This is a genomic window from Paraburkholderia ginsengisoli NBRC 100965, from assembly GCF_000739735.1.
Classification (GTDB): Bacteria; Pseudomonadota; Gammaproteobacteria; order Burkholderiales; family Burkholderiaceae; genus Paraburkholderia; species Paraburkholderia ginsengisoli.
In genome coordinates this window covers 1,153,432-1,196,226 of the sequence record NZ_BBJF01000004.1, presented here as the reverse complement: position 1 = coordinate 1,196,226, position 42,795 = coordinate 1,153,432, and the positions used below count along the sequence as shown (strand labels likewise).

The window sequence follows — 42,795 nt, the reverse complement described above, 5'->3', positions numbered from 1 at the left end:
CGGCGCAGGCATGCAACCTCGACTCACGTTTCGTGTGGCAGGGGACGCAGACAATGCAGCCACAGTCACAAATCCTCACACACCTCTCTATCCCCCTACCGTAGCCGCCAGCAGCATACGCTAGTACCCAACTCTCTTCCCGTCGAAACAGCCCAATCCGCTCAGATTTCGATCTGGCTGCCGCCCCTTCCCCACGCAGCGCGTCCCTTCCACAGCACACACCCTCTCACCTAGCTGAAGCCTTGTCTGCCGTCATCGCATAGCTCTCCCTCGCCTTAACATCCATCTCAAAATACTGTATAAACATACAGTATCGTCCCATCGCCCATGCCTTGCTCCTGCCGGGCAGGGCGGAGCATTCCCTATTCAAAGAGCGTGTCTATGGCAACAGCGACTCAGCTTGCGACGACCACGCTGTCGTCGCAATTGCGGCGTCAGGTGTGGCAGGGCAATGAGCTTGCCGAGTCGGACTCGCGTGTGATTCCCAGCGGCTATGCCGCGTTGGATCGTCTGTTGCCGGGGCAAGGCTGGTCCGCCGGCGGTCTGACCGAATTGCTGATCGAGCATTGCGGTGTGGGCGAAGTACGCCTGCTGGCTCATGCGCTCCGTCAGCTTACGACGCAGGCCGCACGGCATGTCATGTTCGTGGCGCCTCCTTATCAGCCATGTGCCGCGGCACTGAAGGCGTGGGGTATCGATGTCGAACGTGTCCTCTGGGTGCGTTCAACTGAGGATCAGGCGCTGTGGGCTGCCACTCAGGCATTGAAGCAGGACGGCATCGGCGCGGTTCTGGTCTGGCTGCCGACCGCGCGCGCCGATAAGGTCCGGCGTCTGCAAGTGGCGGCTCAGGAGTCGGCGTCGCTGGCATTTTTGATCCGGCCTGTCGAGGCAGCCTCGCAATCCTCGCCAGCGCCATTGCGAATGATCTGCGAGCCGCTCCTGCCCGCCAATGCGCAGACGATCAACCGTCGCCAATGGCTGCAGGAGATCGGTCTGTCGATCGACATCTTCAAGCGCCGTGGGCCTCCGCTAGCTGAACCTCTCCGTCTCGTTCTGCCTTTACAAAGCGCCTTGTTGCCCGAAAGCGGAATCGGCCGTCCTCAAGGAGCAGAGGTCAAACATGTTGTGGATCGCAGTCACATTGCCACTCTTGTCGCTGGAAGCGGTCAGGCCTCTCGCGTCGCCGCCGGATGGTTTGCCCGCGAGTCCGAATCGGTGTGAGCCGAGCGCCGACGATGCCAGCCAGCCGCAAGCGCCCGCAGGCATTGCTGGGCGGCACTGTTATGCACTGGCCGATCATGCGCACATCCTGATGCCGGATCTGGACGCATTGCGGGCCGGTGTGCACGCCGGCCATTCGCGCTCGTACGCGTTGGCACTGGCGCCGGGGCTGAAGTTGCTTGCCGCCGACACAACCCGCGAGACCCAGGCATTCGAAGCGATCGCGCTTGCGTTGCTGACGTACACGCCGAAAGTGTCGCTCGCCGATGCGCACACGCTGTTGCTGGAAGTCGGCTCCGGCTTGCGGTTGTTCGGCGGCTTACGCGCATTGTTGTCGCGGGTCTCGGGCACGGTGGGCGAGTTCGGCTATACCGCCCGCATCGCCTGTGCGCCGACCGCGTGGGGCGCGTGGCTATTGGCGCAGGCCCGCTGCGCCAAGCAGGGACGTCGCTGGCATGTGCTCAAGGAGACGTCGCTCGCGCATGTGCTCGATCGTATGTCTGTGTCGTTGCTGCCGGTGGCGCAGGCGCATCGCGATGCGTTCTCGCACGTCGGCTGCGCGACGCTGGCCGATTTGCGGCGCTTGCCGAGGTCGGGCGTCGTGCGGCGTTTCGGCAGCGGTATTCTGGATCTGCTCGCGCAGGCGTACGGTACGCGGGCCGATCCGCGCGAAGCGTTTCGCGCGCCGGCGTCGTTTCATGCGCAATTGGAGTTGCCGTCGCGGGTCGATAACGCCGATGCGTTGCTGTTCGCCGCGCGTCGACTGATCGTGCAGTTGGCCGGCTGGCTGAGCGCGCATCATGCGGCGCTCAGTGGCTATACGTTGTTGCTCGAGCATGAATTAGCCTCCCGTCATGCACCGAAGACATCGAGCCTGAAGGTCGCGTGGGCGATTCCGTCGCGCGATGGCGAGCATCTGATCTGGCTGTTGCGAGAGAAGTTGAATCAGACCACTTTGGTGGCACCGGTCATCGAGCTGAAGCTGGTGGCGGACCAGATTTGCGAATATGCCGGGCAGTCGGACACGTTATTCCCGATGCCCGAATCGGACGGCGATTCGATCGCGCGTCTGCTCGAGCGCTTGAGCGCGAGGTTGGGGCCGGAGAACGTGTTGCAGATGTCGGTGCACGACGACCATCGCCCTGAGCGGGCGATGCGCGTCGAAGCCTACGAGGCGCAGGCGTTTTCGCGCAAGATTTCGCATAAGAAGCGCTCGCCCGCGAAGGGCCAGGCAAAAGTCAAAGCGGATAGAACGTGGTTAACCGATGAGTTGCGCAACGCTGCCGAGGAAGATGAACGCGTGGAAGGCGAGGCGACCGGGCAAGCCACCGAAGCAACCAACGTAACCAACGCAACCCCACACCCATCCGGATCAGACAACGTTGAAACCCGGCACATCTCCAGGCTCGCACCGCACGACGCCCAATCCTCGCTCGACCTCTCCGACAGCGCGTTACCCAACCAGCCTCGGCCGCTCTGGATGCTCGATAAACCGCTGCGCCTGATGATGCGCGATCAGCGGCCGATCTATCGTCGGCCGCTGAAAATGCTCACACGGACCGAGCGCATCGAAGCGGGATGGTGGGATGGCAACATTGTCGAACGCGATTACTACGTCGCGGCCGACGATCGTGGCCACATGTTCTGGGTGTATCGCGAGCGCATCAACGGCGAGTGGTATTTGCAGGGGCTGTTCGGCTGAGCATCATGACGACTTCCCCGCCATTTTTTCTCGCGTCGCCGCCCGCCGCCGCCCACTTGCCGGCGTATGCGGAGCTGCATTGCCTGACCAATTTCTCTTTTCTGCGTGGCGCTTCGCATCCGCAGGAACTCGTCGAGCAGGCGATGTCGCGCGGCTATAACGCACTCGCGATCACCGACGAATGCTCGCTCGCCGGCGTCGTGCGAGCGCACACGAGACTGAGGGAAATCAGGCAGGAACGGGAGCGTCTGCGGAAAGAGCGTGAGGAGAAGGCCAAAGCCGCGCAAACAGAAGCGTCTTCAGAAGATGCCGCAACGGCCTCAGCCTCCGCAGAAGCGTCGCCGGAAGACGAGCTATTCAAACCGCTTCCTCACCTGATCATCGGCAGCGAACTCAATCTGACCGACGATACCGGCGCACCCTTCTGCACGCTGGTTGCGCTGGCCATCGACCGCAACGGTTACGGCAATCTTTCCGAACTGATCACGCTGGCGCGCTCGCGCGCGGACAAAGGCAGCTATCGACTCGGTCCCGCCGACTTCACCGATGCGTTGCCCCATCTGGCGCATCTGCAAGGGTTGCCCGATTGCGTCCTGATGCTCGTGCCGCAACGTACGGCGACGCTCTCGCACACGCTGCGTTGCGCGCACTGGCTTGCCTCGTTCGCGGCGGATCGCGCGTGGATCGCACTCGAACTGTGGCAAACCGGCAGCGACGATCTGCAGATCGACGCGTTGCGGATGATTTCAAAAGCAAGCGGCCTGCCGCTGGTCGCGGCCGGTGGCGTGCTGATGCACACGCGTTCGCGCAAGCCGCTCCAGGACACGATGACCGCGATCGGTCTCGTCAAGCCGCTGTCGGCATGCGGCCACGCGCTCGAGGCGAATGCGGAGCGGCACATGCGCACGCGCCAGCGGCTCGGCAAACTGTATCCGCGCGATACGCTCGAAGAAACGCTGCGCGTCGCCGCGCTATGCCATTTCTCGCTCGACGATCTCGCGTACGAATATCCGCAGGAGCTGGTGCCCGCGGGCGAATCGCCGTCGAGTCATCTACGCAAGCTGGTCATGGCCGGGGCAACGGAGCGCTGGCCGGGCGGCATGGACCTGAAGCGCATCCGGCAGATCGAGACCGAGCTGGCGTTGATCGCCGATCTGAAATACGAAAAGTATTTTCTGACCGTGCACGATATCGTGAGCTTCGCTCGCTCCAGAAACATTCTGTGTCAGGGGCGCGGGTCGGCGGCGAACTCGATCGTGTGCTACTGCCTGCATGTGACGGAAATCGATCCGGTACGGATGAACATGCTGATCGAGCGCTTCATCTCGCGCGCCCGCAAGGAGCCGCCCGATATCGACGTCGACTTCGAGCATCAGCGCCGCGAAGAGGTGATTCAATATATCTACGCGAAGTACGGCCGTCATCGCGCGGCGCTGACGGCATCGCTGATTACGTATCACGCGCGCAGCGCGTTGAAGGACGTTGGCAAGGCGTTGGGGCTCGAAGTGTCGTTGATCGAGCGGATCACCAAATCACAACAGTGGTGGGACGGCCCGGATGCGGTCGCAAAATATCTGGCCGAAGCGGGCTTCGATGCCAACTCGCACATCACACAGCGTCTGATCCAGCTGACTCAGGAGTTGCGCAGTTTTCCGCGTCACCTGTCGCAACACGTCGGCGGTTTCGTGATCGCGAAAGACAAGCTGTCGCGGCTTGTGCCGATCGAGAACGCGACGATGAAAGACCGCAGCGTGATCGAGTGGGACAAGGACGATATCGACGCGCTCAATCTGCTGAAAGTCGACGTGCTCGCGCTCGGCATGTTGTCGGCGATCCGGCGCGCGCTGGAATTCGTCGCGTTGAGACGCGGCTTTCCGACGTTCAGGGTGCAGGATATTCCACGCGAGGATCGTGCCGTCTACGAAATGTGCGGCCATGCCGACACGATCGGCGTGTTCCAGATCGAATCGCGCGCGCAGCAAAGCATGCTGCCGCGGCTGAAGCCGGACAAGTACTACGATCTCGTGATCGAAGTGGCGATCGTGCGGCCGGGGCCGATTCAAGGCGGCATGGTGCATCCGTATCTGCGCCGCAAGCAGGGACTCGAACCGATCGACTATGCGAAGGACGAGTTGCGGCCCGTGCTCGAACGCACGCTCGGGGTGCCGATTTTCCAGGAACAGGTCATGCACCTGGCGATGGTTGCGGCGGAGTACACCGGTGAACAGGCCGATCAGTTGCGGCGCGCGATGGCCGCGTGGCGGCGCAGTGGCAACCTCGCGAAGTATCAGCAGGATTTGAGCGACCGCATGTCGGCGCGCGGCTATGAGAAGGACTTCATCGAGCGCATCTGCAATCAGATCGAAGGCTTCGGCGAGTATGGTTTTCCGGAGAGCCACGCGGCGAGCTTCGCGTTGCTCGTCTATCTCAGCGCGTGGTTGAAGCGCTATGAGCCGGCGGCGTTTCTCGCGGGTTTGCTGAACAGTCAGCCGTTGGGATTTTATTCGCCGTCGCAACTCGTGCAGGATGCGAAGCGTCACGGTGTCAAGGTACTGCCGCCCGACGTGACGCTGAGCGATTGGGAGTCGACGTTCGAGCGGCGTGACGAGGAAGGGCGGCGGATCGTGCACGACGAGACCTGTTTGCATCGTCAGTACGCCGTACTATCCGCGCGGCAATTGCGTGAGCTGTCTCTGCGCCACCTGACGGTGAGCAGGACGATCCGGCGCGCGGCAAAGCGCTTGACCGCGCGCGTGTTTCAGGCGTCGAACACCTATGGCGCGCGCGGCCCGGCGGTGCGCCTCGGCATGCATCTGATCAAGGGGCTCGCGCAAGGGAGCGCCGAGCGCATCATGGCCGCTCGTCATGACGCGCAGTTCATCGACGTCGACGATCTGGCGCGGCGCGCGGCATTGACGCGGCGCGATCTCGAAGCGCTGGCGGCGGCCAACGCGTTGGCCAGTATCGCGGGTCATCGGCGTGAAGCCTGGTGGGCGGTGACCGCGCAACATGCAGTGCCGAAACTGCTGCGCGATGCGCCGATCGCCGAAGCGCCGCTGGCGTTGCCGCAGGCAGCCGAAAGCCGCGAGATCGTCGACGATTACGCGAGCCTCGGGCTCACGCTCAATCGTCATCCGCTCGCATTGCTGCGGGCGCGCCTCGCGCAGCAGCGCTTTCGCACGGCGGCCGAACTTGCCGCGTGCCGGCACGGCACGCTGGCGCGGGCGTGCGGCATCGTCACCGTGCGGCAGCGGCCCGGTACGGCGAACGGCACGGTGTTCGTTTCCATCGAAGACGAGACCGGTTCGATCAACGTGATCGTCTGGCCGGCGTTAGTGGAAAAGCAGCGTAAGGCGTTGCTGGGGTCGTCGCTGCTGGCGGTCTACGGTGTCCTGCAACGCGACGATGGCGTCGCCACTGGCGGCAACGCCGTCGGCGACGTGGGCAATGAGGTGAACGCAAACCGGGCGGCTCAAGCGAAACGAAAGAACAGAGGCGAGGTGGTCCACCTCGTCGCCCATCGCCTCGAGGACTACAGCGAATGGCTCGGCGAACTGGCCACGACGAGCCGCGATTTTCATTGAGGCCGGCGCGCCGCGGCCAGTTCGCCTAACCGGCCTGCGATCGGACGGGCGTCTCGCCTTGCCACGGAAACGCGGCCAGCACTTGCCGGATCGCCGTGTCGAACGGCGTGCGGCGGCCGATCCCAAGCGCTTCGAGCCGGTCCGACGCCAGATGGCAGTTATGCGGACGCGGCGTCGCATCGGTCGGCGTGGCTTGCGGCGTCAGGTGAGCATCGAGTCGCAATGCCTCGGCGAGACGCACGGCGATCTCGTACTTGGTCATCGGCTCGTCGCCCGACCATTGCACGATGCCGCGGATCGCTTCGCCACGCGCATGCCGTTCGAGCATCTGCCGGATCACCCACGCGACGTCCGGTGTGAAGGTGGGATAGCGGATCGCCCACGCATCCATCACGGCGGGCTTGCCGTTCGATGACGCGGACGCGGCAATCGCCGGCACGAGACTCGTCACCGCCGATTCCGCCCAACTGACGATCGGCCCATACAGCAGCGGCAAACGTAGCACGCAACCGAGCTCGGTCGTTTCGGTGAGCGCGCGCTCGCCTTCGAGCTTGCTGTGTCCATAAGCGTTCAGCGGCGCGGGCGCGGAGTCGTGCCGATAGGGCGGGTGAGTGCCGTCGAACACGTAGTCGGTGGAGATCGACAGCGTCCATGCGCCACGCCGGTGTGCCGCTGCGGCCAACGCGCGCACCGCGTCGACATTCAGCGCGCGGGCAAGCGCCGGGTTGTGCTCGCACACATCGGGCCGACGCTCCGCCGCGGCAATCACGAGCGCGTCGGGTGCTTCTCGCTCGACGAACCGCTCGACCGCCTGCGCGTCGCGGATATCCAGTGTGACGGTATTCGGAGCCGGCCGGCTGAACGCCGTGGCGACGACCTGCCAATCGGTCCGCTGCGCGAGTTCGTCGACGAGCGCGCGGCCGAGGAGCCCCGACGCGCCAATGACGGCAACTTTGAACATGATGTGGGCTCGCTTAGTGGGGGGCGCCGCCGGTTGTCGTCCCGCCCGCCGTCTCGCTCGTAACGGCGGTCACCGTGTAGCCGGCTTCGTCGATGGCGGCCTTCAGCGTGTCGACCGGTTGCACCGAGTCGACCACGACGCGGCCGGACGCGAGATCCACCTGAACCTGCGCGGCTGCATCGTGTTCGCGAATGGCGTTCGTTACCGCCGCAACACAGTGCTGGCAGCTCATGCCTTCTACTTTGAATTCGATTGTCATCAGAATTGCCTCGGAAAGATCAATAGGGCGGTAGCCGGATTATGCCTGCCGATTCGTACATGGGTGGCTGGACCTTCCCATCATGGGAAGGTGTACGATCGATTCATCCTTGGAGAGACGGTTATGAATATCGGCGAAGCGGCCCGCACGTCGGGCGTCACGGCGAAGATGATTCGCTACTACGAAAGCGTCGGCTTGCTGACGGCAAAGGCGCGCACGAGCGCTGGATATCGCGTATACGGTCCGCAGGAGGTTCACTCGCTGCGTTTTATCCGTCAGGCGCGCCGGCTCGGCTTCCTGGTCGAAGACATTCGCCGGCTGCTCGCGCTGTGGCACGACCGCTCGCGCGCCAGTGCCGAGGTGAAGCAGATCGCGCTGGAGCACGTCGCTGAACTCGATCGCCGCATTGCCGAACTGACCGATATGCGCGACACCCTCGCGCATCTGGCCGATCACTGTCACGGCGACGACCGTCCCGACTGTCCGATCATCGAGCGTCTTGCGGACGCCAATCTTGTCTCGGAGAAGGGTTGTCATCCGCTTTGAGGCGGGTTTGCAGGGTCAGGTGCAACCCAAATCGAGCGGCGCGTCGCAACCGTTATTGGTTTGCACCAATTTTGTGCTAAAAAATACGGGACGGCATCAACGATTACCGAAAAATCGTTGCGAGCCGAGATAAATCAACCACTTACCTGCACCGCCGACGTGCACCATTCCAAAACGGAATGCACATCATGCGGGCATTTCACTAGCAAGGTTGCACCATAGGGCTATAATTCGGGTTAACCCTTTTACGGGAAATCCCTGATGCCCAATCCACCGGGGATTCAATCTGATCCTTGGAGAACATCATGTTTGCATACATTCTTGAAAAGCTGAGCACCTGGTTTGAAACTGCGGAACGCAACCGTCGCGAAGCCTACCTGGCATCGTCGTCGGACATCGTTCAGCTCGAACAGCGTATTCGCTCGCTCGAAACCAACGGCTACTCGCTGTAAGTTTCCCCTGCTTCGAGTTGGACCCGCCGGCGCCTTTTGCGCGGCGACTGCAGCACAGTGTTAAGCCCCGTCGATGCGGGGCTTTGTCACATCTGGACCAGAGAATTTCTCGCGGACGGCGGGCGAACGCTATGCGTGGCGAATATCGACTAGCCTCTCGGCGAGCGCCGAGGTAAGGTAAGCGTTCTCCGCGCTATCCGGCATTCTCAAACCAAACCGGTCCGCCCATGCCTTCTATCCGCTCACCCCGATCCCTCCTGGCCGTAATTGCCGCGGGCTTGCTGACGCCGGTTTTCGCCGTATCGAACGCGTTCGCCACGCCGGACAGCACGCGCAGGCCGGTAATCCTCGACTCGCAGGGCGGCATCAACGACGGGCAGAGCGGTACGGTCATGCGCACCGGGCCGACGTCGTGGCAGCCGATCGTGGGCGCGCAGCCCATGGCAACCCCCACCGAACTGGCGTCGCCGGAGTCGTCGGTGCCGATCGTGGTCGCGCCGTACATTCAATTGCCCGCAGGAGGCGGCTCGCCGCCGCGGCCTTTGCCCCGGCCAGTACCTCGCCCGCAATAAGCGTCGGTGCGATTGCTGCCAGAGCAGTCCGGGTTCTTCCCGTTGATGTTTTCCCGTCCCGCAAGTGCTTTTGCCGGCCCGTTTGCGCATGCATGACGAATGGCCCGCGCCATTGGGGTTTCGGCGCATGGCACGAGCGAAACCGTCCGTCGACAATCGTCTCGCGGTATCTCACCAGCGGCCCGGACGAGGGTATCGCGCAGCGTCACTGCAACGAATCAACAGAACAAGGAGACGTCACATGCCCATTCAGTCGATCCGGCGTGCCGCGCGCGCGTGCGCCACGCTGCTCGCGCTTGCCGTGCTGCCCGGCGTCGCGCTCGCCAAAGACACGCCCGAAATGCCCGCGCTGACGATGGCCGTCGGCGGTCTGCCCGGTCTTTACTATTTGCCGGTGCTCGCTGCGCGTCAACTGGGCTACTTCAAGGACGAAGGGCTCGACGTCACGCTCGAAGATTTCGCGGGCGGATCGAAGGCGCTGGAGGCGGTGGTGGGCGGCAGCGCCGAGGTGGGCGCCGGGGCGTTCGAGCATACGCTGTTCATGCAGGCCAAGGGGCAGCACTACCGGGCATTCGTGTTGATGGGCCGCGCGCCGCAGATCGTCGTCGCGGTGGTGAAGTCGAAAGCTGATCAACTCAAGTCGCTCGCGGACTTCAAGGGCGCGAAAGTCGGCGTGAGCGCGCCGGGTTCATCGACGGATCTCGTGCTGACCGTGGCTTTGCGCAAAGCCGGCGTGCAGCGCAACGAGATTTCGGCGATCGGTGTGGGCAGTGGCGCCACGGTGCTGGCGGCGGTCAGCGGTGGGCAGATCGACGCGCTCTCCAACGTCGATCCGATGATGACCAAGCTGACGCGCAGCGGGGCGATCAAGGTGCTGATCGACACGCGTACGGTGAAGGGCACGCAGGAGGTGTTCGGCGGCACGATGCCGGCGGCGACGCTCTACGCCTCCGAGAGCTTCATCCAGAAGAATCCGAAGACGACGCAGGCGCTCGCCAATGCGATCGTGCGCGCGAACCGCTGGTTGCAGACCGCGAGCGACGCCGATCTGTTGAAAATGGTGCCGCCGGCTTATCTGCTCAACGATTCGGCGCTGTATCTCGAAGCGTTTCACAACGTGCGCGACGCGTATTCGCCGGACGGTTTGATGGCGGCGGACGGTCCGTCGACATCGTTACGCGCGCTGGCGTCGTTCGATAACCGGCTCGATCCGAAGAAGATCGATCTGAACGCTACCTATACGAACGACTTCGCGCGCAAGGCTGCCGCGCAGTTGAAGTAGGCGGGGGAGTCGGGGTGGTGCGCGCCGCGGTACGCGGAATGTGGGCCGCGAGTAATCGGGCCGGTGAGGAAGCGGTGGTCCACACCCTGAAAGCGGACGCGCGGCGTCGGCGACTGCGATTGGCAAGCGCCGGCCACCGCCTCGGGCAACAGATTCGCGTCTCGCGACGGATACCAATGAAATCCGAACAGCAGGCCGGCCACAAAGCTCGCACGGCACGCCGCGCTCATTCGTAACCGCTGCCGCCTCGCGAACAGCGGGCCGCTGCAATCCTCAATCGCCGCGATACTCCACCTTGAACTCGGCGGCCTTGTCCTCGCCGAGCGCCTTGACGAGCCAGGGCATCTGCTCCTTCAGCATTTTTGCCAGCGTGTACGGCGGGTTCAGAATGAACATGCCGCTGCCGAAGAGACCAAAGCCGTCCGCCGGCGGATTGCTGACAGTCAGGCTCACATGCAGCCAGTTACGCTCCTGCAGCTTCTTCAACTGATCGGGAAACCGCTGCGATTCCGGGCGCCTCACCTGCGGATACCACACCGCATACGTGCCGGTCGGAAAGCGCTTCAGGCTCTCTTCGACACAGCGCAGCGTACGCGTGTAGTCGCGCTTGTCCTCATACGACGGATCGAGCAGCACCAGCGCGCGACGCGGCGCCGGCGGCAGCAACGCGAGAATGCCGTCGAAGCCGTCGCCCGCGTACAGCATCGCGCGGCGGCCCGCGTCGCGGAAGTTGTGGCGCAGCACGTCGATTTCGGTGGTGTGCAACTCGAACAGACGCAGGCGGTCCTGCTCGCGCAACTGCCGCCACGCGATATACGGCGACCCGGGATAGAAGCGCAGCTGGCCGTCCGGATTAAGCGCGCTAACTTCTTCGACGTAATCGGCGAAGAGCGGCGGCAGATCGTTGCGCTCCCACAGTTTCGCGATGCCGGTCTGAAATTCGCCGGTCTTGGTTGCATAGCCTTCTTTCAGTGAATAGACGCCGGCGCCCGCATGCGTGTCGATATACCAGTAGGCTTTGTCCTTCTGGCCGAGGTAGCGCAATAGCTGCAACACGACGGCGTGTTTCAGAACGTCGGCGTGATTGCCTGCATGAAAGGCGTGGCGGTAGCTGAGCATGATGAGGAACGCTGAAAGAGGGCAGGCCGCTCCAGGGCGGATTCGGCGGTGCGGGGTGCAATGCGGCGGCACAGCGGGCATACGGCAAACGGCGCCGGTGTGCAGCGCGGTCGCGTATTGTATGCGATTTTCTTTGTCCGTGCATATTCTCGCACGTCCGTGAATCTAGTAAAATCAACGACTTAGACCTACGCTTGTACGCGTATGTCCGTCGAAGTTCGCGGCGGCTATTGCCCAAAAATTGCCCAAACTTCGAAGGTTTCTACCGCCATGAAACAGAAATATGATTTGAATCGCGACTTCGTGCGCACGCTGCAACCAACCGGCGAGCCTCAGGAATTTACAGACCGGACTATCGCCGGATTCTCAGTGCGCGTGACGCCTGCCGGCGCGATCTCATACGCGCTGCGTTATCGGAAGCCTAACGGCTCTTTTGCCCCCAAAAAGATTGGCAACTATCCAGAGTTGTCGCCAGCCGACGCACGCGAAATCGTCAAGCGCGAGCTTCAGACGACGGACCGCAAAGGCGATAGCGCCGCAGTGGTCGCAGAGCGGCGCGAACGGGAGGCGAAGCGTAGCACATCATTGCCGACAGTACGCCAATTCCTAAATGACCCCTATGAGGACTGGCTGAAAGCGAACGCAAAGGCGGTGCTGAACTTGCCAAAACTATCCGCAATCATTTCGGCCGGATTCTGGACAAGCCGCTTGATGCGGTAACGGCTTGGGATTTGCTGCAGTAGCAATTGCTTTGCCATCGGAAGGGCAACGTCGAGGCGACTATTGCGCGCAAACTCGCAACGCTGCAAGGGCTGTACACGGTCCCCATCGAGCAAGCTCAATTGTTGAGTGTCAATCCCGTGCAGCAGGTCATGCGCACGACGGATTCCGTCGCTGATGTGGTTGTGCGCTATCTCGACGACGATGAACGGACCCGGCTCTATGCAGCACTACTCGACCGGGAGCAGGAGTATCGCGACAACAAGGAACGAAGCAACGTTGATCGTCGGGCGCGCAAGTTGTTCGCGCTTCCTTCATTGCGTAATGCAGCTTTTACGGACCATCTCCGGCCTGCGGTTATCCTGTCGCTCAACGCGGGTCTTCGTCGCGGTGAATTGTTGGCGCTACGCTGGTCGGGCATTCAACTTGACGGGCTCGCGCCAATGATTACTGCTCAACGAGGAAATGCCAAAACGAACAAAGCACGGCGTGTACCGCTCAACGCTGAAGCGCTTGAAACGCTCAAAGCATGGCGTCCGCTAGCGCATCCGGAGTATCTATTCACAAATCAGGTCACCGGCAAGCCGTCCGTAGAGTACGACGCGCCGTGGCGGTTGCTGCTCAAGCGCGCTAGTATCACTAACTTCCGTTGGCACGATATGCGTCATGATTTCGCCAGCCGTCCGGTCATGGCTGGTGTCGATTTGAACCGGGTTCGCGAACTGCTGGGTCACACGGACCTCAAGATGACGCTGCGATATGCGCACCTTGCGCCGAAGCATCTGGCCGACGCGGTGAACGTGCTGGAACCGCCTCGCCTGACTGTTGTTACTTGCACCCGGTGAAGCGAATACAACTTTCGATGTTGCGGGGAGCGTTAAGTCCAGCGACTTCGCGACTCTGAAAGCGAGGTCTTTGTCTACCGTGTCAAAGTACTTTACTAAAGTGTGCTCTGGCGAAGCTTTCTGGACTTTTGGGCGAATGTCGATTCCATCGGCGACCCAGGGTTACTTCGTTCAATCTGACCGGAAATGAAGGTCGTGATCCCGCGTTGCTCCGGAGCAGACGCTTGCATGAAAAGCCGAGGGCTCTTGGGAAAAGTCTTGCCACCGGCGCACAAAAAAATGTTCGCGACATCTGGGCCACTCCCCTCTAGCGATTCCAGATAAGCCCCGCTTACGAATTTGTCGACAACCTTTGCGATGGCGGCCGCCTGGCTATTGTCGATCCTGTAGCGCACTGCGTTACGCGAGAAGCGAAAGCTGGGGCGCGTATTTTCCATGTCCGTTAATGGCTTCGTGCGAATAGCTCCTAAGCGTCCGGTCTTCACAGGCGATACCGCCTGGCGGCATATGCAACTCGTCATGCGCGGCCGTCAGATGACCGCCAAGCTGAACCAGCTTTTCATCATGTCCGGACGGATCGAGTTCAAGCAGCCATTGCCGGATCAGCCGGACGTTTTTCCGTACCGTGTGCCTCATCACACCGAGTTGCTGCGCAGCCTGCGCGCAACTGATCGACTGCGACAGCAGCGCGATCACTTGATCGAACTGACCGCGAAAGGGGCGATGCGAAAAGGGCGTACCGCTCAGGCGGCTGAAGTAGTGACCGCACAGGTCGCACGCGTAGGTGGGAAGTGGTCCTGTGCGCAGCCGCGCATAGCCCTTCTTCACAACGTGGATGCCGGCACATCAAGGACAGGCAGGAAGGGGATTAGCGTCGGACGACATCAGGTGTGCGACATGCTTTCGCAGAAAGTCTTCCAGTTTCGGTCGTGTATTCATGGCAGGGCAGAACTGCGCGGTCAATTGAAAGCCCAACGTGACGCGCGCAGTGAGGAAAAGGGCGACGGTTTGTAGCTAGGCGTACCGGCAGAGACGCCACAGGCGAGCGCCCCTGCCTTTGATACCGACTACTTCGCTACTCCGATCTTCTGCTGTTCCTGGGCTATGAAGTCAGCCGCGATGCGGTTATACGCCGCCGGCACGATGTCGTGTTCGTCACCCGCATTCAGCAGTTCGCCGATGAAAACCTCCCCCTTATATTCGATGTAGGTAACGCTATTGGAGGCAGGCTTGAGGTAGCGATATCCGCCGAGAGACTGGATCGTGCCACCGGTAGTGGACTGAACCTGTTCGAGGGAATTCCAGCCCGTCTTCGCGGTAGAAAGATTGAGCCACAGATGCGTTGTCAATACCTTGTAGGGCAACTGGTACATCTGTGCGCCTTGTGGCATCGGGGTGGTGTCTTGCCCGAGGAGGATGGACAGGCCATTTGTCGACGGTCCTTCGTCCTTGTAGATTGCCTCGGACACGGGCAGCCCGGACACGTCCTGCGGCGTGACCGTCACTTCATACAGCGCCGAGGACATGCCATTCATGCCAAGCTGGTAGCCCTGCGGCAGTATCTGGAATATTTTCGAGCTGGTGCCGATGTCGATGTATGGAGTGCTGCTCGACGTGAACGCACCTTCAGCGGTGATGTAAGCCTGATCGTCGCGTTCCTGTGTATATGGGTCAACGATGACGCTGCCCACCTCGGTAAAGTTCGCGTCACTGTCCGAGTTGACGTAGAACTGGGTGCGACCGGTTGCGGTGGGCTTGCCCTTGGATGAGTCGAAGTTCGCGCCAAACTGAAAAAATCCCGCGCCGCTATCCTTGAGAAAGATGCTGTCGAAGAAGGTTGCAGCGGTGCTTGAGGGCCCGGTCGAGTTCGATGCGTTACTGTCGGATGGCGAGTTGGACGTGATCGGGGAACCGCCGCTATTGCTACCGCCACCACAAGCGGAAAGCGCTACCGCCGTTGCGACCGCGAGAATTGCCGTACAGGCCTGAATCCGGTTCGTTATCCTGAATTTGCTGGTTTGCATTGTTTTCCTCTCTGTGGGCCGTCAGGCGCACCACGCGCCCGGCGTTTGAAGCTGATACTGTTCGACGTTAGAACTGCACCGTCGCCTGGAAACCGAGCGTCACGCGCGCGGTCGGGAAACCAGCCGGTTTGTAAATGGGCGTCCCGGCGAACAGGTCATACGACAGTCCCCCAATTCGTGACGGGACGCCACCACGCACGCCGATGACTGCACCAGCCAGTTGCGTACCGGCTAGATAGACTGCGCTCGGGCCGAATACGTGGCCGTAGTCGACGCCTGCATAGAGTGACTGGCCCGTCGAACCAATCGGCAACTGCAATTCATTCCGCCAGAAAAAGCCGCGCTCGGCCGCGAGCATCGTTTCGCCGTCGAAGCCGCGCACCGTGTAGCGGCTGCCAATCGTCAGATCGTCAATGTAGTTCAGCGTGTTGTTGGTGAACTGGCCGTGAACGCTTGTCACGTAGCGTAGCGGCTGCGTTGCGATCTGGAACGGCACGGACAGGTTCGCATCGAGTACGGCCATGTGGAAGCGGTACGTCGGGCCATTCACGTAGTAGTCCGGTGTTGCGCCGAGTCCACCGATACCCTGACGGTACGCGAGACTGCCGTCGAACTGCGCGTTGCCGAAGTAGTGGCGGTCGGTCAGACCGGCTTCGATGAACGTGTTGTTGCGGTGCTGCTGCGGGATATCGGTGTCTTCGATGAAGCTCTCGCCAAAGCGCTTTGTCAGCCGGAACTGCGCGCCGAGGACATTGTTCTGGCTGCGCATGAGCACGCGCTGGAGTTTGAAGTCCACCGTCTGCGAATTGCCGCTCGATACGAAGGTCGCGTTGGCGCCTGCGATCTGCTGATAGTAGGTGTTCGTATAGGCCGACAGCGTGGCGGTCCAGTAGCCCCACGGGATCGAATAGGAGCCGTTCCAGCCGTGCGAGCCGAGACGTCTGTCGCCGAATTCGAGGTCCTGGCTTACACCGACGTTGAAGATGTCGTTCAGGCCGAGTGGGTTGTCGATGCCGAGGCTCAGGTTGCCTTGCAGCCTGCCGGTTGCGCGCTGGCCCGAGTTGTCCACCGACGCGACCACGGTCCATGGCTTCGTGCACTTCACGTCCAGTACCACGTCGCTTTCGCCGGGGATGTTGGTCGGAATGATCTGCATCGTAACGTCCTGGCTGCTGACGCGCTTCATCTGCTCAAGCCCCTGTTCGAGGTCGCGCAGGTTCAGCACGTTGCCGTCGCGGGTCGGGAATGCAGATTTCCATGTGCCGCGCGTAGCAGGATCGGCAAAGCGGACCTTGCCGATGACGCCCGGCACCAGCGCGAACTTCAGCGTGCCGGTCGAGAGGTCCTGTTCGGGCAGCAGTACGCGCGTGGTGATGTAGCCACGGCTCAGGATGGTTTGCTGCAATCCCTTCGTGAGCGTGTCGAGTCCCGACTTGCCGACGCATTGCCCCTTGTAGTGGTCGAGCCATTCGCGTGCGAAAGCAAAGCGGTCGAGCGGCAGTGCGGATGCGCCCTGCGCGCGTGAAGCTTCTGACAACGTCGCGGGCACATCGAGCGCAAACGAGTCAATGCGAAAGCATGGCGTTTCGACCGGCAGATCGGGCCAACTTGAGACACGCGCAACAGTCGAGCGCACAGACGGCGCATTCACCGCCGCGTCGCGTTGCTGCGCTTCGCGCTGTTCCTTCACTTGCTGGTTCTGTTCTGCGTTCGCGCGTACCGCTGCCGCGGTGTCGGCTGGCGTCGGGGCCTGCTGCGCGTGCGCGAGTGATACCAAGGCTGTGAACGGCAATGCCGCCAGCCTGCTTTGGATTTTCATTGCTGTAGTTCTATCGGCGAATATTTATTACGGCTTCGGCGCCAGGTGGCCCGGTATCCAGGTCCATTGCGTACCACTCCAGCGCCAGTAGCCCATGACCCAGAACGTATTGGGCAGCACGGGCTGCATTTCAGGCTTCGGTGGTGGCATCGGTGGCGCGTTAGGTGGCACGTTCTGGCAAGCTGCTAGCAGCGCGAACAGTGCCAGCACAACGCACCTTTGCTTTAAACGATTTCGCATGGTCATCTTTATCCCACTGATGGCTTCCTGATTCCACGGCTGCAATTTTCGACCTTTCAAAACGTCGAAATGGTCAGTCGTTCGGCGCATCAGAATTGAGGAAGAAGTGTTTCCATTGGCTTCTATTCGAGGTCACTGATATGCGCTTCTGCACTGGCGAATTGTCCCTGCGTTGTACTCGAACCGCATGCTATAGGTGTAGATTCCGCGCGCCGGAAAGAATCCTTGCTTGGTCGCAATGGTCGCGAGCATCCCCGATCGGCAGGCTTGCCATGCATCCCCATGAGAATTGATCGCTTTCCATCCACGCTCGGTCAGGGCTGAGCGATATTTTGTGAAAAGATCGTCACCCCATGATTCAGCGCTAACGTCGCGCATGACAAATGCTGCGCTTGCTCTGTTGAGGTCATTTTTGAATACGACCGTCCCGCCCGATTGGAGCATCTGGTCCATATCAGATTCCATAGACGCAAATTTCGAGGAAACGTCTGTCGGAACATTTAGGAAAACGTTCCTGGCGAAAAAATATACCAAGGCCGATACAAGCAAGCCGCCGATCCAACGTCTGATGTCGCGCATAGTCTGCCCCAATTTAGTAACCAGGCATTTTGCCAGCAGCGCGGGCTGTCGCGACAATATAAAAATGACGCATCTTCAATGTTAAAATTCTTATCATTCTTTCCGCCCAGATAGGCGCTTCATCATTTCCCTCTCCGGATGAACTTCAGCATTAGGCTTATCTAAGCTCGATTATCGACATGTGGTTTTGCTATTCGCGTTATACGACATTCCGATGCCATAGACGTTGCGCGGAGTCCCTCGCGAGCGATCTAGGCTTGGCGTGGTATCGATTCTCGCAAGTGCACCATCCTTGCATAGAAGGATGCGTCCATTATCTGAGCCGATAGATACCCACCCACGATGAACCAGCGCCAAGCGATACATCTCCGGAAGGTCCGATTTCCAGGCGTCTGCGCGAATATTCGTTATCAGTAGCGCGCCACCTAATTTTGCATTTTGATATGTTGAGTCAACAACACCCCCGGCTTGTAACGCTGCATTCATGTCGTTAGTCATTACACTGAGACGGTCCCGTGATTCCTCTCTCGACGGATTCTTATCTAAACCTAAGAACCATACGGCTAACCAAAATATGAGTAAAAAACTTAACCCGATTACCATCAAAGATATTCTCTTAGCGTTTCGCGCTTGCATTTCCAATGCCTGGAATAGTGAAGATGGGAATACTGTAACCGCCTCCCGCATTGCCGCCGAGATTTGGAGTTTTCGTAACGCCGCCGAAGCCGATGCCGACTTCGACCGCAGTCTGGCCGCCGATCGCATGGTTCAGCCCCCCGCAAACACCAAACGCACATGCGGTACCACCCATAGCCGCTCCAGCTAGAAGCTGATCGGTTAGGTCTGCCTGGTCTGCACCAGTCTTGCCTACGTTGTTCGGAATAATGCCAAATACGATTCCGGCACCGGCCTCGCGCGAGGCGGAGACCGATCCCCCCCCCGTAGGTGTTCCCATTGTGCAGATTAACCGTGAAAGCACCACCGAAACCGGCCCCGCCTTGAATGGTCAGATAGTCAAGCTCGCCAGGACGTTGAGCGGCCATACCGGCTCGCATTGCAGCGTTGTCCGCTTGTGCATTCACCGCACTATAGTGGAAAAGGTTGCTCGCCTGCGTCTGTTGCACCATGCCGCCGTAAGTACCCGCTGACAGGAAAGTCTCGCTGTAATTGGCGAGCTTTGCCTGCTCTGCCGTATAACCTGCCCCTTCAGCTTCCAGCGCTGAATACTGCGCATACTCTGGCGTTCCAGGTGCATACTGTGCGGCGCAATGAACCATCGCGCACGCGGCTGCTTCAAGGCGATGCGCCTCTGCAGGATCGCCGTTAGCCAGATTTTTGATGACCTGCTTTTCGCTTTGGTCAAGCTGTCGGTTAAAGACTTCGTTGTTGGACGCCGAACCAGCCCCGGCAATCGCCGCCGACGATCCACCGCCTGCCAGTGCGCCACCAGCCGCACCACCGGCTGCTGCCACAATCTCATTTAACGCGTTGCGCAATGCCGTCTGATCCGCAAGTGGCACCTGTGCAACCGCCTGGTCAATGTACGGCTGAGCCAACGATTGCAACACGTCGCCTGTAATAGAGCCCGCCACTGCGCCTGCGATGTTGCCGCCCGAGAGTGCCGCCCCAATAGCAGCGACGGCAGCATGCAGCGCATCTCGCGCGACACCTCCTTCTGCAAAGGCCGGATTGCTGTTTTCAAGCTGGTCTGCGATCTGTCCGACCGCGTATGTCGCGGGCTTGCCGAACGCCTGCGCGAACGCGAGGTTGTTCTGTACGTCCTGAAGGCTGAACGTATTCTGCACGGTCTGATTCGCATTAGCCGTATCCCGCGACAGGCCCGCCGTGCTGTCAGTCCCGTTCTGCTGGTCAGACTTCACCGTGATCGTCCCCGGACTCACCGCCGCCTGGGTGACGCCGCTCGCGCTGTCACCAGTCTGCGCGAAGCTGGGACCACTGAACGTTGAGAACCCTTCTGTCGAGCCGGAGTACGACATCGAGTTCTGGATATTGGAGAAACCCAGACTGCCGGTCGTCAGGCTGTTGTTTTCAGCAGGAGCGGCACTTGCTATCTCCGCGCCGTTCAGCTGTGTGTGACCAGCCACGTTCACATCGAAACCACCGGTGCCCGCCACGATGCCGGTCTGGTGGTTCACCGACGCATAAGTCGAATCGATGCTGGTGTGACCTATCGAGAGGTCCCCACCACCACCGTAACCAAAGGTGAAGCTGGCGCTGGCGCTGGCGCTGAGGTTGTGCTGGTTATTCGAGTAATCCGACGTGTCCTGCGGGCTCGTCATCGTCAGGTTGCCGCCCACGTCCGCCTTAACGGTGTTGCCCGAAACCTGAGCGCCCGAGAGCGTCGTGTCGCCGCCCGATTGCATCGTCAGCGCGTTGCCTGCCGCCACGGTCGTGTTGGTCTGCGTCACGCTGTTGCCGTTGCCCTGGCCGTGGACGTTCGACGCATTCGCAAAGATGCTGATTCCAGTGTTTTTGCCGATACCAATTGCCACACCGGCATTCCATCCGCCTGAACCGTTCGAACTGCTGTCCTGTTCGGTGCTTTGCGCACTTTGCAGCGTGATCGCATTGTTCGCGTCGAGCGTGACATTTTTCCCGACGACCGTCGCGCCGGTCATCGTGATATCGCCCGTTCCCGCCTGGGCGTTGCCGTTTGCGTCCGACGTGCCGGTCGCCGTGACCACGACATTGCCGTTACCGATGATGGATGAACCTTTGGCGGTAGACACCGACGTACTGGCGTTGTTGCTGCTATGGCTCGATCCAATGCTGATCTGTACCTGGATGCCTTGTGTTGCCGCGCCAGGATCGCCGCTCGACATGCTGGATGCCGCGCTGCTCAAAGCCCCCCGGTTCTGGTATGCCATTTCTGCCGCTGCCACGCCCTGTACCGCAGCCAGCCGCGAGTCACCCGACTGCGTGCCCTGACGTACAGTGCTTGCCATTGCCTGGCCCAAACCCACCAGACCGCCGCCCAGTCCGGCCGTTATTCCGGACTGGCTGACCTGTTGTGCCTCCGACGCGTTCACCGTGTCATACGCAGAATCGATCGTGACGTTCTGGCCTGTCAGAGCGACGTTGCCTCCCGCGACGACAGCACTGCCAGTCACGCCGAGGTCACGGCCCGCGGAGATCGACACGTTACCGGTAGACGAACCGATCACGCTCCCATTGTTCGTGACCTGCGTCGCCTGCTGCGCGTCGGTGGTGGTGCGCGTGCCGATGGTGTAGCCCTGCAAACCACCGTCAAGCTGGTTCAGCGGATTCAGGCCGGACAGGAAGCCATATTCCCGTTGCCTGTAGTCGCTCTGCGACTGTTCGGTGTCCTGCGATGTCGTAATGTTGACGTTGCCCGCTGCGGCCAGGCTTACGTCGTTCGTAGCGGCCACATTGCTACCCTGGACCGTCAGGTCGCGGCCCGCCTGCACGACTACCGTATCGCCCGACACGGTGCTCGCCACGCCGATATTGGCCTGCGAACTCTGCGACGTATCGGTGGTCGTGCCGTGCACGAAACTGCCGCGTTTCGACTCGACGGCGACCGCACTATCGTGTTCCTCGCGCGCCTCGTTGAGTGTCACGTTACCGGTCGCAACAATCGTCGCTGTGCCGGTGCCGTTGTCCACACCGTTTGTCATGCCCGCCGTCAGGCTTGAGCCGGTGAGCGTTACATTGCCCTTCGCGGCATCGCTACTGACCGCCCCCAGCGTCGCATTGCCGCCCGCCGTAAAGCTCGTGCCCACCGCCTGCTCGTCATACGTGTGGTCGACTTCCTTGCGTGAGCTGCCGTCGGTGGCGACGTTGTCATACTTCGCGGTATCCGTGACGGTGGTTGCCGTCAGGTTGCCACCCGCGACGGCCGCGAGGCCACCGCCAGCGCTGACCTGTGCGCCTCTGAGCGTCATGTCGTTGCCGCTTTGCATCGCCAGATCGCCGCCCGCCGAGATCGCACTGGTCTCGTTCGTCGTGCCGTTCGCTTCCCAGTGATGCTGGTCGTTCAGCGTGACCGACTGGGTGGTGGTGGACTGCACGGCATCCACCGAGATGTCATGGGCCGCCGTAATCTGCGCACTGCCGCCCGCCGTGATATTCGCGCCATGCACCGTGAGATCGTTGCCCGCTGCAATCACCATATCGCCGGTCGACGCAATCGTCCCCTGCGCGCCGAGCAGGGTAGTGTTCACCTTGCTCTCGCCCGCAGCATTACTGACGCCCATGGTATCGACCAGCGTCGTATTGACGATGTTGTTACCCGCCAGCACTGCAACGCGATTCCCTGTGATCTGGCCCGACGCGTTCACCACGTCACTCGTCGCCGACACAACCGTCGTCCCGTTCGCGCCGCTACTGGCGATCGTGCCGCCCCGGTTCAGGATATCGGTCGCGCTGATCACCGTCTGCGTGCCGCCCTTGATGACACCCGAATTGACTGCGCTTCCGGTCGCGTGAATCTCCACGTCATCCGCCGAAATCAGCGTGCCAGTCGGTTGCAGGTCGTTCGCATGAGTCTGTGCAAGATACACGACCGGTGCGAGCACCTGTTGGGTCGTGCCGTCCGGCAGCGTCACGGTCTGGCTCACCAGCCAGACGATATCGCTGGTCAGCGCATCCATCTGCGCCGCCGTCAGCGCGATACCGGGTTCAAGCCCGAACTGCTGCGCGACGTTCACGCCGTTCGTCATGAGCGCGGTGTACTCGTCAAGGTTGTTCGTATAGCCTTGCAGATAGACGCGGCCAGTGAGCTGCGTGATCTGGTCGCGCACCATCTGTTCCTCGTACATGCCATCACCCAGACGCTTCTCGACGCTCTGCGGATTCAGCCCAAGCTGCTTGAGCATGTAGTCGCTGGAGATGAAGCTCGTATAGCTGGTCAGGCGCGGATCGGTGACGATCAGGTAAGACGCGCCGGGCGCAGTCTGGTACGTGTAAAGACCGCTCGTCGGCAGCGTGATCTTCAGCGCGCCAGTCGGGCCCGCGACCGATTGCGGCGCATTGATTGTCTGCGTCTGGCCGGTCGCGAGATTGACGGTCTGCGCACCGCCACCCGTAACGCCTCCCACCGCACCATTTGCGCCGAGTGTGCCGCCCGTGGCCCCAGTGGCCGAGTTCGCCGTCGCCACATTCGTATTGTTGATATCGGTCGCGCTGATCTGCACCGTGTTGTTGGCGATGATCGTCCCGCCCGTGCCGCCGATGGCGACCGGCGCCAGCACAATCGACGGCTCGGTCACCTGGCCCACGTCCTGCGTGATGTTGCCGTTCCACGCATAGGTCGAAACGATGTCCTGACGCTGGTACTGATAAAGCGTCTGCCCGGTGTTGCTCACCAGCGTGCCGCCGTAGTTGCCGCTGCTGCCCGCGTCCAGCGTGCCGTCCTGCTGGCTGGAGCCGATCTGGATCGAGCCGCCGGCCGCCACCGCGCTATAGCTGTTGTTGAGCGTGCCGACATTCGCCAGCATCATGTTGCCGCCCGCGAGCAGTTGCGCCTGCTGTGCCTGCGAACCGCTCACCTGATCCTGCTGCGTGGTGGTGGTCGTGTCGCGCGCAATCTCGACGCGCTGATAGCCTTTGTGCCCATCGCTACGCGACGGATATTCGGTGGACGGCAGATAGTTGATGTTCGGGTCGTAGCTGTCCCAGTAGTTGACCGTGACGGTGCCGTCGCCGTTGTTCGTGAGCGCGTTGTAGTAAATCGTCTGCGGCGTGCCGTTGATGTTCACGACCAGCACGTTGTCGGTGGCGTTCGGTCCCGAGCCCTGCGAGATGATCTGCGAGGCGGAGTACGTCGCATCGAGCGGTGCACTGTAGCCGTTGTCCCACAGCGACTGCGAGCAGCCATTGTTCGCAGCCGCATTGCCGGTCGCGCAGGCCATGTACTTGCCGCGCTTCGTCTGATGTTCAGTTTCGACATCGGTCGTCACCGTCCCGACGGTCGGCGCGGGCCGCGAGTTCGTCAGCGTCTGCGTCGCGACTTCGATATTGCCCTGCGCCTCGATGGTGGACTGTTCATTGGCGACCGAGTTGCTGCGATTCGCGAGCAGGCCGTTAGCGTCGCGTGTCGCGTCGGCGGCGATGTTGATATCGCCGAGGCTGAATAGGTTCGCGCCGCCCGTGTTCGAAATATCGCCCGGCGAATAGAGGTTCAGTTGCGAAGCGGCGGCCATGATGGCAGCAGCCCCGGTGTTGACGATGGACTGGCTGCCGGTGAGCGTGACGGTGTTGCCGATGATGGTGGCCGTATTGGTCAGCGTGGCGCTGTTCGTCGTAACGTTGTCGCCCTCGATGCGGCCTTCATTGGTGATCGCATTCGCCGCATTGACGGACGTGCTCGCTGAATTCAGGTCAGCGCCCGCCTGGTTGTCCACGTTCGTGGCGTTGAGCGTGAGCGCATTGACCGCGCCGAGTGTGCCCTGATTCGTAAAGCTGCCTGCGGTGGTGAAGGTCAGGTCGTGATTCGCCTGGATCAGATTGGCCGCGCCTAACGTGTAGTCGCCGTTGAGTGTGACTGTGCCATCGTAGCCAGCCACAATCCTGCCGTCGCCGGTGATCTGGTTTGACGTCACGCTCAGGTTCTGGTCGCTGCCGATTGCGCCGCCCTGGTTTGCCAGCGTGCCTGCCGTGATGGCGACGCTGCCGCCACTGCCGGCATCGTTACCGATCCGTCCCGACGTGTTATCGAGCGTCGCCACGTTCAGACCGAGCGCACCGTTGGCGTGGATCGAACCGTTCTGGTTCACGACCGCCGCGCCCGCCTGGTCGAGCGTGAGATTATTCGCGCCCGAGAGCGAGCCGCCCGTGTTGTTGACCGATTGCGCGACGTTCAGCGCCAGGTCGTGGCCTGACAGAATCTGTGCGCCGTCCGTGTTCGACAGCACCTGCGCGTTCACGGTGACGTCGCCATTGCCGCCAATGGTGCCCGCGCCGCTCACGCCACCCGCGTTCGAGTTCGTCAGGGTCGCGGCATCGACTGTGGTCGCGCCGTTGCCAATGTTGGCGATGCGGCCATCCGTATTGTCGAGCGATGCGCCAGCGACAGCGAGCGCCGCCTCCGCGCCATTGGCCCCGATCTGGCCGCTGGTGTTGTCGATTGCGCCCTGCGCGGAGGCGATGACCGTGCCGTTCCCCTGGATCATCCCGGCGCGGTTGCCGAGCGTGCTGCCGGATTGCACCGACATCGCGCCGCCCGCGACGAGCGTACCGTCCGCATTATCGACGCTACCGCCAGTAACGGACACGTCGCCGTTGCCGCCAATCAGGCCGTTGCCGGTGTTAGTGAGTGCGCCGCTGGCGCTCACGGTCGTTGCACCCGTGCCGCTGTTGGCGATCGTGCCGCCATCGTTTGCGACGCTCTGCGCTGACACGGCGAGCGCATCATTGGCCTGGATCGTGCCACCGGCATTGTCGAGCGCCCCCGCATCGGTCACGGATACGTTCTGCGCGCCGACATAGCCGCCCGCGCTGTTGTCAAGCGAGGCTAGTTTCAGCACCGCCGAGGACTGGCCCGCGAGTGTGCCGCCACGGTTCGACACCGGGCCGCCCTCGATGACAAGCGCGCCGTTCGTGGCAATCGTGCCGCTGTTGTTCGACAGCGAGCCGGTGTTCGCCGACAGCGTACCGTTACCCGAATTCGCAATCGTGCCGCGATCGTTGACGAGCGTCGCGGGACCGAGCGTCAGGTTCGCGGCGTTGGTCTGCAACGAGCCATTTGTATTGTCGAACGTGCCGGATACGGCAATAGTCGTCGCGCCCGTTCCGGTCTGCGTGACCGTGCCGCCGTGGTTAACCATGTTCGTGGCGGTGAGCGCAAGCTGGTCCGCGCTGATCGAGCCCGCGCTGTTATCGAGCGTCGCGGCGCTCGCCGTGGCTTCCTGTCCGGCTGCTATCGAGCCGGTGTTGCTCAACGTCGTGCCAGCCGATGCGTTGACGTTCCCATTCGCTGCCAGCGTGCCGCCATTGAACAGCGTCTGCACGGCCGTCGCAATCAGGTTCTGCACCGCCGTTATCGAACCTGCGTTCGCGATCTGACCAGCCTGCACGGTCACATTGCCGTTACCGCCGATTGCGCCATCCTGACCGTTGTTCAGCAGGCCAGTTGTGGTGACGTTCAGGCCATCCGCGTTCAGGGACGCAATGTGCCCTGCGGTGTTGTCCAGGCTGCCTGCGTGCGTGGTCAGTGCGCCCGCCGCCTGCATCGTGCCGCCCTGATTCGAGACAGCCCCCGCGACGTTCGCCGTCAGCGTGTCGCCCGATACGATCTGGCCGTTATGGTTTGATAGGGCACCTGCGGTGATCGTTTGTGCGCCACCCGACGAGAGCGCACCGTTATCGTTTGTCAGCGTGCCGCTGGCAGTGGCGTTCACCGTGCCGCCTGCGGTGGTCGTCGCGCCGGACAGATTCAGGTCGCCACCGCTGGCGTTCAGCGCGAGATTGCCGTTCGCCGAGGTCGTACTGCCGGACAGGTTGGCTGACGCGCCCTGAAGCGTCGCGTTGCCACCTGCCGCGTTGCGACCCGTCGCAGACAGCGCGCCAGTTGCGCTCACGCTCAGATCGCCCGCTTGTGCAATCGAGCCGTCGCTGTTGATGCCTGCGCCCAGCGTGCCCGTCGAAGCGACATTGCCCGCGTTGACGCTCAGGTTCTGCTGCGCGGCGAGCGTGCCGCTATTGCTCAGCATGCCCGGTGTATTGACCGAGACGAACTGCTGTGCGTAAGTCGTGCCGCTGTTCTCGACACCGGCCGCCGCCGACACCGACAGGTTGCCGCTCGCGTTCGTCTTGCCCGTGAGTACCAGTTTGCCTTGCGTGGTGAGCGTCAGGTCGCCGGCCTGGGCCGCAATGACGCCCGCATTCGAAACACCCACGCCGTATTCGTTCGACGCCAGAACGATTCGATTCGCGTACATTCCGCCAAGCTGGCTCACGTCGATGGATACGCCCGGCGCTGCGCCGTCGCCCGCAATGGGGGTGGCTGCAAGCGTATCGTGACTGACCTGATTTGCGCCCGTGATCACGTTCAGGTTGTTGGCGTAAATGGCCGCATTCGCCTGCACGGCGCGGGCGATCAAATCCACCTGATCGACGTTCGTCGCGTTCAGGCCCGCGCCCTGCACGGTGAGCAGGCCACCGGTCACGTTAAAGCCGGTCAGATTGCCGCCGGCGTCGAGCAGCGGCGTGCCCGTGGTGAGGATGCCACGCGTCGTGTTGATCCAGCCGCCGCCATCGACCACTATGCCCGAGCCGTTCGCCACGACCACTTCGGCCTTGCTGCCCGCGACCTCGATATAGCCTCTTAGTTGGCTGGGCGAATTGCTGTTGACCTGGTTGAGAATGATCCGCGCCGCCTGTCCCGGTAGCAGATTTGCATTGCCGTTGACCATGCCGCCCTGCTGAGTCTGCACGATGGTCGGCGAGTTGTTCAGGATGACGCCAGCCTTCGGCACATCGAACTGCGAATAGGTATTCTGGGATACGCCCGCGCTGCTCGGGCGATTGATGTTGACCTGAGTAATGCCGTTCGCAGTCTGGATCACGGTCGGCGCATGCGCGCCCGCCGCCGTGACCTGTGCGTCCACCAGAGAGGGGACTGCGCCAAACAGCATTAGCGCGGCAAAAGCCACGTGCCGCATCGAGAATAATGAAACGCGTCGAGTTGATCGGTGACCGCTGGTCTCACCCGAATCTGCCTTGCCCGTTCCGTTCGTGGTTTCTGCAACAGCTACCAGCATGCCCCGCAGTCGGCTGAATACCAGCCTGAAAATCTTCTTGTTCATTTTTTCAACGCACAACTTATTTGTCGCGAGGAAAATAACCCGCTCGCCACCAGTCGTAAGTCAAAAATTGTCAGATTCGAGGTGGTTTCGCCACACCTCGGACAAACAGGATTCGTCTGATTGCGTTTATCCGATTGCCTCATTGCATACTGACTATGCGTAATGGATCATCGCGCCGTAGAAGTCGCGTTTCCGACAGGCTTTCGCCATCATGAAATTAGCCATGCCTGGTATCGCAACAGTCAGGACCATCTATCGATCCTTGACGATCTAGCGTCAATTTATGTTTTTTGCTTATTCGCGAAGGGGCTGCGGTCACGGTGGGGATTGCCGCAAGAGGGAGAACCAGCGACGCGCGAGCAGCATGTGAATGATGATCAGTAATAGGGCCACGACGACACCGTAGCCAATCTTCCAGTACTTCATAGACCGCCTGTAACGGCCTGCGAAATCAGGGGTGAAATCCTTCATGCGCTGACCGAACACCTGAACGGGATTATTCATGAAGCGCGCATGCCGATGGCGGTTGCGGTCGAAGATCATCCAGTGAGTCATCAAAGCCTTCAGTCCGCAATGTGTACATGCGAACGCGACGCCTCTTTGACGCAATAGTAAAAGAGCGGGTGTCGATGAACTGCACGATAGATTGAGGATTGAGCAGGCGGATATAAATCTCCCAATCCTCGAAGCCGTATCCTTCTTCACATACTGCTGGATGACGGCCTCGGACTGATCGGTTGAACCCATCCTTGACGACGATGCACTCCCTTTCGGCAACGCGTGTTAAAACACCGATTCAACTGTTTGCGCGATGACATCCTGTTGGTTGAAGCACGGCACGATGATTGATAGTTTTATCGTGGCTCTCGACAAGTTTTTGAATGAACCGCCCGGCCTTTTTACCAAGGAGTCACACCGTGTCCTAAACCGTAGAAGCGATGCTTGGCGCGCTCGGCGGGGGCGTGCTGCGGATCACACCGGAGTTGATAGGGATTTCTACGGGGGAGCGTGATTTGATGCGGAATGAATGGATACCGAATCGCTGGACGGGATCGCGGCGATCTGGCGTGATCGTCTGTCCGCGTGCAATCGACGGCGACAGACGTAAAAAAACAGCCCGCGAATCGTCGATCGGGAGCCGTCTTTGGCAGAAACTGCGCGGCAATTGCCCACCGATTGCCCAAACGCTATCAAAAGGCCATTTTTAACAGGCTGCGGACATCCGCCAAAGCCTTACTGGCTAAGGTTCCCAGCATGTTAGAGTCGTTTCCGCGCGGTCGCGTATTGTGCGCGACGCCGCGTTGCGTTTCGGCGGAAGTTCCGCGGCGAGGTCCACTTGGCAGGGCCGCGCTGCCGCCGGAGCCCCGCTATGTGCTCCCGCGCGAGTCCGCTCAGCCATAAGTGTCGCCGACGATCTCCTCGATCCGCTGCTTGATCTCCGGCGTGATGCGCGCGGCCACGTCGGCCGCCTTCATGTTCTCGCCGATCTGTTCGACCCGCGAGGCGCCCGTGATCACCGTGCTGACGTTCGGGTTCTTCAGAATCCACGCGATCGCGAGTTGGCCGATCGTGCAGTCCAACTCGTCGGCCACCGCGCCGAGCTTGCCGACCACGTCGTTCTTGCCCGCGTCGGTGACCTGCTTGCGCAGCCAGTCGTAGCCTTGCAGTTGCGCGCGGCTGTCGGCCGGCACGCCGTCACGGTATTTGCCGGTGAGCAGGCCGGACGCGAGCGGGCTCCACGTGGTCAGCCCGAGGCCGATATCCTCGTAAAGCCGCTTGTATTCCTGCTCGACGCGTTTGCGGTGAAACAGGTTGTACTGCGGCTGCTCCATCACCGGCTTGTGCAGATGGTGGCGCTCCGCAATCTCGTAAGCGGCGCGGATCTCGTCGGCGCTCCATTCGGAGGTGCCCCAGTACAGCGCCTTGCCACGCGTGATCATGTCGCTCATCGCCCAGACGGTTTCCTCGACAGGCGTGTTCGGATCGGGGCGATGGCAGAACACGAGGTCCACGTAATCGAGTTGCAGCCGTTTGAGCGACGCGTCGACCGCGTTCAGCAGATATTTGCGGTTCAGCGTGTGGTATTGATTCGGCGCTTCCGTAAGGCCCCAGAAGAATTTCGTCGACACCACGTAGCTCACGCGCGGCCATGCCAGTTCCTTCAACGCCTGGCCCATGATTTCCTCGGATTGGCCGCCCGCGTAGACCTCGGCGTTATCGAAGAAGTTGACCCCGGCGTCGCGCGCCGCGGCCAGCGATTCGCGCGCCGCGCGATGATCCACCTGGTTGCCGTACGTGACCCACGAGCCGATGGACAGTTCGCTAACTTGCAGGCCGGAACGGCCCAGACGTCGATAATTCATGCATGCCTCCTGGTTGGTGGCGCCGCCGGAATTGCGCCGTAAATGTCCAGTTTAAAGAGATACGGCGCGATGTGCGTTTTACCTATGGAGTTCACAGGGTTCATGCACAATAGCAGCGTTGGCCGCAATGCAGCATTCGGCCGAACGGCCTATATCGTTCGGCTGACTGCGCACCGTTTGCGGCCTATGGTCGAATGGCTCATCAACTGCATGGAGGTTCTGGATGTCGTCTCTGAACACGAATCTGAATGGCAAGGTTGCCGTGGTTACCGGCGCGGCAAGCGGCATCGGCAAGCAGATTGCGCTGACCCTATCCGCCGCTGGCGCGGCAGTCGCGATCGCCGACCTGAACCAGGAAGGCGCGAACGCCGTCGCTGAAGAAATCACGAAAGGCGGCGGTAAGGCAATCGGCGTGGCGATGGATGTCACGAGCGAGGAGGCCGTCAATCAGGGCATCGACAAGATCGCCGCCGAACTTGGCTCGATCGACATTCTCATTTCCAACGCCGGCATTCAGATCGTCAATCCGATCGAAAACTATTCGTTCTCGGACTGGAAGAAGATGCAGGCGATCCACGTGGACGGCGCGTTCCTCACTACCAAGGCCGCGCTCAAGCACATGTACAAGGACGATCGCGGCGGCATCGTGATCTATATGGGCTCCGTCCATTCGCATGAGGCGTCGCCGCTGAAGTCCGCCTATGTGACGGCCAAGCATGCGCTGCTGGGGCTCGCGCGCGTGCTGGCCAAGGAAGGCGCCAAGCACAATGTGCGTTCGCATGTGGTGTGTCCGGGTTTCGTGCGCACGCCGCTCGTCGACAAGCAGATTCCCGAGCAGTCGAAGGAGCTCGGCATCAGCGAAGAAGAAGTCGTCAAGCGCGTGATGCTGGGCGGCACGGTCGACGGCATCTTCACCACGGTGGAAGACGTGGCGCAGACGGTCCTCTTCCTGTCCACCTTCCCGACGGCGGCGCTGACCGGCCAATCCTTCATTGTGAGCCACGGCTGGTACATGCAATAAGGAGGCGTCCATGGCGCAACGCAATCTCAAGCGGGCGCGCGTGGGTGCGCCCGGTGACGGGGAGGGCGAGGGCGCCGGTTCGGCCCCCGCCGCGCGCCCCAGCCGGCGCGTCCATTTGCCCAACTACGAAACCGTCGCGTTGATGCTGCAAGGCGGCGGCGCGCTGGGCGCGTATCAGGCCGGTGTCTTTCAGGGGCTGCACGAAGCCGGCATCGAGCCCAACTGGCTCGCAGGCATTTCGATTGGCGCGTTGAATACGGCGATCATCGCCGGCAATCCGCCGGAGAAACGGGTCGAACGGCTGTTGCAGTTCTGGGAAACCATCTGCCAGCCGGCATTCGGACCGCCGTTGCCGGCGTTCATCGAGCAAGCGTTTTTCAATTCCACCGACGCGGTGCGCAAAGCCTTCACGGCGGCCCAGGCGATTGGCGCTGTGCTCGAAGGGCAGAAGGGCTTCTTCGTGCCGCGTTTTCCGCCGCCGCTGCCCACGGTGTCCGGGCCGCCGCAAACGGCCAGTTACTACGACACCGCGCCGCTGAAGGCCACCCTCGAGGCGCTGTGCGACTTCGATCGGATCAATTCGCGTGAGATGCGCGTGTCGGTGGGCGCGGTCAATTGCGGCACCGGCAATTTCGCGTACTTCGACAACACGCACACCACGCTGAGGCCCGAGCATTTCATGGCGTCGGGTGCGTTGCCGCCGGGCTTCGCGGCGGTCGAAATCGACGGCCAGTATTACTGGGACGGTGGTTTGATGTCGAACACGCCACTCTACGAGGTGATTCAGTCCACGCCGCGTCGCGACACGCTCGCGTTCCAGGTCGATCTGTGGAGCGCGATCGGACCGGTGCCGGACAACCTCACCGATGTTCAGGGGCGCATGAAAGACATCCAGTATTCGAGCCGCACGCGTCTCGTGACCGATATGCTGCAACGCTCCCAGCGGTTCCGGCATGTGTTGCGCGAGGTGCTGGATCGCGTGCCGTCTGAGCAGCGAGACGACCCGTGGTGCAAGCTGGCCGAAGACCTCGCGTGTTCGAAGCGCTATAACATAATCCATCTGATCTACCGGCAGAAGGAATACGAAGGGCACTTCAAGGACTTCCAGTTCGGCCTGTCGACCATGCGTGAGCATTGGCAGAGCGGTCTGGATGACATTCGCCATTCGCTCAATCATCCCGACTGGCTCGACATGCCCGACAACGACGCCGGCTTCGTCACGCACGACATCCATCGTGACGAGCGCTGAAACCACTGTGACTCCCGGCCAATAAAAAACGGCGCCCTTTCTGAAAGGGCGCCGTTTCTACAAGCGGTTCCTGCGGAGCGCGTGACCCGAGGATCGGCGCTGCGGAGTGCCTTACTTCAACACGTGGGCGATTGCGTTAGCCACCGCGTCGAGGTTGCGCGTATTCAGCGCGGCCACGCAGATGCGGCCCGTGCTCACCGCGTAAATGCCGAACTCTTCGCGCAGACGGTCCACTTGCGGAGCCGTCAGACCCGAGTACGAGAACATGCCGCGCTGTGCGTTCACGAAGCTGAAGTCGCGGTCCACGCCGCTTGCCTTCAGACGCTCGACCAGCCCGTTGCGCATCGCGCGGATACGGTCGCGCATTTCGGCGAGTTCCGTTTCCCACGTGGCGCGCAGTTCGGGCGATGCGAGCACTGCAGCAACCACCGAGCCGCCGTGCGTCGGCGGGTTCGAGTAGTTCGTGCGGATCACGCGCTTGAGTTGCGACAGCACGCGCGCCGCTTCTTCCTTGCCGGAGGTGATGATCGACAGCGCGCCGATACGCTCGCCGTACAGCGAGAACGACTTCGAGAACGACGACGACACGAATACATTCAGTTCCGATGCCGCGAACAGACGCACGGCTGCGGCGTCCGCTTCGATGTTGTCGCCGAAACCCTGGTAGGCGATGTCGAGGAAGGGCACCAGATTGCGCGCCTTGACCACTTCGACGACCTGCTTCCATTGGTCGACGGTCAGGTCGACGCCGGTCGGGTTGTGGCAGCACGCGTGCAGCACGACGACCGTGCCCGCGGCGTAGCTGCTCAGCGCGCTCAGCATGCCGTCGAAGTTCACGCCGTGCGTGTGCGCGTCGTAGTACGGATACGACACGACTTCGAAGCCGGCGCCTTCGAACAGCGCGCGGTGGTTTTCCCAGCTCGGATCGCTGATGGCGACTTTGCTGTTCGGGTTCACGCGCTTCAGGAAGTCCGCGCCGATCTTCAGCGCGCCCGTCCCGCCCAATGCCTGCGCCGTGACGACGCGGCCTGCCGCGATCAACGGCGAGTCGTTGCCGAGCAGCAGCTTCTGCACGGCCGCATCGTAGGCCGCGATGCCTTCGATCGGCAGATAGCCGCGCGGCAGCGCCGCATCGACGCGGGCCTTTTCAGCTTCGCGCACGGCGCGCAGCAGCGGAATCTTGCCTTCTTCGTTGAAGTACACGCCCACGCCAAGGTTGACCTTGGTGGCACGCGTATCGGCGTTGAAGGCTTCGTTCAGGCCCAGAATCGGGTCGCGGGGAGCAAGTTCGACGGCGGAGAACAGAGACATGATGGGTGGGCAGCAGTAGTGAAAAGAGGGCGGCTCCGAGCGCGAACGGCCCGGCCTGAGGCGTCTGGTGCAACACGCGGACAGGCGACGGACAGCGGCGAGCGAGCGCAACTTCGCATTGTAACGAATCCGCGGGCGTTTTTTGGCCGACCGGCCCCGCGGCAGGGAATTATTTGCTTGAAAAACAGGCACTCCGGCGCCATGTGGTGAAGGCGGAGCGGTCTGAACACCGCCCGCCGCAAGCCGTCGGCGGCCCGCGGCTCCCCGGCGGGAGCGCCTGCCGAAGCCTCTGCCGATACCTGGCAGGCAAGCCCGTGCATCGTTCGGGCAAGGGCCGGAGCACGATCCCGCGCCGAACCGCCGCCAGCCCTGTCGCGGCTCCCCCATCCGACGCAGGCCCACCCGATCCGCGTTTCCCTCAACCCGTTAGAATGGTCCTTTGCCCAAGGCCCGGTGCCGTCCCCATGTCCGAACAACATCTGACCGAAGTCGACGATACGCTCGACGAATCCAAATTCGTCACGTTCGACGGCTCGCCGTTCCAGCTCTACCAGCCGTATCCGCCCGCCGGCGACCAGCCGACGGCGATCGACACGCTCGTCGAAGGCGTCGAGGACGGCCTCTCGTTCCAGACGCTGCTCGGCGTGACCGGCTCCGGCAAGACCTTCACGATGGCCAATACGATCGCGCGGCTCGGCCGCCCAGCAATCGTGTTCGCGCCGAACAAGACGCTCGCCGCGCAGCTTTACTCGGAATTCCGTGAGTTCTTCCCGCGCAACGCGGTCGAGTATTTCGTCTCGTACTACGACTACTACCAGCCGGAAGCGTACGTGCCGCAGCGCGACCTGTTCATCGAAAAGGACTCGTCGATCAACGAACACATCGAGCAGATGCGTCTGTCGGCCACCAAGAGCCTGATGGAGCGGCGCGACGTGGTGATCGTGGCGACGGTGTCGGCCATTTACGGTATCGGCAATCCGTCCGAATACCATCAGATGATTCTGACGCTGCGCACCGGCGACAAGCTCGGCCAGCGCGACATCATCGCGCGGCTGATCGCAATGCAGTACAACCGCAACGAAGCCGACTTCCAGCGCGGCTCGTTCCGCGTGCGCGGCGACACGATCGACATTTTCCCGGCCGAGCACGCGGAGATGGCGGTGCGCGTCGAACTGTTCGACGACGAAGTGGAGACGCTGCAACTGTTCGATCCGCTGACCGGCCGCGTGCGGCAGAAGATTCCGCGCTTCACCGTGTACCCGTCGTCGCACTACGTGACGCCGCGCGATACCGTGGTGCGCGCAGTCGAGACGATCAAGAGCGAACTGCGCGAGCGGCTCGAATTCTTCTATAGCGACGGCAAGCTGGTCGAAGCGCAGCGGCTCGAACAGCGCACCCGCTTCGATCTCGAAATGCTGCAGGAGCTTGGGTTCTGCAAGGGCATCGAAAACTACTCGCGGCACTTCTCCGGCGCGGCACCCGGCGAGCCGCCGCCGACGCTGGTCGACTACCTGCCGTCGGACGCGATCATGATGCTCGACGAATCGCACGTGCTGATCGGCCAGTTGAACGGCATGTACAACGGCGACCGGGCGCGCAAGGAGAATCTGGTCGACTACGGTTTCCGCCTGCCGTCCGCGCTGGATAACCGGCCGCTCAAGTTCAACGAGTTCGAACGCAAGATGCGTCAGGTCGTGTTCGTGTCCGCCACGCCGGCCGACTACGAAAAGAAGACGGCCGGGCAGGTGGCCGAGCAGCTGGTGCGTCCGACCGGCCTCGTCGATCCGGAAATCGAGGTGCGGCCGGCGCGCAGCCAGGTCGACGACGTACTCGGCGAAATCAACGAGCGCGTCAAGGTCGGCGACCGCGTGCTGGTGACGGTGCTAACCAAGCGGATGGCCGAGCAGCTGACCGAGTTTCTGTCCGATCACGGCGTGAAGGTGCGCTATCTGCACAGCGACATCGACACGGTGGAGCGGGTCGAGATCATCCGCGATCTGCGCCTCGGCACCTTCGACGTGCTGGTCGGGATCAATCTGCTGCGCGAGGGGCTGGATATTCCGGAAGTGTCGCTGGTTGCGATTCTCGACGCCGACAAGGAAGGTTTCCTGCGCGCCGAGCGCTCGCTGATCCAGACCATTGGCCGGGCGGCGCGTAACGTGAACGGCAAGGCGATTCTGTACGCGGACAAGGTGACCGACTCGATGCGCCGCGCGATCGACGAAACCGAGCGGCGGCGCGCCAAGCAGATCGCCTTCAACCTCGCGAACGGCATCACGCCGCGTGGGGTGGTCAAACGCATTCGGGACATCATCGACGGGGTGTACAACGTCGACGACGCGCGCGCCGAACTGAAAGAGCAGCAAACGCGCGCGAAGTTCGAGGACATGTCCGAGAAGCAGCTTGCCAAGGAATTGAAGCGCCTCGAGAAGCAGATGATGGAGCACGCCAAGAACCTCGAATTCGAAAAGGCCGCGCAGACCCGTGACCAGCTGGCGCTGTTGCGTCAGCGCGTGTTCGGCGCGAATGTCGGCGATCACGTCTCCGGCATCGAATAAAACTTCCTTCCGCCCCGGGGCGCGGCAACACGCCGCGCCCTGCCAATTGCAGTGACATCCGCTCGCACACACACACCTGCGCTTTCTTAAAACAGCCTTAAGGCCCTGTTGCGACAAGGATTTGCGCGCGCCCTTATTTGTCCTCCCCGTAGATCAATGATAAACTCGCCCAATATTGAGAATGGTTCGCATTTAAGGTTCTTGTATGCCTTTGGCACCCGGTATAACGCCTGTTGACGGGCGGTGGGTCCACCGCATCAGGCACGCACAAAGCACTGTTCCAATGGATTCCATTCCAGTCTGATAAAAACAAGGAGTTTCAATGCGGATTTCTTCATTTGTGCGTGGTGGCGCAGCCGCAGTGGTCGCGGTGGCCGCTCTCTCGGCGAGCGCGGCGGAATACCCGATCGGCAAGCAACAGATTCAGGGCGGCATGGAAATCGGCGCGGTGTACCTGCAGCCGATCACCATGGAACCGGAAGGCATGATGCGCAAGGCGTCGGATTCGGACATCCACCTCGAAGCCGACATCCACGCTGTCAAGAACAATCCGACTGGTTTCGCCGAAGGCGACTGGATGCCGTATCTGCAAATTCGCTATGAGCTGACCAAAGCGGGCTCAAAGCAGACGCAGAAGGGTGACCTGATGGCGATGGTCGCCAACGACGGTCCGCATTACGGCGACAACGTCAAGCTCGAAGGTCCGGGTAAATATCACCTGAAGCTGATCGTCGAACCGCCGATGCAGACCGGCCACATGGCTTTCGGTCGCCACGTCGACAAGGAAACCGGCGTGGGTCCGTGGTTCAAGCCGTTCACGCTCGAATACGACTTCACCTTCGCCGGCATCGGCAAGAAGGGCGGCTACTGATCTGCCGAGCCGATCGCGCTGTCGGGCCACGCGAGCGCATGGCCACGTAGCGACGACCGGGTTGAATGAGTGAATGCAGCAGGCGGCGCGCTGACGATCGACGTCGGTGCGCCGCGTTTTCCGGAAAGGCTAATGAGAATTGACCGAAAGATCGCGATGCTCGCCGCCACGGCGTTGCTCGCGGGCGCGGCCCACGCAGCCGACCTGCCGACCTTCAAGCTGGAAATGAACGACGGCAAGCTGAACCCGGCGCGCATCGAAGTGCCGGCGGGGCAGCGTATCAAGATCGAAGTGCGCAACGTCGGCAAGGGCGCGGCCGAATTCGAAAGCGTGCAGTTGCGCAAAGAAAAGGTGTTGGCGCCGGGCGCCGATTCGTTCGTCGTGATTGCTCCGCTGGAGCCGGGCGAATACAAGTTTTTCGACGATTTCCACCAGCAGGCGCAGGGCGTGATCGTCGCGAAGTAATGGCCTTGCGGGCGGGCGCGGGCACTCCAGCGGGTGCCGCGGCCGCGCAGGCAGTCAGGCAGTAGAAGGATCGAAGGGAGAGCTTGGATGGGTCAGATTCTGTTCATCGTTTGGCGGGAAAGCGTCGAGGCCTTGCTGGTCGTCGGCATCCTGTATGCGTGGTTGAAAAATGGCGACGACGATGCGCGCCGCGGTTTGCCGTATCTGTGGGGCGGCGTCGCGGCCGGTGTGATCGCGGCGGTGGCGCTCGGCGCGGCGCTGGTGGGTTTCACTGAAGTGCTCTCCGGTGACGCACAGGACTATTTCCAGACCGCGATGGTGCTGGTCGCCTGCGTGCTGATCGTGCAGATGGTGCTGTGGATGAAGCAGCACGGCCGGACCCTGAAGCGCGACATGGAACAGTCGCTGCAAAAGAGTCAGCGCGATTCGAACTGGTGGGGCGTCGCGTTGCTGGTGGCCCTCGCGATCGCACGTGAAGGCAGCGAAACGGTGATCTTCCTGTACGGCCTCGGTTTCGGCCAGTCCGGCCACGTGGACGGCAGCCAGATGCTCGCGGTCGTGCTCGGCCTCGGTCTCGCGTTCCTGACGTTCTACTTGCTGCAACTGGGCGGCAAGATCTTCTCGTGGCGGCTCTTTTTCCGCGTCACCGAAATCATGCTGCTGTTCCTCGGCGCAGGCCTGTTCCAGACCGGCGTCGACAAGCTGATCGACAAGGAAATCCTGCCGACCATCGTCGACCAGATGTGGAATTCGTCGGCGATTCTCGACGACTCGAGCACCTTCGGTTCGCTGGTTTCGACGCTGACCGGCTATCGCGCTCATCCGGCGCTGATGAATCTGCTGGCGTACGCCGTGTACTGGGCGGTGGTCTATCTGCTGGTGCGCCGGGCGAATCGCAAGCCGGCGCGGCAGACGGCAGGGCGCACGGCATGAGCACCGTCATGACCCGTCCCGGGCGCCTCGCGGCGGCCGGACAATGGATGCAGCGTCACGGCGCGGTGATCCGCGGCATTCAGTGGGTCGTGGTGGCGGTCTACGCGTTCCTGATCATCGTGCCGGCGGTGATGCCGCTGCCGGACGACACCGCGCATCTGTGGAACAACCTGACGCTTGCCGCGCAGTTCGTGTTCTGGGGCATCTGGTGGCCGTTCGTGCTGCTGTCGATGGTGATGCTCGGCCGGGTCTGGTGCGGCGTGCTGTGTCCGGAAGGCGCGCTCGCCGAGTTTGCCAGCAAGTTCGGCCGCGGCTGGGCGATTCCGCGCTGGATGCGCTGGGGCGGCTGGCCGTTCGTCGCGTTCGGCATCACCACGATCTACGGTCAGATGGTGAGCGTCTACCAGTATCCGAAGGCGGTGCTGCTGGTGCTCGGCGGCTCGACTTTCGCGGCGATCATCATCGGCTTGCTGTACGGACGCGAGAAGCGTGTCTGGTGCAAGTACCTGTGCCCGGTCAATGGGGTTTTTTCGCTTCTGGCGCGCCTCGCGCCGTTCCACTACAAGGTCGATGAAGACGCGTGGCGTCATTCGTACAAGAACGGCGAGCACGGGCATCGCGTGATTCCGATCAATTGCGCGCCGCTCGTGCCGCTGCGCAATATGAAGGGCGCGGCGGACTGCCATATGTGCGGCCGTTGCAGCGGACACCGCGACGCGATTGCGTTGACGTGGCGCGCGCCGTCGTCGGAAGTCGTGCAGCTCGGCGACAAGAAGGCGAACCCGTGGGACACCGCGTTGATCCTGTACGGCCTGCTCGGCATCGCGATCGGCGCGTTCCACTGGACCGCTTCGCGCTGGTTCATCGATCTGAAGATGTTCTTTGCGACGTGGCTGGTCGATCACGACATCACCTGGCCGCTCGACACCAACGCGCCGTGGTTTCTGTTCACGCATTATCCCGAGCAGAACGACGTGTTTTCGTGGCTCGACGGCACGATGGTGATCGGCTACATCCTCGCGACGGCGCTCGTCTACGGCACCACGCTGCTGCTGTTGCTGATGGGCGCAACGCGTATGCTCGGGCTCTTCAGCTCGGTGCGTTTGCATCATCTGACGCAGGCGCTGATTCCGATCGCTGGCGCGGGCGTGTTCCTTGGGCTGTCGGCGACGACGCTGTCGCTGCTGCGTGCGGAACATGTGTCGTTGTGGTGGGCGTCGGATCTGCGCATCACGATTCTGGCGGTCGCCAATCTGTGGAGCGCATGGCTGGCCTGGCTCGTCACGCGCCGCTATAGCGAGCGCTTCGTACAACGTGGTCTCGCGATGATGTGGTTCGTCGCGGCGCTGGCGGTTGTCGATAGCGCATGGTGGTTGATGTTCTGGGGCTGGGCTTCGAAGTAAGAGAGCCGCGAAGCTGCTCCGGTCTGCCGCGCCGCGTTCGCACAGATCGCTGCGCGCTACAAACAAAAAGCCGTGGGATGTTTTCATCCCACGGCTTTTCCATTTCTGCTCGAGCGATACACGACGTTTCGTGCATCCACATCGGTGGGAACCAAAAAAGCGGCCTGGCTGGCTGCGACGGCTGGCTTGGTGTCTGCACGAAGGGGGCTAGTTCTCACGTGCAAGCCGTCGTGGCTGGCTAATGCCCAACACCTCTCGAGGAGGTGGTCCCCACAATACGCTGTAGTACCTCAATTCTTTACCTCTGTTCGGTCTTACTTCGTCAGGATCAGCTTGCCCAGGCGCGTGGCACGCAGCTGGTAGGTTTCGCCGTTATGCAAGATGCTGATGTGGCTGTGTCCTTGCAGCAATGCGTCGCTGCGCACGACTCGCTCCGACGTCTCGCCCGAACCGTTTGCGCGCTCCGCGGCAGGCTTTGCGGCGGATGAGCTCGCCGTCGACGATTTCGGGCGGCTGGTCAGCGCTGCCGCGGGGCGGCGCAGGCTGAGCGTGGAAGGGCGGTTGAGATCGGTCATTCGTTTTAGCTGTTCGTCGATTCGATGGAGTTGATTCTAAATGATAACTATTCCTATTTACAAGAAAGAGAAATTCATCGGATTCGAATTGTGATAGCCGCGTACAGGGCCAGGAAAGCAGTGGGAGCAACGCGGCCGTGACCGGGCGACTGTGCGAGTTGGCGCGGCGGCGCGGGCTGTGCGGCCGCGCGGAATTCAATGCAGGGAACCGGGCGTCTGTTTGGTCTGCACGTACTGGCGGATCAGCCGCACCGTGTCGATATCGTTCTCCCGATACGCCGACTTCACGATCTCCTGCGTCTGCACGGCGTCCTGATCGGTGGACACGGGCAGCGTGGTTGCGTACTCGAAGCGCAGGAACAACTGCAGCTCGTCCGGCTGCTCGATGGTCATCGTTAGCGAGCCGCCCACGTAGTCTTCGGTCGGCAGGATGTCGTAGCGCACGCTCTGGCTCTCCTCGAGCGTAACCCGATCGCGGACGGTGGCCTGACCGTAGTGCAATTCCCGTTCGAGGACATTGCCGTCGCGCGACAGGATCGTGCAGCTGTCGAGCCCCATCACGAACAGTTGCGGCTGTTCGGCGCGCAGCACGAGGCCTTCCCACAACTGCTCGCGAGTCATCGAGTCGACAAAAGGATTCAACGGATCGTTGATCTGGATAAGGTGTTCGAAATTCAAGTCGGCAGCTTCCTATGAAAGCGTTGCGTTTGCGTTAAATAGTGTGCGGCCTTCTCAGCGTAGGCGCGCCAGTCGCGCGGGCGTCGCGTTACGCAACGGCGAGACCCGAGCGGATCGTGATCGTATGCGTGAGGATCTTGTGAACCGGGCACGCATTGGCAATTTGCAAGAGCCGTTCCCGCTGCTCGTCGGACAGATTGCCTTCGAGCACGATCCTGCGATCGATGGTCGAGCCCGCATCGCCGGTTTCCATCGAGAGCGTCACGCGCACCTCCGTCAGCGGCCACTCCTTGCGCTGAGCGTACATCTTCAGCGTGATCGAGGTGCAGGCGCCGAGGCTCGACAGCAGCAGTGAAACGGGGGTCGGTCCGCGATCGCCGCCGCCGAGCGACGCGGGTTCGTCGGCGAGCCACGTGTGCTTGCCGTCGTCGAAGGTGACCTGGAAATTCGTCGCGCCGATGTGGGCGGTGACGGTGGGCTCTGCCATGCGCGCTGCTCCTGAACAGGACGGAAATTGCCGCGCGCCGCGGTTCAATGAACTGAGTTGCCGTGGCGCGCGACATGAGACGCTATTGTGAACGAAATCGCCGGCCTTCGGCGCATGGACTGAAGAGCGACCGCCTTCACAAAACGGGCGCGGGCGGCGACTGGGAATCGCTCGCACCGCGCCCATTGCGTTGGCGGCAGTCAGTGTTGCGGCCGAGCGATCGCGAGCGACAAGTCGGTCGCCGCGCTCCGCTAAAACGCTGCCACGCTCAGTGCGCAATCTCGCCCATGCGTCCGGCCTGATAGTCGAACACGGCCTGGCGGATCTCGTCCTCGGTATTCATCACGAACGGGCCGTAGCGCACCACCGGCTCCTTCAGCGGCACGCCGCCCAACAGCAGCACTTCGAGCGGTTCGTCGCCCGCGCCAAGCGTGACCGTGTCGCCATCGTTCTGAAACACGACCATTTTCCGCGCGTCGATCCGTTGACGCGCTTCCCCTTCGCCGTAAAAGCCCGCGCCGGACAAACCGTATGCGAACACGCGATAGTCGGCCGGCACCGGCTGCCGGATCGTCGCGCCGGGTTGCAGCGAGAAATGCTGATACAGGATCGGCGTGCGCGTCTCGATCGCGGCTTTCACGCCGAGTGCTTCGCCGGCGATTACCTTGACGCGCACCCGGCCGTCCGCCGACGTCGCCACCGGAATGCTCGACGACGGCATCTCCTGATAACGCGGTGCGATCATCTTGTCGCGACGCGGCAGATTCACCCACAGCTGCAGGCCGTGCACGCGGCCGCCGGTGCGCACGAACGACGGGTCCGGCATCTCGCTGTGGACGACGCCCGCGCCAGCGGTCATCCATTGGACGTCGCCGGCATGCAGCGTGCCGGAATGGCCCGCCGAATCCTTATGACCGAACTGGCCCTCCAGCACGTACGTGACTGTTTCAAAGCCGCGATGCGGATGGTCGGGCGCGCCTTTGGCCTCGCCCGGCGCGTAGTCGATCGGACCCATTTCATCGAGCAGCAAAAACGGATCGAAGTCCATCAGCATGCGGGTAGGAAACGGGCGGTGGACGATAAAGCCGCCGCCTTCGGTCGTGCGAACGGCGGGAAACGTGCGTTCGATCGTGCGTGTCGTGCTCATCAATATCACCTTGAAAAATGG

General features: G+C 61.8%; 33 protein-coding genes. 16 read left to right on the top strand and 17 right to left on the bottom strand.

Going from position 1 to position 42,795, the window contains the following annotated elements:
- Positions 1 to 381: 381 nt before the first annotated feature.
- From imuA to BGI01S_RS09250, 3 genes are read left to right on the top strand one after another with little or no spacing between them, the layout of a single operon-like run.
- Positions 382 to 1,221, top strand: a complete 840-nt coding sequence (gene imuA / locus BGI01S_RS09260; RefSeq protein ID WP_042324362.1) for a translesion DNA synthesis-associated protein ImuA — start codon at positions 382 to 384, stop codon at positions 1,219 to 1,221.
- On the top strand, positions 1,121 to 2,923 hold the full coding sequence (locus tag BGI01S_RS09255; protein WP_042324360.1) for a Y-family DNA polymerase: 1,803 nt from the start codon (positions 1,121 to 1,123) through the stop codon (positions 2,921 to 2,923). The genes imuA and BGI01S_RS09255 overlap by 101 nt, the downstream gene beginning before the upstream one ends.
- A gap of 5 nt (positions 2,924 to 2,928) precedes the next feature.
- A complete protein-coding gene (locus BGI01S_RS09250) occupies positions 2,929 to 6,507 on the top strand; it encodes an error-prone DNA polymerase (protein ID WP_042324359.1) in 3,579 nt (1,192 codons plus the stop codon).
- A gap of 25 nt (positions 6,508 to 6,532) precedes the next feature.
- Here BGI01S_RS09250 and BGI01S_RS09245 read toward each other — a convergent pair whose 3' ends face one another.
- Both BGI01S_RS09245 and BGI01S_RS09240 read right to left on the bottom strand, forming a co-directional pair.
- Positions 6,533 to 7,468 carry a dTDP-4-dehydrorhamnose reductase family protein gene (locus BGI01S_RS09245; RefSeq protein WP_042324358.1) on the bottom strand — a complete coding sequence of 312 codons (936 nt, stop codon included), beginning with the start codon at positions 7,466 to 7,468 and terminating at the stop codon, positions 6,533 to 6,535.
- 13 nt (positions 7,469 to 7,481) lie between these two features.
- Positions 7,482 to 7,727 (bottom strand): heavy-metal-associated domain-containing protein, encoded by a 246-nt coding sequence (locus BGI01S_RS09240; RefSeq protein WP_042324357.1) that lies wholly within the window; start codon positions 7,725 to 7,727, stop codon positions 7,482 to 7,484.
- A gap of 123 nt (positions 7,728 to 7,850) precedes the next feature.
- Here BGI01S_RS09240 and cueR point away from each other — a divergent pair, with 123 nt between their 5' ends.
- Positions 7,851 to 8,273, top strand: coding sequence for a Cu(I)-responsive transcriptional regulator (gene cueR, locus BGI01S_RS09235; RefSeq protein WP_042324356.1), 423 nt, complete (start codon positions 7,851 to 7,853; stop codon positions 8,271 to 8,273).
- Positions 8,274 to 8,578: 305 nt separating this feature from the next.
- The gene (locus BGI01S_RS29480; RefSeq protein ID WP_074763567.1) at positions 8,579 to 8,725 is read left to right on the top strand and encodes a DUF3563 family protein; all 147 of its coding nucleotides are present in this window, start codon (positions 8,579 to 8,581) and stop codon (positions 8,723 to 8,725) included.
- 193 nt (positions 8,726 to 8,918) lie between these two features.
- Here BGI01S_RS29480 and BGI01S_RS31320 read toward each other — a convergent pair whose 3' ends face one another.
- A complete protein-coding gene (locus BGI01S_RS31320; protein WP_157004138.1) occupies positions 8,919 to 9,230 on the bottom strand; it encodes a hypothetical protein in 312 nt (103 codons plus the stop codon).
- 308 nt (positions 9,231 to 9,538) lie between these two features.
- Between BGI01S_RS31320 and BGI01S_RS09225 the strand changes: the two genes are divergently transcribed.
- Complete coding sequence (locus tag BGI01S_RS09225; RefSeq protein ID WP_042324354.1) at positions 9,539 to 10,579, top strand: ABC transporter substrate-binding protein; 1,041 nt, start codon at positions 9,539 to 9,541, stop codon at positions 10,577 to 10,579.
- Positions 10,580 to 10,852: 273 nt separating this feature from the next.
- Here the strand turns inward: BGI01S_RS09225 and BGI01S_RS09220 are convergent, their stop codons facing one another.
- A complete protein-coding gene (locus BGI01S_RS09220) occupies positions 10,853 to 11,698 on the bottom strand; it encodes a 23S rRNA (adenine(2030)-N(6))-methyltransferase RlmJ (RefSeq protein WP_042324351.1) in 846 nt (281 codons plus the stop codon).
- A gap of 270 nt (positions 11,699 to 11,968) precedes the next feature.
- Between BGI01S_RS09220 and BGI01S_RS28960 the strand changes: the two genes are divergently transcribed.
- Together BGI01S_RS28960 and BGI01S_RS28955 are read left to right on the top strand one after the other, a co-directional pair.
- A complete protein-coding gene (locus tag BGI01S_RS28960) occupies positions 11,969 to 12,418 on the top strand; it encodes an Arm DNA-binding domain-containing protein (protein WP_052400436.1) in 450 nt (149 codons plus the stop codon).
- Positions 12,419 to 12,444: 26 nt separating this feature from the next.
- Positions 12,445 to 13,263, top strand: coding sequence for a tyrosine-type recombinase/integrase (locus BGI01S_RS28955; protein WP_052400435.1), 819 nt, complete (start codon positions 12,445 to 12,447; stop codon positions 13,261 to 13,263).
- Positions 13,264 to 13,662: 399 nt separating this feature from the next.
- Here the strand turns inward: BGI01S_RS28955 and BGI01S_RS29475 are convergent, their stop codons facing one another.
- The 6 genes from BGI01S_RS29475 to BGI01S_RS09185 all read right to left on the bottom strand — a co-directional run bounded on the left by BGI01S_RS29475 (position 13,663) and on the right by BGI01S_RS09185 (position 27,713).
- Positions 13,663 to 14,091: a DUF746 domain-containing protein gene (locus tag BGI01S_RS29475; RefSeq protein ID WP_167335637.1), complete on the bottom strand. Its 429-nt coding sequence runs from the start codon at positions 14,089 to 14,091 to the stop codon at positions 13,663 to 13,665.
- Between the two features lie 239 nt (positions 14,092 to 14,330).
- Positions 14,331 to 15,287 carry a hypothetical protein gene (locus BGI01S_RS09200; RefSeq protein ID WP_052400434.1) on the bottom strand — a complete coding sequence of 319 codons (957 nt, stop codon included), beginning with the start codon at positions 15,285 to 15,287 and terminating at the stop codon, positions 14,331 to 14,333.
- 67 nt (positions 15,288 to 15,354) lie between these two features.
- Positions 15,355 to 17,106 (bottom strand): ShlB/FhaC/HecB family hemolysin secretion/activation protein, encoded by a 1,752-nt coding sequence (locus BGI01S_RS09195; protein WP_042324345.1) that lies wholly within the window; start codon positions 17,104 to 17,106, stop codon positions 15,355 to 15,357.
- 27 nt (positions 17,107 to 17,133) lie between these two features.
- Positions 17,134 to 17,346: a CDI system lipoprotein BcpO gene (gene bcpO, locus BGI01S_RS29470; RefSeq protein WP_084585318.1), complete on the bottom strand. Its 213-nt coding sequence runs from the start codon at positions 17,344 to 17,346 to the stop codon at positions 17,134 to 17,136.
- A 132-nt stretch (positions 17,347 to 17,478) separates the two neighbouring features.
- Positions 17,479 to 17,799 (bottom strand): hypothetical protein, encoded by a 321-nt coding sequence (locus BGI01S_RS09190; RefSeq protein WP_042324344.1) that lies wholly within the window; start codon positions 17,797 to 17,799, stop codon positions 17,479 to 17,481.
- A 728-nt stretch (positions 17,800 to 18,527) separates the two neighbouring features.
- Positions 18,528 to 27,713: a hemagglutinin repeat-containing protein gene (locus tag BGI01S_RS09185; protein WP_084585301.1), complete on the bottom strand. Its 9,186-nt coding sequence runs from the start codon at positions 27,711 to 27,713 to the stop codon at positions 18,528 to 18,530.
- Here BGI01S_RS09185 and BGI01S_RS30520 point away from each other — a divergent pair.
- Positions 27,600 to 27,833 carry a hypothetical protein gene (locus BGI01S_RS30520; RefSeq protein WP_167335628.1) on the top strand — a complete coding sequence of 78 codons (234 nt, stop codon included), beginning with the start codon at positions 27,600 to 27,602 and terminating at the stop codon, positions 27,831 to 27,833. The two genes, BGI01S_RS09185 and BGI01S_RS30520, sit on opposite strands and share 114 nt — an antisense overlap.
- Before the next feature lie 195 nt (positions 27,834 to 28,028).
- Here BGI01S_RS30520 and BGI01S_RS09180 read toward each other — a convergent pair whose 3' ends face one another.
- Positions 28,029 to 28,268, bottom strand: coding sequence for a hypothetical protein (locus tag BGI01S_RS09180; RefSeq protein ID WP_042324341.1), 240 nt, complete (start codon positions 28,266 to 28,268; stop codon positions 28,029 to 28,031).
- A gap of 836 nt (positions 28,269 to 29,104) precedes the next feature.
- Positions 29,105 to 30,076 (bottom strand): potassium channel beta subunit family protein, encoded by a 972-nt coding sequence (locus tag BGI01S_RS09175; protein WP_042324339.1) that lies wholly within the window; start codon positions 30,074 to 30,076, stop codon positions 29,105 to 29,107.
- Positions 30,077 to 30,299: 223 nt separating this feature from the next.
- On the opposite strand from BGI01S_RS09175, the gene BGI01S_RS09170 reads away from it, so the two are divergent.
- Positions 30,300 to 31,097: a 3-hydroxybutyrate dehydrogenase gene (locus BGI01S_RS09170; RefSeq protein WP_042324337.1), complete on the top strand. Its 798-nt coding sequence runs from the start codon at positions 30,300 to 30,302 to the stop codon at positions 31,095 to 31,097.
- Between the two features lie 10 nt (positions 31,098 to 31,107).
- Entirely contained in the window at positions 31,108 to 32,346 is a 1,239-nt protein-coding gene (locus BGI01S_RS09165; RefSeq protein WP_042324335.1) for a DUF3734 domain-containing protein, read from the top strand.
- A 111-nt stretch (positions 32,347 to 32,457) separates the two neighbouring features.
- On the opposite strand, the gene BGI01S_RS09160 is transcribed toward BGI01S_RS09165, so the two are convergent.
- On the bottom strand, positions 32,458 to 33,657 hold the full coding sequence (locus BGI01S_RS09160) for an amino acid aminotransferase (RefSeq protein ID WP_042324333.1): 1,200 nt from the start codon (positions 33,655 to 33,657) through the stop codon (positions 32,458 to 32,460).
- A 464-nt stretch (positions 33,658 to 34,121) separates the two neighbouring features.
- Between BGI01S_RS09160 and uvrB the strand changes: the two genes are divergently transcribed.
- From uvrB to BGI01S_RS09135, 5 genes are all read left to right on the top strand, one after another.
- Positions 34,122 to 36,215, top strand: a complete 2,094-nt coding sequence (uvrB, locus tag BGI01S_RS09155) for an excinuclease ABC subunit UvrB (protein ID WP_042324332.1) — start codon at positions 34,122 to 34,124, stop codon at positions 36,213 to 36,215.
- 322 nt (positions 36,216 to 36,537) lie between these two features.
- Entirely contained in the window at positions 36,538 to 37,086 is a 549-nt protein-coding gene (locus tag BGI01S_RS09150) for an iron transporter (protein ID WP_042324330.1), read from the top strand.
- Positions 37,087 to 37,218: 132 nt separating this feature from the next.
- Positions 37,219 to 37,551: a cupredoxin domain-containing protein gene (locus BGI01S_RS09145; RefSeq protein WP_042324558.1), complete on the top strand. Its 333-nt coding sequence runs from the start codon at positions 37,219 to 37,221 to the stop codon at positions 37,549 to 37,551.
- Positions 37,552 to 37,638: 87 nt separating this feature from the next.
- Positions 37,639 to 38,484 (top strand): FTR1 family iron permease, encoded by an 846-nt coding sequence (locus tag BGI01S_RS09140; protein WP_042324327.1) that lies wholly within the window; start codon positions 37,639 to 37,641, stop codon positions 38,482 to 38,484.
- Complete coding sequence (locus BGI01S_RS09135; RefSeq protein ID WP_042324325.1) at positions 38,481 to 39,887, top strand: 4Fe-4S binding protein; 1,407 nt, start codon at positions 38,481 to 38,483, stop codon at positions 39,885 to 39,887. Before BGI01S_RS09140 ends, BGI01S_RS09135 begins: the two co-directional genes overlap by 4 nt.
- A gap of 314 nt (positions 39,888 to 40,201) precedes the next feature.
- Here BGI01S_RS09135 and hemP read toward each other — a convergent pair whose 3' ends face one another.
- The 4 genes from hemP to BGI01S_RS09115 all read right to left on the bottom strand — a co-directional run bounded on the left by hemP (position 40,202) and on the right by BGI01S_RS09115 (position 42,774).
- Positions 40,202 to 40,462, bottom strand: coding sequence for a hemin uptake protein HemP (hemP, locus tag BGI01S_RS09130; RefSeq protein ID WP_042324323.1), 261 nt, complete (start codon positions 40,460 to 40,462; stop codon positions 40,202 to 40,204).
- A gap of 195 nt (positions 40,463 to 40,657) precedes the next feature.
- On the bottom strand, positions 40,658 to 41,140 hold the full coding sequence (locus BGI01S_RS09125) for an SRPBCC family protein (protein ID WP_042324321.1): 483 nt from the start codon (positions 41,138 to 41,140) through the stop codon (positions 40,658 to 40,660).
- An 88-nt stretch (positions 41,141 to 41,228) separates the two neighbouring features.
- Positions 41,229 to 41,627, bottom strand: a complete 399-nt coding sequence (locus BGI01S_RS09120; protein ID WP_042324319.1) for an OsmC family protein — start codon at positions 41,625 to 41,627, stop codon at positions 41,229 to 41,231.
- 268 nt (positions 41,628 to 41,895) lie between these two features.
- Entirely contained in the window at positions 41,896 to 42,774 is an 879-nt protein-coding gene (locus BGI01S_RS09115) for a pirin family protein (RefSeq protein WP_042324317.1), read from the bottom strand.
- Positions 42,775 to 42,795 lie beyond the last annotated feature (21 nt).

Coding starts and splice junctions, on each gene's coding strand:
- imuA (WP_042324362.1), top strand. CDS start 382: ATGGCAACAGCGACTCAGCTTGCGACGACCACGCTGTCGTCGCAATTG.
- BGI01S_RS09255 (WP_042324360.1), top strand. CDS start 1,121: ATGTTGTGGATCGCAGTCACATTGCCACTCTTGTCGCTGGAAGCGGTC.
- BGI01S_RS09250 (WP_042324359.1), top strand. CDS start 2,929: ATGACGACTTCCCCGCCATTTTTTCTCGCGTCGCCGCCCGCCGCCGCC.
- BGI01S_RS09245 (WP_042324358.1), bottom strand. CDS start 7,468: ATGTTCAAAGTTGCCGTCATTGGCGCGTCGGGGCTCCTCGGCCGCGCG.
- BGI01S_RS09240 (WP_042324357.1), bottom strand. CDS start 7,727: ATGACAATCGAATTCAAAGTAGAAGGCATGAGCTGCCAGCACTGTGTT.
- cueR (WP_042324356.1), top strand. CDS start 7,851: ATGAATATCGGCGAAGCGGCCCGCACGTCGGGCGTCACGGCGAAGATG.
- BGI01S_RS29480 (WP_074763567.1), top strand. CDS start 8,579: ATGTTTGCATACATTCTTGAAAAGCTGAGCACCTGGTTTGAAACTGCG.
- BGI01S_RS31320 (WP_157004138.1), bottom strand. CDS start 9,230: ATGTACGGCGCGACCACGATCGGCACCGACGACTCCGGCGACGCCAGT.
- BGI01S_RS09225 (WP_042324354.1), top strand. CDS start 9,539: ATGCCCATTCAGTCGATCCGGCGTGCCGCGCGCGCGTGCGCCACGCTG.
- BGI01S_RS09220 (WP_042324351.1), bottom strand. CDS start 11,698: ATGCTCAGCTACCGCCACGCCTTTCATGCAGGCAATCACGCCGACGTT.
- BGI01S_RS28960 (WP_052400436.1), top strand. CDS start 11,969: ATGAAACAGAAATATGATTTGAATCGCGACTTCGTGCGCACGCTGCAA.
- BGI01S_RS09200 (WP_052400434.1), bottom strand. CDS start 15,287: ATGCAAACCAGCAAATTCAGGATAACGAACCGGATTCAGGCCTGTACG.
- BGI01S_RS09195 (WP_042324345.1), bottom strand. CDS start 17,106: ATGAAAATCCAAAGCAGGCTGGCGGCATTGCCGTTCACAGCCTTGGTA.
- bcpO (WP_084585318.1), bottom strand. CDS start 17,346: ATGCGAAATCGTTTAAAGCAAAGGTGCGTTGTGCTGGCACTGTTCGCG.
- BGI01S_RS09190 (WP_042324344.1), bottom strand. CDS start 17,799: ATGGACCAGATGCTCCAATCGGGCGGGACGGTCGTATTCAAAAATGAC.
- BGI01S_RS09185 (WP_084585301.1), bottom strand. CDS start 27,713: ATGAACAAGAAGATTTTCAGGCTGGTATTCAGCCGACTGCGGGGCATG.
- BGI01S_RS09180 (WP_042324341.1), bottom strand. CDS start 28,268: ATGACTCACTGGATGATCTTCGACCGCAACCGCCATCGGCATGCGCGC.
- BGI01S_RS09175 (WP_042324339.1), bottom strand. CDS start 30,076: ATGAATTATCGACGTCTGGGCCGTTCCGGCCTGCAAGTTAGCGAACTG.
- BGI01S_RS09170 (WP_042324337.1), top strand. CDS start 30,300: ATGTCGTCTCTGAACACGAATCTGAATGGCAAGGTTGCCGTGGTTACC.
- BGI01S_RS09165 (WP_042324335.1), top strand. CDS start 31,108: ATGGCGCAACGCAATCTCAAGCGGGCGCGCGTGGGTGCGCCCGGTGAC.
- BGI01S_RS09160 (WP_042324333.1), bottom strand. CDS start 33,657: ATGTCTCTGTTCTCCGCCGTCGAACTTGCTCCCCGCGACCCGATTCTG.
- uvrB (WP_042324332.1), top strand. CDS start 34,122: ATGTCCGAACAACATCTGACCGAAGTCGACGATACGCTCGACGAATCC.
- BGI01S_RS09150 (WP_042324330.1), top strand. CDS start 36,538: ATGCGGATTTCTTCATTTGTGCGTGGTGGCGCAGCCGCAGTGGTCGCG.
- BGI01S_RS09145 (WP_042324558.1), top strand. CDS start 37,219: ATGAGAATTGACCGAAAGATCGCGATGCTCGCCGCCACGGCGTTGCTC.
- BGI01S_RS09140 (WP_042324327.1), top strand. CDS start 37,639: ATGGGTCAGATTCTGTTCATCGTTTGGCGGGAAAGCGTCGAGGCCTTG.
- BGI01S_RS09135 (WP_042324325.1), top strand. CDS start 38,481: ATGAGCACCGTCATGACCCGTCCCGGGCGCCTCGCGGCGGCCGGACAA.
- hemP (WP_042324323.1), bottom strand. CDS start 40,462: ATGACCGATCTCAACCGCCCTTCCACGCTCAGCCTGCGCCGCCCCGCG.
- BGI01S_RS09120 (WP_042324319.1), bottom strand. CDS start 41,627: ATGGCAGAGCCCACCGTCACCGCCCACATCGGCGCGACGAATTTCCAG.
- BGI01S_RS09115 (WP_042324317.1), bottom strand. CDS start 42,774: ATGAGCACGACACGCACGATCGAACGCACGTTTCCCGCCGTTCGCACG.